Here is a 57671-nt window from a genome sequence, read left to right on the forward strand (position 1 = left end):
GGCGCGCCGGGCCGCCGGCGCCGTCGCGCGCACCGGGGCCCGGCCCGTCATCCGGCTGCTCCCGCCGGTGTCGGCGCGCCGAGCACCGAGCCGTCGGACAGCTGGAGCCACGCCGGGCTCGTCGCCCGCACCATGCCGAGCGCACGCGCCGCCGCGGCGAGCTCGCTCGGCGAGCTGCGCCGGTCGAGCTCCGCCGCGAGGTCCTGCTCCTGCACCGACAGGCGCGCGAGCTCGCGGTCGAGGTCGTGCTTCTCGTACGCCCCGCTCGCCATGGTCGTGTTCAGCAGCAGAGCGGTCAGCAGCGCACCGCCGAGGATCGCCATGCAGACGAGCACGAACGGCACGCGGGTGCGGGTGTGCGCCGGCGCCCGGACGAGCAGCAGCCGCGGCGTCGTCTGCGGGGCCGCCTGCGGAGAGCTCGGGCGAGGTGCACGGGCAGGGGCGACGCGGACGGCGGACTGAGCACTCATGCGGATCTCCTCGGCGCGGTGGTGGCGCGCAGGTGGTGCGGGGTGGGGCGAAGTCGCTCGGCGGCGCGGAGGCGGACGGACTGCGAGCGCGGGTTGCGCTCGCGCTCGGTGTCGTCCGCCTCCTCGGCCCCTCGCGTGAGCAGCCGGAGGTACGGCTGGTGCGTCTCGGGCTCGACGGGAAGTCCGGGGGGCGCGCTCGACGTCGCGCCGACGGCGAGGGCCCGCTTGACCAGGCGGTCCTCGAGCGAGTGGTACGCCTCGACGACGATGCGCCCGCCGACCGACAGGCACTCGACCGCGGCGGGCAGCGCGCGCTCGAGCACCTCGAGCTCGCCGTTCACCTCGATGCGCAGGGCCTGGAACGTGCGCTTGGCGGGGTTGCCCCCCGTCTTGCGCCCCGCCGCAGGGATCGCCGCACGCAGGACGTCGACGAGCTCGCCGGTCCGGGTCAGCGGCGCCTCGGCGCGACGGCGCACGACCTCGCGTGCGATCCGCCCGGCGAAGCGCTCCTCGCCGTACACCCGCAGGACCCGCGCGATCGCCTTCTCGTCGTAGGTGTTCAGGACGTCGGCCGCGGTGATGCCCGTCGTGGCGTCCATGCGCATGTCGAGCGGCGCGTCCTGGGAGTAGGAGAAGCCGCGCGACGTCTCGTCGAGCTGCAGCGAGGAGACCCCGAGGTCCATGAGGACGCCCTGGACGGACGCCAGCCCGAGCCGGCGCAGCACGTCGGGCATCTCGTCGTACACCGCGTGCACCCCGGTGAACCGGTCGCCGAACGCCTTGAGGCGCCGTCCCGCGAGCGCGAGCGCCTGCGGGTCGCGGTCGAGCCCGACGACCCTCGCGTGCGGCAGCGCACGCAGGACTCCCTCGGTGTGGCCACCCATGCCGAGGGTCGCGTCGACGAGGACCGCGCCGGGGGCGTCGAGAGCGGGAGCGAGCAGCTCGACGCACCGCTCGAGGAGGACCGGGGTGTGCCGCGTCGCAGCGTCGCCCGCCCGCTGCTGGTCGTCCGCGGTCATCACCCCTCCTCTCGCGCTCGTGCCCGGGCTGCGCGGCTCCTCGTGACGCCGCGTCGTGTGTGGTCGAACGGCCCCTCCGCCGTCCGACCAGATCCCCCACCGGCCCTCTGACGCCGGGGAAGTGCGTCAGAACGGACGGGAGGAGATCTCACCGGGCGGCCTCGCGGCCTGGTCGTGCGGTCCTGCTGCTCGTGCGTTGCGCGTCAGTCGTGGGTCAGAAGGGACCGTGCGGGAACACCTCCTCCGCCGTCTCGGCGTAGCCCGCCTCCTGCTCGGCGAGGTACGTCTCCCAGGCCGCGAGGTCCCAGATCTCGACGCGGGTCCCCGCGCCGATCACCGCGACCTCCCGGTCCAGCCCCGCGTAGGTGCGGAGCATGGGCGGGATCGAGATGCGTCCCTGCTTGTCCGGCATCTCGTCGCTCGCACCGGACAGGAAGACGCGCAGGTAGTCCCGCGCCTGCTTGCTGGTCACGGGCGCCTGCCGGATCTGCTCGTGCATCCGACGGAACTCGTCCATCGGCAGCAGGAACAGGCAGCGCTCCTGACCGCGCGTCATGACCAGTCCGGGCGCGAGCTGCGACCGGAACTTCGCGGGCAGGATGAGCCGCCCCTTGTCGTCCAGACGGGGGGTGTACGTCCCGAGGAACGGCGCGTACGAGCCGAAGCCGCTGAGGCTCGACTCGCTGCTCACGGCGGCCCCCTCTGCTCGTCGTCATCACTCGCGTCCCGGGTCTCGTGAAGGCTTCTCATCCAGTGCTCACCAAGTGGCTCCACGCTACTCCACTTCCCTCCACACGCAACGGGAATGGTCGGTGTTTCACCCCGCCTTCACGATAGATCCGCAGGTCAGAGCGGGTGGAGGAGAGTGGAGGAGTTTTGCGCCGCCGTGTCGCGGGCGTTGCGGCCGACGTCGTCTTCGTCGCACCATTTGGTCCGGTTCGCCCCGTCGCAACCCTCCCGAAACGGACATCGCGCGCCCCCCGCCGGACGACGTCCGGCGGGGGGTGGAGGGATGTGGGGAGGCGTGCGCGCACCCCGCGCGGCCTCCGCGCGGGTTCACCCGTACGGAGCACGTGCGACCCGTCCGGCCCCGTACGCTCGTCCTAGCCCGCCGAAGGAGTCGACAATGCTGCAGGCCGTCCCCACGACAGCCGAGCTCCACACGCTCGTGCAGACCACCAACCGGATGCGCGCCGGGATCGAGCAGGTCGTCACCGGCCGCTCCGAGCTCGTGCGCACCACGGTCGCCGTGCTCCTCGCCGAGGGCCACCTCCTCCTCGAGGACGTCCCGGGCGTCGGCAAGACGACGCTCGCGAAGGCGCTCGCCCGGACCATCGACTGCTCTGTCGGCCGGATCCAGTTCACGCCCGACCTGCTGCCGAGCGACCTCACGGGCGTCAACATCTTCCGGAGCCAGACGCACGAGTTCGAGTTCCGCCCGGGCCCGCTCTTCGCGCACGTCGTCATCGGCGACGAGATCAACCGCGCCTCCCCCAAGACCCAGTCGGCGCTGCTCGAGTGCATGCAGGAGGCGCAGGCCACCGTCGACGGCCAGACGTACCCCCTGCCCCGCCCGTTCCTCGTCGTCGCGACGCAGAACCCCGTCGAGATGGAGGGCACCTACCCGCTGCCCGAGGCCCAGCGCGACCGGTTCATGGCGCGGCTCACCGTCGGGTACCCGAGCGTCGAGTCCGAGCTCGACATGCTCGACCTCCAGGAGACGTCCGACCCGCTCGACGGGATGCGGCCCGTGACGGACGCCGAGCAGGTCGCCCGGCTCATCGCGACCGCCCGCAGGCTCTACGCCGCCCCGTCGGTCAAGCGCTACATCGTCGAGCTCGTCACGGCGACCCGCGAGGACCACGCGCTCCGCCTGGGGGCCTCGCCGCGCGCCGCCATCCAGCTGCTGCGCGCCGCGAAGGCCCTCGCAGCGATGTCGGGCCGGGACCACGTGCTCCCCGACGACGTGCAGCAGCTCGCCGAGCCGGTACTGGCCCACCGCCTCCTGCCGAGCACCGAGTCCCGCCTCTCGGGCCGCACCACGAGCGACACCGTGCGGGAGATCGTCGACCGCATCCCGCTGCCCACGAGCGGCACGGGCATCCCGCGCGAGCGGCGGGCGACGGGCTGATGCGCCTCCGCCTGACCGCGCGCGGTGTCGGGCTCGCCGCGGCCGGACTGGTCGCGACGGTGGTCGGCGTCGTGATCGGCGCGGTGGACCTCGTGCGGATCGGCACCCTCGTGCTGCTCCTCGTCGTCGCGGCGCTCGTGGGCGTCGGCGTGCTCGACCCGGCGCGCGGTCGCCACCGCCTCCAGGTCCACCGCACCGTGAGCCCGAACCCCGTGCACGCGGGACAGCGGGCGGACGTCGAGGTCGCGGTGTTCGCCGCGGACACGGCCGGGCGCGCGCGCCTCGCGGGGCTGCGGCTCGGCGAGCAGGCGTCCGCGGAGCTCTCGGGCGGCCGGCCGCTGCGGGCGCACGTGAGCCGGGCACCCCACCGCGTCGCGCTCGCCTACCCGGTCGTCGCCGCACGGCGAGGCCGCTGGGCGCTCGGACCGCTCGTGGTCGCGCGCACCGACCCGTTCGGCGTGGCGCGCGCGACGACGTCCCTCGGGGAGCACGCCGACGTCGCCGTGTGGCCGGCGGTCACGGCGCTCCCGGTCCCGCGCGAGGTGCTCGCGGGCGAGCCGGACCGCGTCGCGCTCGGCGCCCGGTCGCCGTCGACCGACGACGCCGCGCTGCGCGACTACCGCCTCGGCGACGACCTGCGCCGCGTGCACTGGCGCAGCAGCGCGCGCCGCGGCGAGCTCATGGTCCGGTCGGACGAGCGCGCCGGGATGCGCCCCGTGAGCGTCCTGCTGGACCCGCCGACCCGGGCCGTCGCGCTCGAGTGGAGCATCTCGCTCGCAGCCTCGGTCGCGCTCGCGATGCTCGACGCCGGGCACCCGGTGCGGCTCGTCGGCGGCCCGCTCGGCCAGGACGGCCGGCGCACAGCCCGGCACGTCCAGGGACGCGCCTCCGGGAACGCCCGTGCCGAGCTGCTCGACCGCACGATCGACCTCGCCGTCGCCGAGTCGCCCGCCGCGGCCGACGCCGACCTCCTCGCGGCGGCGCGCCTGTTGCAGACGACGGACGCGGGCGGCGAGGTCGTCCTCGCCGTCCTCGGACCGCTGACCGCACGCTCCCGGGCGGCGCTCGCGAGCCTCACCGACACGGCACAGGGATGGGCGATGGTGCGCACCGCGGACGGGTCGGCGACGCAGGAGCGGGAGGTCGAGCAGACGGTGCGCGCCCTCCGGCGGGCCGGGTGGCGGGCGTGCCCCGTGACCCCGGGCGAGGACATCGGCGAGTGCTGGCTGCGGCTCCTCGGGTCGGCCCGATGACCGGCGTCGGGATGCTGCCGCGCGGGATCCGCTCCCTCCTGGGCTCGGCGCTCGTGGCCGTCGCGACGTGCGGCAGCCTGCTCGCGCTGTCCGGCCTCCTCGCACCCGGCCGCTGGTCGACGGCCGCGGTCGTCACCGTCCTGCTCCTCGCGGGCGTGACCGCCGGGGTGCGGCACGTGACCCGGTCGTGGTGGGCTCCCTCCCTCGCGGGCCTCGTGCTGCTCGCCCTCGGGGTGCTCGTCGTCTACGGCGGACCGCCCGGCCGCGTCCAGGTCGTCCCCGACACCGGCTCGCTCGAGCGCCTGCTCGCCGCGGTCCGTGAGGCGGTCGCGCTGATCAACGCCGCGCTGGTGCCGATGGTCGCGAGCCGCCCCGTCGAGCTGCTCGTCGTCGTCGGCGCCGCGTCGGCCTTCCTCGTCGCCGACGCGCTCGCGATCGGGCTCGGCGCCCCGGCGTGGTCGGGCCTCGTGCTCGGCTTCCTGTGGATCCCCACGATCGTGCTCGGGTTCCCCGCGTCCGGCTGGGCCCTGTTCTGGGCCGGGATGGCCTTCCTGCTGCTCCTCGCGCTCAGCGTCGCACCGCCCGCGTCCTCCGAGCAGGGGCCGCGTCGCACCGTCGAGGCCCTCGCCGGCGCGACCGCGATCGTCGTCCTCACCCTCGTCGCCGGCCCCCTCGTCGCGGCCGCTCCGGGGTGGGCGTCCCTCGACCTCCCCCAGCTGGGCTCGGGCCCCGTCGGGCCGCTGCGGCTGAGCGACGACCTCGACCTGCGCGAGAGCCTCGGGGCCCGCTCGGGCCAGGTCGTCCTGCGGTACACGGTCTCCTCCCCCGACGGGACCACGGAGGCCGACCCGCAACCGACCGCGAGCGACCTGACCCCGCCCACCGACGCCCGCCTGATCGGTCCGCTGCGAGCCTTCACCCTGCGCGACTTCGACGGGCGGAGCTGGCAGCGGACCGAGACGGGCGAGCTCGCGAGCTGGGAGCCCGACCGGCTGCTGACGTCCGATCCCGGGCTCGCCGGGACGGAGCCGGACCCGGCCGGCGGCACCCTCGCCCGCGTCGAGGTGCTCGTCGAGGGCCTGCGTGAGCAGCGCCTGCCGGTCAGCACCTTCCCCCGCACCGTCGCGATCGACGGCGCCTGGTCCTACGACCCCGAGCAGGACGAGGTCGTCGGCAGCCGCAGCACGCAGCAGGGCACGGGCTACACCATGACCGTGCAGGTCCCCGAGATCACCGCGGACTCCCTCCGCGAGCAGGGCGAGGGGACCCCGGCCGACACCGACGCGTACACCTCCGTCCCGGAGACCCAGCACACCGCCGACATCCGGGCGCTCGCCGCCGAGATCACCGCCGATGCCGACGGGACCTACGAGCAGGCCCTCGCGCTGCAGTCCTACTTCCGGGACACCCAGAACTTCACGTACGACACGCGCGTGCCGCCCGCCCGCACCGACGACGCCGTGTGGGACTTCCTCGAGAGCCGCCAGGGCTACTGCGTGCAGTTCGCCACGAGCATGACGATGATGGCGCGCCTGCTCGGCATCCCCGCACGCATCGGCGTCGGGTTCCTGCCCGGCGTGCCGAACCGCGACCGCGAGTACGTCGTGACGGGACGGCAGTCCCACGCCTGGCCCGAGCTGTACTTCGCCGGTGCCGGCTGGGTCCGCTTCGAACCGACGCCGGCCGTCCAGACCGGCCTCCCGCCCCGGTGGAGCGACCCGCTCGCGCTGCTCACCGGGACGGCCGAGGAGCGCGAGGTACCGGCCATCCCGACGGGCGCGGCAAGCCAGGCACCGCTGCCCGGTGCGACCACAGCGCCCGGCGCGACCCCGGAGGACGACGGCTTCCCGCTCGCCGTCGTCGCCGCGGGCCTCGTCCTGCTCCTCACCTCGGCCACCGCCGTCGCCGTCGTCCTGCGGCGCCGGCGAGCCGCCCGCGCAGCCGAGCTCGACCCCGAGCAGGCGTGGGAGCGGCTGCGCACACGCCTCGAGCCGGCCGGGGCCGCGTGGTCGTCGGCCACGACACCGCGCCAGGCCGTCGAGGTCGTGCGCACCCGCGTGGCGCAGGCGCACGGGGAGGCGCTCGACGCCGATGCGGAGGCTGCGCTGCGCTCCCTCGCCCGGGCCGTCGAGTCGGAGCGGTACGCCCCGACACCGGCGGAGGTCACGGCCGACGAGCTCGAGACCTGGGTCGCGCAGGTGCTCGCCGGGGTGCTGTCCCCGGGCGAGAAGCGCACGGAGGCGATGGCCACCACGGCGAACCGGGACTGAGGCCCCGCGGCGCCGGAACCCCTGTGTGCCGGGCAGGCCGCCCGTCGGACGGCGGCTGCATGCCGGGCGACGGGGCACGGCCTCCGTTGCCGCCACGCCTCAGCCCGGGCCGGCGCTCGAGAACGGCTGCGCACCGTCGCGGCGAGGTCAGGTGCGCGGGCGTGCCGCAGGTGCGACCACGCGCGGCCGGCTGCACGTCAGACGTCCTCGGCGTCGTGCGGTCAACGCGCGATGACCGCACGATCCGGCGAGCAGGGCCGCGTCGTGAAGCCGCACCTCCGCGCCGTGAAGCCGCAGGGTCGCACCGTGACGCTGCACCTCGGGCCGTCGGCGTCGACGGCGCCGGGCAGGTGCAAGACGGGTCAGCGACCGCCCTCGTCGCGACGGTGCTGCCACCGCTCGTCGAGACGTCGCATGAGGCCGCCCTGACGCTTCTTGCGTGGCGGAGTGACGCGCCCGTCAGGGCGGACGACACCGGCCGGCCCCGACTGACGCGGGCTCGCGAACGCGAACGCCACGGCGGCGAACATGACGACGAAGCCGATCACGCCGAGCCAAGCCAGCGACGCGGCTGCGCCGGCGACGAGCAGCAGCAGTCCGACGACCGCCCCGGCACCGGCGAGCACGTACCGACTCATGGGCTTTCGCCCACGCGCGGTCAACGTGTTCGCGAGCCTGGGGTCGTCAGACGTGAGCTGCCGCTCCATCTGCTCCAGTACGCGTTGCTCGTACTCGGACAGAGGCATTACTACCCCCGTACTTCCGTCGAGGTTCTCTTCACCTCAGGATAGGTCCCCGCGGCCGATCTCGGTAGTCGAACCGCGCCCCACTACCCGCGCGGAGGACGCCGGACGGATCGCCGCCGCGCCGAATCGCTCGCGCACGTGGTCCATCACGCGTTCTGCCTCCCGGCGACCCTGACTGATTTCACCCACGGCCTCCTCGAGCGTCGGCTGACGGACGGTCGACGCCGCGGGGCTGAGACCCTCGGCGCGCACGCCGACGAGCCGGACGGGCAGCCCGCCGAGATCCACCCCGGCGAGCAGCTCGCGCGCCACGAGGTACAGCTCGCGGCCCACGTCCGTCGGAGTCGGCAGCGTGCGGGACCGCGTCAGGGTCCGGAAGTCGGACGTGCGGATCTTCACCGTGACGGTGCGCGCGAGGAGGTTCTGGTGCCGCAGGCGCGCAGCGCACCGGTCGGCGAGGTCGAGCGCCTGCGTCTGGACGACCGCGAGGTCCGCGACGTCCGACGGGAACGTCACCTCGGCACCGATGCTCTTCTCGTCCCGCCCGGGCTGCACCGGCCGGGGGTCGCGGCCCCACGCGAGGTCGTGGAGATGGGCACCGGCGACGCGGCCGACCGCGCGCTGGATCGTGGCGACGTCGCTGTCGGCAAGCTCGGCGACGGTCCGGATGCCCCACCGGGCGAGCGCCGACTCCGTGCGCTCCCCCACGCCCCACAACGCGCCGACCGGCAGGGCGCGGAGGAACTCGACGGTCGCCGCCTTGGGGATCAGGAGGACGCCGTCCGGCTTCGCGTGGCCTGATGCGAGCTTCGCGACGAACTTGGTGCTCGCGATGCCGACCGAGCACGTGATGCCGTGACGGCGGTGGACCTGCTCGCGGATGAGCGCAGCGATCCGCGTGGGCGGCCCGAGCCGGCGACGTGCACCGGCGACGTCGAGGAACGCCTCGTCGACGCTGACCTGCTCCACGAGAGTCGTGACGTCCCGCAGGACCTGCATGACCGAGGTCGAGACGGCGCGGTACGCCTCCTGGTCCGGTGCCACGACCACGGCCTGCGGGCACATCCGGCGGGCGACCGCCATGGGCATCGCCGAGTGCACGCCGAACGCGCGCGCCTCGTACGTCGCCGCGAGCACGACCGAGCGCTCAGCGCCGCCCACGATGACGGGTAGTCCCCGCAGCTGCGGCCGCCGTGCGAGCTCGACCGACGCGAAGAACGCGTCCATGTCGACGTGGAGGATCGAGCAGCCGTCCTCCTCCGAACCCCAGTCGCGTCGCAGCGACGGTGAGCGCGGCGCGCGGCTCACGACGCCCGCGCGGCGACGAGCCGCGGGCGCTCGGGCACGGGAGCGAGGTGGTCCGCGCTCTCCTCGAGCATCGAGCGGACCTCGTCGAGGAAGTCCTCCGCAGCGCAGAGCACCTGCTCCGCGCGCTCCGCCGACACCGTCTCGAAGCGGCCGGCCTCGATCGCGGCGCGGAGGCCGGCGCCGCCGGCGAAGTACCCGCTCCAGCGGCCCAGCTCGGGTGCGACCGCGTCGAGCATCTCCCACACCGTGCGAGGGGCTCGCCGACCTCCCGGCTTGCCCCGCTCCGCGACCACGGCCGCGCCCGCTCGCAGGGCGGCCAGGTGCGCATGCGAGAACCGCTCCCAGGGCTCCGGCGAGAACTGCGCCGCGACCAGCTCGGCCTCCGCCCGCTGGACGAGGCTCGCGGCGCGCGGCGGAAGGCCCGCGCTCACCACCCGGTGCTCGTGTGCCACTCCCGCCACCTCCTCCGACTCCTGAGATCTCATTATCGAACACGTGTTCGAACGGGTCAACCCTTACGGTGGACGCGTGGCCGCACGTGACCGATCGGGACGACGATCCTCAGCCTCTCACCGACCACCCACATCGCCCCGGTGGCCGCAGGGCCCGGTGCGGGTCCCCACGGGCACCGTCGAGGTGGTGCGCAGCCCGGACGACCCCGACGGGGTGACGCTCCTCGTCAACGGTGTGCCCAGCAGCCACCTCGACCTCGCGGACCCCACCCGGCTCGACTTCGAGTACATGCAGCAGATGGCTGCGCTCGTCGACCGTCTCGATGCCCCGCGGGACCCGCTCACGGTCGTGCACCTCGGTGCGGGCGGGTGCGCGCTCGCGCGGTACGTGCACGCCACCCGGCCCGGCTCGCGGCAGGTCGCGGTCGAGCTCGACGCCGCGCTGCCGGAGCTCGTGCGCGAGTGGTTCGACCTGCCGCGCGCCCCGGCGCTGCGGATCCGGGCGGGCGACGCACGCGCCGAGCTCGCCACGCTCGCCTCGTCGAGCGTCGACGTGGTGGTCCGTGACGTGTTCGCGGGTGACCGCACGCCCGAGCACGTGACGACGCGCGAGTTCACCGCCGACGTCGACCGCGTGCTGCGCGAGGGCGGGCTGTACCTCGCGAACTGCGCCGACCGCCCGCCGCTCGCTCTCGTGCGCGCCGAGGCGGCGACGCTCGCGGCCGTGCTGCCGTACGTCGCGGTGGTCGCCGAGCCCGGTCAGCTCCGGGGGCGCCGCTACGGCAACCTCGTCCTCGCGGGGACGCGCGACCCGGACCTGCTCGACTCCGCCGCGCTCGAGCGGACGCTCCGCTCCCTCCCGACGCCGTCGCGGCTGCTGCGCGGCGCCGAGCTCGCGGCGTTCGTCGGCCCGGCCCGCCCGCTGCTCGACGCCGCGCCGCTGCTCGCCGACGAGGACGGCTGAGCCGTCGGCACGCAGCACGCCCGGCACCGCCGCGCAGCCCGATCGGCGCGTGGCCGCGCCACCGGACGGGCGCACCCACCGGACGACGACGAGGCCGCCTCCCCGGAGGGAGACGGCCTCGTCGACGAGCAGCGGGTCGTCAGCGACGGCGCCGCACGTCGGTGATCAGAGCGGGCGGACCTGCTCGGCCTGCGGACCCTTCGGACCCTGCGTGATCTCGAACTCCACGCGCTGCCCCTCCTCGAGGGAGCGGTAGCCCTGCGAGTCGATGGCCGAGTAGTGGACGAAGACGTCGGCGCCGCCGCCGTCCTGGGCGATGAACCCGTAGCCCTTCTCAGCGTTGAACCACTTGACAGCACCCTGTGCCATGTTCTCGTCCTTCTGTTCCAACCGGTGACGACCCTGAGCCGTGCGCTCAGGCCGTGCCGCAATGCCTTGTCCCACGTCCTGCACCGGGTGGACCAGCCGCTCGGGCTGGCGGTGCCTCCACATCCCTGCGGGGGCGCCGGTCAAGCGTCAGTACGTCACTGCAACGCCCCCGATACTCTCACGCACCCTCTTTCGAGCGCCATCGTTCTCTGCCGCGAAAAGGGACGCGTCGCGCAACGATCAGGTCACGGTCCGATGATGGCCGTGCCATGCATCGCGCGAGCCGCCGACGGCCCGTCACGAGGCGTCAGAGCGAGATCCCGGGGTGCGCGGCGCGGGTCCGCCGGCGGCTCACGAGGACTCCGGCGACGCCGAGCAGCCAGGGCACCGACATCAGCGCGAAGGCCGCGCGGTACGCGTCGAGCCCCCGGTCCCCGCCGGGGGCGAGCACGTCGAGCGCCACACCGATCGCGAGCATCGACGTGAGCGCTGCGACGAAGCCGCCGGTGTTGACCAGGCCCGTCGCCGTGCCGAGGCGCGCCGGGGTGACACAGCTGCGCGCGAGGTCGAACCCGATGAGGGAGGCGGGGCCGCCGACGGCGACGACCGCGGAGAACACGACGAGCACGCCCAGACCCCGGGGGCCCGGCGGCGCGAGGACCACGACCCACGCGACCGCGACGGCGACCGCGATGACGAGGACGGCGCGCGTGCGGCGACCCGGCCGGCGCGCGGCGAGCTCCCCCAGCAGCGGACCCGCGACGATCGCGGCGACGACGTTGACGCTCAGCAGCACGCTCGCCTCTCCGGTCGTGCGGCCCTGCCCCTCGACGAAGAACGAGAACCCCCACAGCAGCACGACGACCTGCGAGCTGAAGGGGGTCAGGAAGTGCGCCCAGAACCCCAGCCACACGCCGGGCTCCCGCACGACGACGCGCAGGGCACCGCCGTCCGCGGGCCGGGCCGCGCGTGGCCGCAGCACCTCGTCGGCGGTGCGCTCGCCCGGACCGACGGACCGACGCCGCCACGTCCGCCCGCCGCGCGCCTCGTCCGGGGAGTCACGCACGAACGACGCCACGAGCAGCGCCGTCGCGAGGCTCAGCACAGCGAGGCTGCCGAACGCCGCGCCCCAGCCGCGCCCGTGCAGCACGAGCACGAGCGGCACGGCGGACAGGATCTGCCCGAGCTGGCCGACGGCGCCCGTCACCTGCGTGAGCAGCGGGACGCGCCGGACGGGGAACCACGCGGGGATCAGCCGGATCACCGAGACGAACGTCATGGCGTCGCCCGCGCCGACGAGGACGCGGCCGAGCAGCGCGCCGGGCACCTCGGTCGCGACCGCGAGCACGAGCTGCCCGACGCCCATGAGCACCGCGCCCCCGGCGATGAGCAGGCGCGGACCGAGGCGGTCGAGCAGGACGCCGACCGGGATCTGCAGGCCCGCGTACACGACGAGCTGCGCGACGGCGAACGTCGCGAGCAGCGACGCTCCCACGTCGAAGCGCTCGGCGGTCTCGAGCCCCGCGACGCCGAGCGACGAGCGGTTGAGCACCGCGACCACGTAGGCCACGACCGCGACGCCCCACACGAGCAGGGCGCGGGACGAGGACGGGACGGGGGTGCTCACGGGAGCCCATCCTCCACCGCCGCGGGCCGGCACCCGGCACCGACCGGGCAGCGCCGGGTCCCGCGCCGGCGACGGCGGGGCGCCCTCGGGGTCAGTCCCCCGGGCCGTCCTCGCTGTTCTCCGCCAGGAAGCGCTCGAACTCGGCGCCGAGCTCGTCGGCCGTGGGCAGCTGGGTCGTCTCCGCGAGCAGGCCCGTGCGACCGAGGTTGCGGGCGAACGCGTCGTACTGCTCCTCGAGCGCGTGCACGACGGCCGCGACCTCCTCGGACCCGCTGACCTGGCGGTCGATCTCCTCGCTCGTCTCCTCGGCGGTCGCCGTGAGCGCGCCGACCTTGAGCCCGAGCCCGGTCGCGCGCTCGACGTTCTGCAGCGCCGCGATGCTGGCCTGCGGGAACGCCGACTGCGCGAGGTAGTGGGGCACGTGCACGGCGAAGCCCATCGCGTCGTGGCCCGACTCCCCGAGACGCATCTCGAGGAGTGCGCTCGCGCTCGCCGGGACCTGCACGGTCCCGAACCACGACGGGTGGTCGGCCACGAGCTCGGGGCGCGTGCCGTGCGCGGTCACCGACAGCGGACGGGTGTGCGGGATCCCCATCGGGATGCCGTGCACCCCGACGGTGAGCGGCACGTCGAAGCGCTCGACGATCTGGCGCACTGCGGCGGCGAACCGCTCCCACTGCACGTCCGGCTCGACACCGTGCATGAGCAGGAACGGGACACCCGCGCTGTCGCGCACGAGGTCGACCACGAGCTCCGGCTCCGCGTAGTGGCTCCACGTCGTGGAGTCGAACGTCATCGTGGGCCGCCGCGACCGGTAGTCGAGCAGCTGGTCGACGTCGAACGTCGCCAGTCGGGCGGTCGGGAGCTCGTCGGTCAGGTGGCCGGCGGCGAGCTGGCCCGCGTTGCCGGCGTCGACGAACCCGCGCAGGGCGTGCACCAGGACGGGGCCGGTCCCACCTGCGGACCGGGCCTCGACCTCGGCCGCGACCGCGGGGTCGACACCGTAGATCTCGCTCGGGTCGAGCATGGGGTCCTCACTCTCGTCGGTGCTTCGTGCATGCGTGCTGGGGGGTGCGGGTCGTCGTGTGCCGCCCGACCCGTCGTCCCCTCACAACGCGCGCGGGCGCCGCCCTCTTCCCGACGCCGCTCAGCGCGTCGGGAGGCGGACCACCGAGACGAAGAACTCGTCGATCTGGCGCACGACGTCGATGAACCGCTCGAAGTCGACGGGCTTCGTGACGTACGCGTTGGCGTGCAGCGAGTAGCTGCGCAGCACGTCCTCCTCGGCCTCCGAGGTGGTCAGCACGACGACCGGGATCGAGCGGAGGTCGTCGTCCTGCTTGAGCGCCTGCAGCACCTCGCGGCCGTCCATGCGGGGCAGGTTGAGGTCGAGCAGGATGAGATCGGGCGTCGGCGCGTCGGCGTGCTCGCCCTCCTTGCGCAGGTACGCGAGCGCGCTGACGCCGTCCGAGACGACCGCCAGCCGGTTCGCGACCTTGTTGTCCTCGAACGCCTCGCGCGTCATCAGCACGTCGCCCGGGTCGTCCTCGACCAGCAGCACGTCGATGATCTTGGTGGGGGACATCGCCACTCCGTTCCGTCCGGCCCGGCTCGGGCGCTCAGTCCTCGGCCCGGGCGAGGCGGGGCAGCGTCCAGCGCACGGACGTGCCGTCCCCGTCCCGGGGCTCGATCCAGATCCGACCGCCGTGGTGCTCGACGATCTTCTTGCACAGCGCGAGCCCGATCCCGGTGCCGTCGTAGACGTCCTTGGCGTGCAGCCGCTGGAAGATGACGAAGACCCGCTCCGCGTACTGCGCGTCGATGCCGATCCCGTTGTCCCGGCACTCGAGCTCCCAGGATTCTGCCACCTCGCGCGCTCCGACACGGATCACGGGCGGTTCGTCCGGGCGCCGGAACTTGATCGCGTTGCCGACGAGGTTCTGCAGGAGCTGCACGAGAAGTGCGCGCTCGCCCCGCACGACGGGGAGCCCGTCGCGCGTGACGACCGCGCCCGACTCCGCCACGGCCTCGCTGAGGTTGCTCAGCGCGTCGTCGAGCGCCTCGTCCAGGTCCACGTCGACGGGCTCGCCGACCATGCGCCCGACGCGCGAGAAGCCGAGCAGGTCCTGGATGAGCTGCTGCATGCGCTTCGCGCCGTCGACCGCGAACGCGATGTACTGGTCCGCGCGGTCGTCGAGCTGACCGCCGTAGCGCTTCTGCAGGAGCTGGGTGAAGCTCGCGATCTTGCGCAGCGGCTCCTGGAGGTCGTGCGACGCGACGTAGGCGAACTGCTCGAGGTCCCGGTTGGAGCGCCGCAGCTCCTCGGCCTGCTCCGTGAGCTGCTCGTGCGCCGCGGCGATCTCGGCGGACGAGGCCCGCAGCGCGCCGAGCTGCGCGACGAGCGCGACGCGCATGCTCTCCACGTCGGCGGCGAGGTCGGCGATCTCCCCCGGGCCCGTCGACAGCACCGGGTGGTCGAGGTCTCCTGAGCTCACCGCCCGGGCGTCGGCGGCGAGGTCCGCGAGCGGGGCGGCGATCCACCGGCGCAGCAGCACCGAGAGGGCGATCCCGACCGCGACCGCCGAGAGGGACAGGACGACGAGCGCGCCGGCCACCAGCCGGGTCCACAGCGCGAGCTCGTCGACCGCCTCCCGGCGCTCCGCCCGGAGCACGTCGAGGTAGCCCTCGACGGCGGTGCGCGTCTCGTCGAACAGGACGCGGCCGCGCTCGATGTCCTGCGTGCTCACCGCGGCCGCCCCCCGGAGGTCGACCGCCTCGATCGCCGGTGCCGCGAACTCGCGCTCCCACCGCTCCGCCGCCTGCGACGCGGCGCCCGCGGCCCGGGTGACCTCCGGGGTCACGATGTCGCGCTCGGTCTCCTCCGCCAGCTCGACGAACGTCGCCGAGCTGGTCGCCCGCTCGAACGGCTCGAGCGTCACGGCGTCACCGGTGAGCGCGTACCCGCGCACCGCGGTCTCCGCGTCGACGAGGCGCGTGTACGCGGCCTCGGCGCGGGTCACCGCGAGGAAGTAGGTCTCCGTCACGTCGTGCTGCCGGTCGACCATGCGCTCGACCGCGAGCCCCGACACGAGGACGACGACACCGAGCAGGACGCCCGCGAGCGCCAGGGTGCGCGACAGCCGCTGCCGCAGCGTCGTGCCGGCCATGCGCCCACGCCCGGTCGCGGCGCTCATGCGCCACGCCCCAGGACGACCACGGCGGTGTCGTCGACGAGCTCTCCCCCGTGGATGCGCCGGACCTGCTGCAGGACGTGGTCGACGAGGTCCTGCCGGCCGGTGCGGAGCCCGGCGTCGAGGACGGCGATGAGGCCGGCCTTGCCGACGCGCTCCCGTCCTCCGCCCACCGTCGCCTCGAGCACGCCGTCGGTGTAGAGCATCACCCGCCAGGCCTCGCCGAGCTCGAGGTGGCACGGGTCCCAGCCACCGCTCACCGGGATCCCGAGCGCACGTCCGCGCGCGTGGGTCGGCAGGGTCGTGGACGGCGGCCCGAGCAGGATCGGCACGGGGTGGCCGGCCAGGTACAGGTCCGCGGACGTCCCGTCGGGCGACACGGCGACCATCGAGACCGTCGTGAACACCTCGGGACGCGAGCGCTCCGCCACGAGGACCCGCTCGAGCAGGCCGAGGATGCGCTCCGTCGGGGTGTCGGCAAGCACGAGCGTCCGCCACGCCGTCCGGAGCGTCGCACCGAGCGCCGCCTCGTCGGGGCCGTGGCCGCACACGTCGCCGACGATCGCGAGCACACGCCCGTCGGTGCACTCGACGACGTCGTAGAAGTCACCGCCGAGCAGCCCGTCCCGACCCGCGCGGTACCCCACCTGGACCTCGATGCGGGCGTCGTGCACGAGCGGGTTCGGGAGCAGGGCGCGCTCGAGGCGGGTCATCTCGTTGGCGCGCACCAGGCTCCGGTACAGCGCCCGGTCGGTGTCCTCGAGCCGGCGGCGCTGCACGGCGTACCGCACGGACCGCCCGAGCAGCTCGCCGTCGACCTCGCCCTTGACGAGGTAGTCCTGCGCGCCGGCGGCGACGGCCCGCACGCCGACGTCGGTCCCCGACAGACCGGTGAGCACGACCACGGCGGGGGCACCGGCGGCGAGCAGCCGGTCCAGCGCCCCGAGACCCATCGCGTCCGGCAGGCCGAGGTCGAGCAGCACGCAGTCGACGTCGAGGCGCTCGACGGCCTCGTCGAGGGTCCGGACCCACGTGAGGTCGACGTCGAGCCCCGCGTCCTGGAAGTGCTCGTCGACGAGCAGCGCGTCGCCGTCGTCGTCCTCGACGAGCAGGACCCGGATCCGCGGGTTCCGCGCGTCGCCCTCGATCAGGTCGCCGGTCCCGGCACCGAGGTCGGGGAGCACGAGGGCACCGTCGGGCGCTCCTGTGCTGTGCGTCGTCACGCAGGGTCCTCTCGTCGGGCGGTGTGGCGGGGGCAGCCTAGAGCCGGACGAGCCCGGTCGCGCACCCGGGCGGGGTGAGAAGCGGCACGGGCGGGCCGGGGGGCGGTGCACGGCACCGGCGTCGTGGGCGGATAATGGACGGCCGCTCGCGCCGTCGCGCGGGCGACCCGGAACCGGCGAGACCGTGTCCGCACGCACGTGCGCGGACCCGGGGACCTCGTGGACAGGAGCGCACGTGGCGGGGATCGAGTCGGAGCTGCGCCGTGAGCAGGAGACGGTCGACGGCCTCTACGGACGCCTCGACGCGCTGCGCACCCAGACGCGGGAGCGACTCGCCGACGTCCGGCGCGGCGGCCCGTCGGGATCCCCCCAGAACCGCAGCGAGCGCGACGCGTTCGCGACGCTGTACGAGGACCGCCTGGCCCAGCTCGAGGCCGTCGAGGACCGGCTCGCGTTCGGCCGTCTCGACCTGGCCGACGGCGACGCCCGGTACATCGGCCGGATCGGCCTGACCGACGACCAGCACGCGTCGATGCTCACCGACTGGCGGGCCCCGGCAGCGCAGGCCTTCTACCGGGCGACGGCCGCCCAGCCCGACGGCGTCGTGCGGCGCCGGCACCTCGTGACGCGGGGCCGCGCGGTCACCGGTGTCGAGGACGAGGTGCTGGACCTCGACGTCCTGGCGTCCGCCGACGGGCTCGACGCGGACCAGCGCGAGCGGCTCATCGGGGGCCTGTCGGGCGAGGGCGCCCTGCTCGCCGCGCTCGCCGCGGGCCGCACGGGCCGGATGGGTGACATCGTCGCGACCATCCAGGCGGAGCAGGACACGATCATCCGCTCCGACCTGCAGGGCGCGCTCGTGGTCCAGGGCGGCCCGGGCACGGGCAAGACCGCCGTCGCTCTGCACCGCGCCGCGTACCTGCTGTACGCGCACCGGCGACTCCTCGAGCGCTCCGGGGTCCTGCTCATCGGCCCGAGCCGGACGTTCCTGCGCTACATCGACCAGGTGCTGCCCTCGCTCGGCGAGACGGGCGTGGTCACGACGACGATCTCCGAGCTGTTCCCCGGTGTCGTCGCCGGCGGCACCGAGGACGAGGCGGTCGCCGAGATCAAGGGCCGTGCGCTCATGGCTCGCGTCGTCGCGCGGGCGGTGCGTCAGCGCGAGCGGGTCCCGCGTGAGGCGACCGAGATCCGGGTCGACGGGCGGACCGTCGTGGTGACGCCGTCCGACGTGCAGTCGGCCATCGCCCGGGCGCGGCGCGGCCACCGCCCGCACAACCAGGCCCGGGTCGCGTTCGTGCGCGACATGCTCGGGCGGCTCGCCGCGCAGTACGTCGAGCAGCTCGGCTGGGAGGTGCCGCCCGACGAGCGCGGCGAGATCGTCGAGGAGCTCCGCACCACGCGCGAAGTCCGGATCGCGCTCAACCTCGCGTGGATGCCGCTCACGCCGCAGGGCCTCGTGACCGACCTGCTGACCAAGCCGGCGCGGCTCGCCGCCGCGGCGCCCGAGCTGTCCCGGCGCGAGCGCGACCTGCTGCTGCGCGACCGGGACGCGCCGTGGACCCCCGCGGACGTCCCGCTGCTCGACGAGGCCGCGGAGCTGCTCGGCGAGGACGACCAGGCCGCGCGGGCCCAGGAGCGCGCGGACGCCGCCCGCCGCTCCGCCGAGGTCGACTACGCGCGGCGGGTCCTCCAGTCGTCGGGGAACGACGGGCTCGTGTCGGCCGAGCTGCTCGCGGACCGGTTCGCGAGCAGCGGCCCGCGGCTCACCACCGCCGAGCGCGCGGCGGCGGACCGGACGTGGACGTACGGCCACGTGGTGGTCGACGAGGCGCAGGAGCTGTCCGCGATGGCGTGGCGCATGCTCGTGCGCCGCGTGCCCACCCGGTCGATGACCGTCGTCGGCGACGTCGCGCAGACCACCGCCCGCGCGGGCGCCCGGAGCTGGGCGGGCATGCTCGACCCGGTCCTGCGCACGTCGTGGCGCCTGTCCGAGCTCACGGTGAACTACCGGACGCCCGCGGCGGTCGCCGACGCCGCCCAGCGCATGGCGCGCGCGGCGCGGCTGCCGGTGAGCACGCTGACGTCCGCCCGCGAGGTCCCGGACGCCCTGCGTCTCGCCCGCGTCGCGCCGGACGACGTCGCGCGCACCGCCGTGGACGAGGTGCGTGCGGCGCTCGGCGTCGTCGGGGACGCGTCCGGCGGCGGGCGCGTCGCCGTGCTCGGTCCCCCGGAGCTGCTCGCGCGGGTGCACGACGCGCTCGGCGCGGCGGGGCTCGCACCGCAGGCGCCCGACGGCCGTGCCGCGGCGGACCTCGACTCGCCCCTGTCGTTGCTCACGCCGCGCGAGGCCAAGGGGCTCGAGTTCGACGCCGTCGTCCTGCTCGAGCCGGCCGACGTGCTCGCCGAGAGCGCCGGTGACCTCTACGTGGCGATGACCCGGCCGACCCGCGAGCTGCGCGTCGTGCACAGCGCTCCGCTCCCCCGCGGGCTGGAGGACGCGGAGGGCTGAGCCTCCGCACCGTGCGTCACCGTGCGGCACCGCCGGACGGTGGGGCCTCGACGGGCCCCGCGCCGGGGCGGTGCTCACGTCGGGGCGTCGCCGCGCGCGCGACCTCGGCGTCCGGCCGCGCTGCGCGACGGTCGCTGCGCGGGTCAGGTGCCGTCGCAGGCGACCTGTCCGACGCGGGCCAGGCCGGCGAGGTCACCCTGGCCGAGGTCCGTGCGCGCGCCGGTCACGGGCGCCATGAGCTCGTCCGGCGTGTCGACGTGGTCGAGCCCGACGACGTGCGCGAGCTCGTGCACGACCACGGCACGAGCCCGGGCGTACCCGTCGGGGCCGGCGAGGATCGCCGTGAGGTCCGGCGCGTCGAGCAGCACGCGCCCGCCGGCGAGGAACTGCGAGCGGCCGTCGGCGCCGGGCACGACGGACGCGCCGCCGAGACCCGCCGTGGGGCCGGCGAGCTCCGGGGACAGCGTCTCGTCGGACCACGCGAGCAGGACGGGCGCCCACCCGTCGCCGTACCGCGCCTGGACCAGGGGACGTTCGAGGTCCGGCTCCTCGGACGTCAGGCCGGCGTCGACGAACGTGAGGCCGGTCGCGGCGGCGACCAGGGCGACCGACTCGGTGACGAGCTGCCCGCCCACCGCGGGCGCGCCGTCGGGGCGGACGACGTAGCGGATCGGGCGGCACGGGTCGAAGCCGACGGGCTCCCCCGTCGGCCCGTCGTGCAGGAACGCGTACGCCCCCGAGGTCGTCACGGGCACCGGCGGTCGCGGGCGGACGGCACCCTCGACCGGCGCGGGGACGGACACCAGGCGCCCCTCGACCGACACCATCGCGCGCGGCGCCGCGAGCCCGATGACCGGCTCCAGCGCGCCCCGCTGCCACGCGAGGGCCGTGAGGACCACCGCGAGCACGGTCAGGAAGCCGGGGTGCAGCACCCGTCGGCGCGTCGCGACGGGCCGCGCGGACCGTGCGAGACGCGCTGCGCGGCGACGGTACCGCCACATCGACAGGCTCACGCCGCGAGTCTGTCAAGCGCTCCGCAGGGGCGCGTACCACGGCACGGGTGAAGCGGCTGCCCACAGGGGTGAAAGTGTCCGAGGGACGGGACCGGCTTGGACGCCCCCGGCCCGGGGAGCACCATGGGGGCGTGCTACGCGCCCTCCTCCTCGAGAACCTCCACCCCCAGGCCCGGACCATCCTCGAGTCCGCCGGCTTCGACGTGACCACGCGGACGGGGGCGCTCGACGAGTCCGAGCTCGTCGACGCGCTCCAGGGCGTCCACCTCCTCGGGATCCGTTCCAAGACCCACGTGACCGAGTCCGTGATCGCCCAGGCGCCGGACCTGCTCGCCGTCGGCGCGTACTGCATCGGCACGAACCAGATCGACCTGGCCGCTGCGGCGGACCGCGGGGTCGCGACGTTCAACGCCCCGTTCTCGAACACCCGCTCGGTCGTCGAGATCGCGATCGCCGACATCATCGCGCTGACCCGCCGGCTCACGGAGTTCAACTCCGCGATGCACGCGGGCGTCTGGAACAAGAGCGCCGAGGGTGCGCACGAGATCCGCGGCCGCACGCTCGGGATCATCGGCTACGGCAACATCGGTACGCAGCTGTCCGTCCTCGCCGAGAACCTGGGCATGTCGGTCGTGTTCTACGACACCGCGGAGAAGCTCGCGCTCGGCAACGCGCGCCGCGCGGAGTCGCTCGACGAGCTGCTCGACGTCGCGGACATCGTCACGCTGCACGTCGACGGCCGCAGCGGGAACGCCGGCCTGTTCGGCGAGAAGCAGATCGCCCGCATGCGTCCCGGCTCGATCTTCCTCAACCTCTCGCGCGGCTTCGTGGTCGACTACGCGGCGCTGCGCGACGCGATCGTGTCGGGGCACGTCGCCGGTGCGGCGGTCGATGTCTTCCCCACGGAGCCCAAGCGCAAGGGCGACCCGTTCTCCTCGGAGCTCCAGGGCCTGCCGAACGTGATCCTCACGCCCCACACGGGCGGGTCGACCGAGGAGGCGCAGGAGGCGATCGGCCATTTCGTCTCGAACAAGGTCCGCGACTACCTGGCGACCGGCTCGACGACGCTCAGCGTCAACCTGCCGAACGTCGCGCTCGACCAGCCGCCGGGCGCGCACCGCCTGGCCTACCTGCACCGCAACGTCCCGGGGGTGCTGGCGGCGGTGAACGCGACGCTCGCCGAGCACGGCGTCAACGTCGCCGGACAGCTCCTCGCGACGCGCGGCGAGATCGGCTACGTGGTCACGGACACCGACGCACCGGTCGAGGACGCCGTGCTCGACGCACTGCGCTCGCGCCCCGAGTCGGTCCGGCTGCGCCTCCTCTCCTGAGCACCGGTCCGGGCTCCCGACGCCCCGGCCCCTGAACGTCACGAGGTGCCCGGACGAGCGATCGTCCGGGCACCTCGTGGCGTGTTCTGCGGGTCCCCGTCGCCGGCTCCGCCCGTCCGTGCGGTCAGGCCGAGCCGGACTTGCGCCGGAACTGCCGCTGCACGGGCCCCGCGGTCTCCGAACCGTGCACGCTGCCCGTGTTGCGTGAGCCGTCCGCGGACCGGTGCTGGGCCGCCGCCTTCTTGCGGTCGAGCGCCTCGCGGAACTTCGCCTTGGCGTCCTGGGCGACCGGCTCGGTCGTCGTGCTCTCGTCGTGCTCCGCCATCGCGGAACCTCCTCGTCGTGGTGGGTCCGGGAAGCCCGGCCGGCGGAGCGGGTCGCTGCGCTGCAGGGTCAGCCTCCCCGAGTCGGACGCGCAAAGCCAACCGGATTCGGGCATCGACGGGCCGTGCGGCGTGGCCCGTTCGTGGTGCACATGGAACACCACCCGCCGTACCGCTCAGTAACCTACGGCTCCGTAAGTTACGCTCGCGTAGTGACCACGACGTCCGACCGGCCCTGGCTCGCCTCCTACGCACCCGGCACGCCCGCCGACATCGAGGTGCCCGACGAGCCGCTCGTCGCCAGCCTGGTCCGCGCTGCGCAGCTGCACCCCGACCGGGTCGCCGTCGACTTCCTCGGCCGCGAGACGACCTACTCCGAGCTCCTCACCGAGGTCGAGCGCGCCGCGGGGGCCCTGCACGGGCTCGGGGTCCGCGCCGGCGACCGCGTCGCGATCGCCCTGCCGAACGGCCGGGCGCACGTCGTCGCGTTCTGGGCCGTGCTGCGCCTCGGCGCCGTCGTCGTCGAGCACAATCCCACCTACTCCGCAGGCGAGCTCGAGCACCAGCTCCACGACTCCGGTGCCACGGTCGCGATCTGCTGGGAGCAGACCGCCGCGCGCGTGGCCGAGGTCCGCGCGCGCACCGCCGTCACGTCCGTCCTCGCGGTCGACATCTCGCGCGACCTGCCCTGGCGCTCGCGCCTCGCCCTCACCCTCCCGGTGCCCGCAGCACGACGCATGCGCGCGAAGCTGCGCGGACCCGTCCCCGCCGGCGCGCTCCGCTGGCACGACGCCCTCGCCCACGCCGAGCCGATCGCGGCGGACCACCCGTTCCCGACGGCCGGCGACGTCGCGCTCCTGCAGTACACGGGAGGCACCACCGGGACCCCCAAGGGCGCCGTCCTCACCCACCGCAACCTCGTGGCGAACGCCGTCCAGGGCGCCGTCTGGACCGGGCTCGGCAGCGGCTCCGAGACGATCTACGGCGCCCTGCCCTTCTTCCACGCGTTCGGACTGACGCTGTGCCTGGCGTTCGCCACGCGCGTCGGAGCCACGCTCGTCGCCTTCCCGACGTTCGACCCGGACGCCGTGCTCCGGGCGCAGGCCCGGCGGCCCGCGACCTTCATGCCGGGCGTCGCCCCGATGTTCGACCGCGTCGCCCGCGCCGCCGAGGAGCGCGGCACGGACCTCCGCTCGATCCGGGTCGCGATCGCCGGAGCCATGCCGATCCCCGCCGAGACGGCCGAGCGCTGGGAGCGGCTGACCGGCGGGCTCCTCATCGAGGGCTACGGCATGACCGAGACGTCCCCCGTCGCGCTCGGCAACCCGTGCACCCCGGCCCGCCGCCCCGGCGCCCTCGGGCTGCCGTTCCCCAGCACCGAGATCCGCATCGTCGACCCCGAGGACCCTGCGCGCGACGTCGCCGCCGGCGAGCGCGGCGAGCTGCTCGTGCGCGGGCCGCAGGTCTTCTCCGGCTACTGGCAGCGCCCGGACGAGACGGCGGAACAGCTCCTCGACGGCGGCTGGCTCCGAACCGGGGACGTCGTCACCATGGACGACGACGGCGTCGTCACTCTTGTGGACCGGATCAAGGAGATGATCAACGCCGGCGGGTTCAAGGTGTACCCGTCGCAGGTCGAGGACCTCCTCCGGACCATGCCGGGCGTCGCCGATGTCGCGGTGGTCGGGGTCCCCGGGGGCGACCTGGGTGAGAAGGTCGTCGCGGCCGTCGTGCTCGTCGACCCGACCCGGACTCTCGATGTGGCGGCCGTGCGCGCCTGGTGCGAGCAGCGCCTCGCGCGTTACGCCGTGCCGCGGGAGCTCGTCATCATGACCGAGCTGCCGCGCTCCCAGATCGGGAAGGTGCTGCGCCGGGTCGTGCGCGACCAGGTCCTCGCCGCCGGCACGTCCGCCTGACGCCGGGTCCGGCGGCGCACAGCGTCGGGTCCGGAGGCTCCGGCGGTCGGCCCAGAGGCTCAGAGGCTGTCGGTCCGGACGTCGGTCCGAAGGCTCTGGCCGCCGGTCCGGAGGCTCAGGCCGCCGGTCCCGAGGTCAGGCCGTTGGTCCCGAGGCTCACGCCGTCGGGTGCGGGCGCGCCGCTCCCGCCGGTGAGGCGTCGGGCTCCGTGCCCGGCTCACCCGCGCCGGGCCCTCCGTTCGAGGCCGCTGCGCGCGCTGCCTCGTGGTCGGCGCGGAGCACGGTGATCGCCGCCTCGAAGTCCTCGAGGGAGCTGAACGCCTGGTACACGCTCGCGAACCTCAGGTAGGCCACCTCGTCGAGCTCGCGCAGCGGGCCCAGGATCGTGAGCCCGATCTCGTAGGCGTCGAGCTCGGCGCTCCCGCTCGACCGGATGGTCTCCTCGACGCGCTGGGCGAGCAGCGCGAGGTCGTCCTCGCTCACCGGCCGGCCCTGGCAGGCCTTGCGGACGCCGTTGATGACCTTCTCGCGGCTGAACGGCTCGGTGGCACCGGAGCGCTTGACCACCGAGAGGCTCGCCGTCTCGACGGTCGTGAAGCGGCGGTTGCACTGAGGGCACTGGCGGCGACGACGGATCGAGGATCCGTCGTCGGAAGTCCGGGAGTCGACGACGCGGGAGTCCCCGTGTCGGCAGAAGGGGCAGTGCACGCCTGAGAACCTAAGCGCTCACGCTGGGACGACGCAACAGCGACGCCGGTCAGCGCTGGACCGGGAGGACGAGCTCCTGGCCCGCGTCCAGTCCTGCCGTCGCCAGCCCGTTGAGCGCCTGGAGCTCGAGGACGACGTCCCGGACGTCCTCACCGGGCCGGGCGCTCGCCGCGGCGATCTGCCACAGGGTCTCGCCGGCAGCGACGGTGTACGTCGTGACCTCGAGGGCGCGCGTCGGACCGTCGGCGAGGGCCTGGCCGCCCTGCACGCCCGCCGCGAGCACCAGGGCCGCGAGCAGCAGGACCACGAGCCGGCCACGGCGGGTCAGGCGCAGCGGTCGCTCCTCGGCGGGCACCACGGTCGAGCGGTGTGCCGCAGCGACCGGGCGCCGCAGCGACGCGGCCCCGGGACGAGCCGGAGCACCCGCCGCGCCGCTCACGGGCGCCGGGCGGGCCAAGCCGCCCGTGCGAGGCTCTCCTGCCTCCGACGAGCGGGCACCGGCGGCCCGCAGCGACGCAGCAGCACTGCGCGCCCGCTCGCCGCCCTGCATCGGTGCGGCCGGACGCGCACGACGCGGAGTCGGCACTGCCGCGACCTGCACATCCGGCGCGGCGAACCATGCCTCGCGAGCCCGTGCAGCTGCGCTCCCCCGGCGCACGTCCGAGCCGCGTGCTGCCGTGGAGATCACCATCGCACCCATGCCGCCACCCTCCCTCGTCGACCCCGCGCTCCCCGCGCGGGTTCGAACACGTGTTCGTCGAACGCTTGTACGGTTCTACCACCCCGCATCGCGAGATGTCGAGACACGCTCGAACAGATGTTTGATCCGTCACCCCTGCTCCCCTAGGCTGACGTCGCAGGAGACAGCGCACCACGAGGCACTGACACGGGCGCTGGCCAGCACCGATACATCTGGAGGCGACGGTGGCGAAGCAGCGCGGGACCGAGGAGAGGGTGGACGCCACGGGCGGCGCATCCCGTGGCGGCCTGGCGTCCGTGCACACGCTGCCCGACGCGGCCCCGGACGGCGACGGGCTCACGGCACGCCAGCGCCTCGTGCTCGAGACGATCCGCACGTCGGTCGAGTCGCGCGGCTACCCCCCGAGCATGCGCGAGATCGGCGACTCGGTCGGGCTGACGAGCCCCTCGAGCGTCAAGCACCAGCTCATGGCGCTCGAGCGCAAGGGCTACCTGCGCCGCGACCCGAACCGTCCGCGGGCGATCGAGGTCGTCCAGCCGGACGACTCGCGCGGCGTCGCCCCCTGGTCGGCGCCGAGCGTCACCGCGACGGCCTCGGCCCGCCTGGGTGACGAGGACAGCGCAGCACGGGACTCCGCGCCGGCGCCGTCGTACGTCCCCGTCGTCGGGCGGATCGCGGCCGGTGGGCCGATCCTCGCCGAGCAGGTCGTCGAGGACGTCTTCCCGCTGCCGCGCCAGCTCGTCGGCGACGGTGACCTCTTCCTGCTCAAGGTCCAGGGGGACTCGATGGTCGAGGCCGCCATCTGCGACGGCGACTGGGTCGTCGTGCGGCGCCAGCCCGTCGCCGAGAACGGCGAGATCGTCGCCGCGATGATCGACGGCGAGGCGACCGTCAAGACCTTCAAGCGCGCCGACGGGCACGTGTGGCTGCTCCCCCACAACCCGGCGTACGCCCCCATCCCGGGGGACGACGCCCAGGTGCTCGGTCGGGTCGTGAGCGTGCTCCGCAGCCTCTGAGGCGCCTGGCGCCGCGCCGCGGCGCGCTCGACCCGACGGCCGCCCCGGGCCCGCGATCAGCGGGCGGGGCGGCCGTCGTCCTCCGGAGAGGTGCGTTCCGGGGTCAGAACCCGAAGCGGCGGGCCACCGCGCGCAGCGTCTCGGCCGAGCGACGCAGCCCGGCGAGCTCGTCCGCCGACATCGGCACCTCGAGCCGCTCACCCACACCCTCGCGACCCACGAGGGCCGGGACCGAGAGGCACACGTCGCGGATGCCGTGGTAACCGTCGAGCAGCGAGGAGACCGGCAGGATGCGCTGCTCGTCCTTGATGACGGCCTCGATGATGCGCGACCCGGCGAGCGCGACCGCGTAGTTCGTCGCTCCCTTGCCCTCGATGATCCGGTACGCGGACTCGACGACCTCGCGCGCGATGCCGTCGCGCACCTCCGAGGTGAGCGGACCGCGGCCGTTGATGCCGTTCCACTCGAGCAGCGGCACGGCCCCGATCGTCGCGGAGCTCCACAGCGGGAGCTCGGTGTCGCCGTGCTCGCCGGCGACGTACGCGTGCACGTTCTGCACCGCGACACCGGTCTGCTGGGCGATGAGGTAGCGCAGGCGCGAGGAGTCGAGCACCGTGCCGGACCCGAACATCTGGGTCGGCGGGAGGCCCGACTGCTGGAGGGCGGCGTAGGTGACGATGTCGACCGGGTTGGTGACCATGATGTAGACCGCGTCGGGTGCGACCTCGACGAGCGGCGGGAGGATCTTTCCGACGAGCGAGATCGTCGCCTCCGCGAGGTCGAGGCGGCTCTGCCCGGGCTTCTGCTTGGCCCCGGCCGTGACCACGACGACGTCCGCGCCGGTGCACACCTCGATCTCGTCGGACCCGACCACCTCGGCCATCGGCATGAACTGGATGCCGTGCCCCAGGTCGAGCGCCTCGGCCTCGACCTTGGCCTTGTTGATGTCGTAGAGCGCGACGCTGCGAGCGGCGCCGCGCATGAGGGCCGCGTACGCCATCGTCGAGCCGACCGCCCCGGCTCCGACGATCGCGAGCTTGCTGGTCCGTCGCACCTGCCCCGCCGTCACGCCCGTCAGGCCCAGGTCGTCCCCGTCGTTCTCGCTCACGCGTCCTCCTCACCGGTGGGGCCCCCGCGGCCCCGACGCCCGCTGGCGCCGTGACCAGGCTAGTTGCTCGCCGTGGTGCCGACCCGCCCGTCGAGGCGGCGCAGGGCGGCCTCGACGACCCCGCGGTCCGTCGTCCGCCAGAACCCCGGGAGCGAGCGCGTGAGGAAGTCGCCGTAGCGGGCCGTCGCGAGCCTCGGGTCCAGCACCGCGACGACCCCGCGGTCGTCGACGCCCCGGATGAGCCGGCCCGCACCCTGGGCGAGCAGCAGGGCCGCGTGCGTCGCCGAGACCGCCATGAAGCCGTTCCCGCCGGACGCGGCGACGGCCTCCGAGCGGGCGGAGCGCACCGGGTCGTCCGGCCGCGGGAACGGGATCCGGTCGATCAGCACGAGCTGGCACGCCGGCCCGGGCACGTCGACACCCTGCCAGAGGGAGAGCGTCCCGAACAGGCACGTGCGCTCGTCCGCAGCGAAGTCCCGCACGAGCGTGGGCAGCTGGTCCTCGCCCTGCGCGAGCACGGGCACGTCGAGCCGCTCGCGCATCGCCGCGGCGACCGCGTCGGCGGCCCGCCGCGAGGAGAACAGGCCCAGCGTGCGGCCGCCGGCCGCCTCGATCAGCGCGGCGATCTCGTCGAGCTGGGCGTCGGTCGCGGGTTCTCGACCGGGCGGCGGGAGGTGGCGTGCGATGTAGAGGATCCCCTGGCGCGGGTAGTCGAAGGGGCTGCCCACGTCGAGCCCGCGCCACGGCAGCGGGTCGCCGGGGGGCGGCGTCCCGGGCGGTGCGGGCGCGCGGACGGCGAGGGTGTCGCCGGCGCCGGCCGCCGCCTCGGCGTCGACGCGCGCGGCGAGGTCCTCGGCGTCGGTCGACGCGAGGTGCTGCGGCCCCTGCGGCTCGGCGTCGGTGCGGCCCTCGAGGCCCAGCGAGCGCGCGATCGGCGCGAACGTCCCCCCGAGCGCGAGGGTCGCGGACGTCAGCACGCTCGACCGCCCCGCGAGCACGTGCGTGCGGATGAGCCCGTTGACCGACAGCGGGGCGGCGTACAGGCGCGTCATCGCCCCGCCGCGCCCCGTGTCCCCGCGCGCGCACCACAGCACGGTGTGCCGGTTCTGGTCCGGGTCCGCGGCCATGCGCTCGGCGACCTCGAACAGTGCGAGCATCGTCGACATCGCCATCTTGGAGCCGCCGTCCGCACCGGCACCGGCCTTGGCCGCCGCGGGCTCGGGCTTGAGGGCCGTGAGCAGGCCGCGCGCCGCGTCCCGGACGGCCGCGACGGCCTCGAGCGCACCGGGCGGCAGACCGTCGGGGAACCGGCCCTCGGGCAGCTGGACGAGGACCGAGCCGAGCGCCGCGCTCGCCGCGTCCAGGTCCGTCGTCAGGATGCCGCCGTGCCGGCGCGCGAGCCGGGCGGCGTGCTCGACGATCGCGACCGACAGCTCGGCCGTCGCCTGCGCGGTCACCCGGTCGGTCAGCTCGTGCGCCTCGTCGACGATCACGACCTCGTGCTCCGGGAGCACGTTCGGCGAGCCCGAGGCGGCGATGCCGAGCATCGCGTGGTTCGTCACGACGACGTCCGCCTCGCGCGAGAGCACCCGCGCCTTCTCCGGGAAGCAGTCGTCGATCAGCGGGCAGCGGGTGCCGAGGCACTCCATCTTCGTCACCGACACCTGTCGCCACGCGCGCTCGCTCACGCCGGGCACGAGGTCGTCGCGGTCGCCGGTCGCGGTCTGCTCGGCCCACTCCCGCAGCCGCACGACCTGCTCGCCGAGGCTCGCGGCCCCCCGCGGGCTCTCCGCGGCGCCCGGCTCGGGGGGCGGGTGGTCCGCCGCGCCCGCGTGGTCGCCGAGGTCGAACAGCGTGCCCGGCTCGTCCGCCGGGTAGCCGCCCGCGACCTTGTGCAGGCACACGTAGTTGTGCCAGCCCTTGAGCAGCGCGATGCGCGGGGGCCGCGGCAGGCGGGGCGCGAGCGCCTGCGCGACGAGCGGCAGGTCCCGGGTCATGACCTGGCGCTGCAGGGCGAGCGTCGCCGTCGAGACCACGACGTGCTCGTCCTCGAGCACCGCGTGGCGGACAGCGGGCACGAGGTATCCCAGCGACTTGCCCGTGCCGGTCCCGGCCTGCACCAGCAGGTGCTTGCCGGAGCCGATAGTGTCCGCGACCGCGTGAGCCATCTCGTGCTGACCGTCGCGCCGGCCGCCGCCCAGCACGCCGACCGCGAGGTCGAGCAGCTCGTCGACCGAGGCCGGCCCCGTCGCCGGGCGCACGGCGCCGGCTCGGGCACCACGTCCACCCGGGGACGTCGCCGCGGGCGCGGCGGTGGACGGGACGACGGGCTCAGGCACCGCGACAGCCTAGTGCGGGGCGCTGACAGGCCCGGCCGCCGGGCGGTGGACCCGCGCGGCGCCGGCCGCGTTGTGCCGAGCCGTCGTCACGCCCGTCCCGAGTCGCCGTCGCCCCGGCGGGCGACGGCGCCCCGGTCACGCCGAGCGGACCGCCGCCGCCGACAGCTCGGAGGCGAGCGTCTCGTCGACGCGGGCCCGCAGTGCGGTCCCGGCCTCGGTGTGCTCCTCCGAGTCGATCTCGCCGTGCAGGTGCACGCGGTGCACGAGGTCCCCGCGGTCGTACGGGATCACGACGTCGACGCTCACGCTCGGACGCGGGAGCTGGTCCGCGATGAGCGCCTGCAGCGCCTCGACCCCCTCGCCGGTGTGCGCCGAGACGACGATCGACCCCGGTTCGCGCGAGCGCAGGCGGGCCAGCGTCTCGGGCTCCGCCAGGTCGGCCTTGTTGAGCACGATCACCTCGGGCACGTCCATCGCGCCCGGGATGTCGGCGAACACGTGGCGCACCGCCGCGATCTGGCTCTCGGGATCCGCGTGCGACGCGTCGACGACGTGCAGCACGAGGTCCGCGTCCGCGACCTCCTCGAGCGTCGACCGGAACGCCTCGACGAGCTGGTGCGGCAGGTCGCGCACGAACCCGACCGTGTCCGTGAGCGTGTACACGCGGCCGTCGGCGGCCTCGGCACGCCGGACCGTCGGGTCGAGCGTCGCGAACAGCGCGTTCTCGACGAGCACGCCCGCCCCGGTGAGCCGGTTCAGCAGCGACGACTTGCCCGCGTTGGTGTACCCCGCGATGGCGACCGACGGGATGCCGTGCTTCTTGCGCGACGCACGCTTGGTCTGCCGAGCGGGCTCCATCGCGGCGATCTCCCGCCGCAGCTTCGCCATGCGGTCACGGATGCGCCGGCGGTCGAGCTCGATCTTCGTCTCACCGGGACCGCGCGAGCCCATGCCCGCCCCGGCGCCGCCGACCTGTCCACCGGCCTGCCGCGACATCGACTCGCCCCAGCCGCGCAGGCGCGGCAGCAGGTACTCGAGCTGCGCGAGCTCGACCTGCGCCTTGCCCTCACGGGACTTGGCGTGCTGGGCGAAGATGTCGAGGATCAGCGCGGTCCGGTCGACGACCTTGACCCGGACGACGTCCTCGAGCGCGCGCCGCTGCGAGGGCGCGAGGTCGGCGTCCACGATCACCGTGTCCGCACCGACCGCCGCCACGACCCCCGCGAGCTCGGCAGCCTTGCCCGAGCCGAGGAACGTGCTGGGGTCCGGGGTGCGGCGCCGCTGGAGCATGCCGTCGAGGACCTGCGAGCCCGCGGTCTCGGCGAGCGCGGCAAGCTCGCGCAGCGACAGCTCCGCCTGCTCGGCCGTGCCGGAGCCCCACAGGCCCACGAGCACGACGCGCTCGAGGCGCAGCTGGCGGTACTCGACCTCGGTGACGTCCTCGAGCTCGGTCGACAGGCCGGCCACGCGGCGCAGCGACGTGCGCTCCTCGAGGTCGAGCTGGTCGCCGTCGTAGGAGGAGTGGACCGTGCCGCCGTCGTGCAGGGCCGTGCCGGCGCGGGCGAGCACGCGTGCCACGACGTCGTCCGCGACCTCCTGTGCGCTGCGGCGGTCCACGGCGGCGTCGGCCGTCTCCTCACGCGTCTGGGGGTGCTGCGGGTCGCTCACGCGGTGCCTCTCGTCCGTCGTCTCGTCGGTCTCTCGTGCTCGTTCCAGGGTGTCACGCGGTTCCCCGACCCGCGACGGATATTCGCTGCAGGCGGATAGGGTCGCGCGGTGAGCGGGAACGACCACTACTTCACGGCCCGGCCCGCGTCGCCGGACGAGCGCCGCGTGCGCACCGTCACGCTCGGCGGTCAGGACGTCGACGTCGAGACCGCGGGCGGGGTGTTCTCGCCCGACCACGTGGACCTCGGCACCGAGGTGCTGCTGCGGTCGGTGCCCGCGCCGCCGCCCGGCGGCGACCTGCTCGACCTCGGCTGCGGGTGGGGGCCCGTCGCCCTGTCCCTCGCGCTGGCGTCGCCCGGGGCGCGGGTGTGGGCGGTCGACGTCAACGAGCGCGCGCTCGACCTCGTGCGGCGCAACGCCGAGCGGCTCGGCTGCCCGAACGTCGTCGCGGTGACGCCCGACGAGGTGCCCGACGACGTGAGGTTCGCGGCGCTCTGGTCGAACCCGCCGATCCGGGTGGGCAAGGCGGACCTGCACGCGCTGCTGCTGCGCTGGCTCCCCCGTCTCTCCCCCGGCGCCCAGGCGCACCTCGTGGTGTCGAAGAACCTCGGGGCGGACTCGCTGCAGCGCTGGGTCGCCGAGACCCTCGCCGGGGCGGCCGACGTCGAGCGCGTCGCGAGCGCGAAGGGCTTCCGCGTCCTGCGGGTCAGCGCCCGCTGAGTGCGGCGACCGCGGCGCGCGCCTGCGCGAGGGTCGGGGCGCCCACCACCCGGGCGCGCTCGGCACCGTCCCCGTCGAGCACCAGGACGGTGGGCGTCGACCGGACGTCGAGGCGCTCGCCGAGCGCCAGGTGATCGGTCACGTCGATGTCCACGTGCACGACCCCGGGTGTGGTCGCCGCGACGCGCTCCAGCACCTGGTGCGCCGCCCGGCACGGCCGGCAGAACCGGCTCGAGAGCTGCACGAACGTCGCCGTCGCGCCCGGCGTGATGCCGAGCTCGGCGACGAGGGGGTGCGCCCCGGCCGCGGGGGTCGTGAGGTCCACGACCGCCTCAACGGCACGGCGGAGGTCGGTGTTCCCCCGCGCGTCGGTGCCCGGGCCTGCGGCGGTCCCGGCGCCGGGCTCGGGGCGGTCGTCCGCGGACCCTCCGGCGGGGCACCGGCCCGGGGACGGGTCTCGGCGCCGCGCTCCCGTCAGGCGACGAGCGCGGCCAGGTCGACGTCGACCTCGGCGACGAGCACGGCCGGGCCGGCGAGCTCGACGTGCCCGTCGGGGAGGACGCGCACGCGCACGCTGCCGCCCGGGACGTCCACGACCCACACGTCGGGGGCCTGCGGGCCCGCCCACGCGCGCACCGCGAGCGCGGCGGCGCACGCCCCCGTCCCGCACGAGCGGGTCTCGCCGACCCCACGCTCGTGCACGCGCATCCGGACCCGCCCGACGAGGGTGCCGTCGGGCGCCGCGTCCTCCCCGAGCGGGACCACGAGCTCGACGTTGGTGCCGTGCGGCGGGACCGGCGTGACCGTGGGCGCGCGGGTGAGGTCGGCGCTCGCGAGCTCGGCGTCGTCCGCGAGCGCGAGGACGGTGTGCGGGTTGCCGACGTCCACGCTGAGCGCGGGACGGGCGACCTCCACCCCGGCGACGAGCACCTCGGCGTCGTGCCCGGCGGCGGCGGCCTCGGGCCCCCCGGGCAGCGCCCACGGCCCCATGTCGACCGCGTACCACGGGGCGCCGCCGTCGGGCGCGTCCTCACGCCGCACCCGCCGCACCCCGGCCCGGGTGCCGAGCGCCAGCTCCCCCGCTGCGGGGTCCCACGCGCCGAGCCGCTCGAGGTAGGCGGCGAACACGCGCACCCCGTTGCCGCACATCTCCGCGACCGAGCCGTCACCGTTGCGGTAGTCCATGAACCAGTGCGCGGCGGGCTCGTCCGCGAGCACGGCCACGCCCTCGGGGAGCGACGCGCTGGGCGCGACGCGGATGACGCCGTCGCCGCCCACACCCGCGCGCCGGTCGGCGAGCCCGCGCACGAGCGCCGGGGTCAGGTCCAGGGCACCGGCCCGGTCGTCCAGCAGGACGAAGTCGTTCTGCGTGCCGTGCCCCTTCGTGGCGGCGAGCCGGCGGGAGGCGGGCGCAGCGGTGCGCGCCGTGCCGGGGGCCGTCGTGGTCGCGCTTGAGGTCGCCGGGCTCGTCATGAGCCCAGACTACGGCGGGGCGCGGGGTCGTCCGTCGCGGGACCGAGCGTCCCGGCGTCGGCCCGCGCGACGAGGTCCAGCGCGCGCTCGACGAGGTCTGGGCTCTGCGCGTCGAGCCAGTGCACGCGCGGGTCGCGCCCGAACCAGCCCATCTGCTTGCGGGCGAGCCGGCGCGTCCCGGCGGCGACCGCGGCGCGCGCCTCGTCCTCCGTCAGCTCGCCCCGGAACGTCGCGAGCACCTCGGCGTACCCGACGGCGCGCGCCGCGGTGCGCCCGATCCCCCGGCCCGCGAGCGCCCGGACCTCCTCGACGAGCCCGTGGTCCCACATCCGCGTGACGCGCCGCTCGATCCGCTCGTCGAGCACGGCGCGGTCGCAGTCGAGGCCGAGCTGCACCGCCGGCACCTCGTACACGTGCTGCGGCAGGCTGGCCGAGTAGCGGCGGCCGGTGAGCTCGATGACCTCGAGCGCGCGCACTAGCCGGCGCGCGTTCCGCGGCCCGATACCGGCAGCAGCCACGGGGTCCCTGGCCTCGAGCTCGGCGTGCAGCGCACGCGAGCCCTCGGCCTCGACGCGGGCCTCGAGCCGTGCCCGGACCTCCGGGTCGGTCCCGGGGAACTCCATGTGGTCGAGCAGCGACCGCACGTAGAGCCCCGAGCCGCCGACCGCGATCGCGCGAGCCCCCCGCGCCTGGATCGCGGTGACGTCGGCGCGCGCACCCGCCTGGTAGTCGGCCACCGAGGCGTCCTGCGACGGCTCGAGCACGTCGAGCTGGTGGTGCGGGACGCCCTGGCGCTCGGGGGCGGTGAGCTTCGCGGTGCCGATGTCCATGCCGCGGTACAGCTGCATGGCGTCGGCGTTGACGACCTCGCCGCCGAGCTCGTGCGCGAGCGCGAGCGCGAGGTCCGACTTCCCGGTCGCGGTGGGGCCGACGACGGTCACGACGAGCGTCATGCGTACGGATCCTCCGCGACGGCCGGGCGAGTGACGCCCGTGGGCGGTCCGGCCGGGGCCACGCCGTCGTGCGCGACGAGCCAGGCGGCGACGACGTGCTGCGCCCCGAGCGGAGCCCCTGCCGCGTGCACGGTCGCGGTCACGCTGCGCTCGCGCGTGTCCGGGGTGCCGTCCGGGCACAGCGCCCCGAGAAGCACCTGCCAGGGGGCCCAGCCCGTCACGTCGAGCTCGCTCGCGAGAGCCGGGTCGAGCGCGGCCAGGCGGGCGAGCGCGGCGGGCCCGGCGTCGGCGAGGTCGGCGAGCACCGCGGCGTCGTAGGCGGGCGCGCGCTCGTCGTCCGCGCGGGGGGCGTCGGGCCCGTGCCGCGCGCTGAGGGAGCCGACGACGACGAGACCCGTCCGTGGCGCACCGCCCGGCACGAGGTGCCGCCCCGCCTCCGCGAGCCGGGCTGCGGCGGACGGGTCGGCGCCGGCGGGAGGCGCCGTCTCGACCACGTCCACCGCGCCCGTCCAGCCGGCCTCGCGGACCAGCAGGACGCCGACCGAGGCGGACACCCCCACGACGCGGGGCACAGCCGCCGCACGCTCCCCGGCGCCCGCTCCTGCGTGCGCCGCGTCGACCCACCGCAGCGCACCGTCCGGGATGCCTGCGGCGGCGAGCGACGCGCGCACGGGGCCGGGCGTCACGCCCACGGGATCGTCCGGGCCCAACCCGTGGCCCGGGGCCACGACGACGACGCGCCGAAGGTCGCGCTCGAGCACCGAGCGCACCGCCGCGATCGCGTGGGTGCGCAGGTCGGCGTGCACGTCCGTCCGCCCGGACGCCCCGGGGACGAGGAGCACGGTGTCCGGGACGAGCGCGGCGGCGACGAGCATGCCCCGACCGTAGCCGCTCAGTCGGTGAGCACCCGCGCGACGTCGTCGGCCTCACGGTCGCGACCGGCCCGGCGCAGGACGTCGATGAGCAGCGCCGCTGCCTGGGCGCGCAGGTCCCGGTCGCGCACGAGGCCGAACCCCTCGACGGCGGACTCGAGGTGCTCGACCGCCGCGTCCGTCACGCCGGCGTCGGCGTGCAGGCGGCCCGCGAGCCAGAACGCGTGCGACGCGTCCGCCACGTGCCCTGCCACGCCGAACGCCTCCCCGGCGGCGGCCGCGCGCGCCGCCGCCTCCCCGTCGCGGCCGAGCGTCGCGAGCAGGCGCGCTGCGCAGTCGTCGAGCTCCGCACGCTCGCGGTCGACCTCCGCCCGGCGTCGCTCGGCGAGCTCGGCGGCTCCCGGGACGTCGGCCGGGGCCTCCGCTCCTCCGGCGGTCCCCCCCGGTGCGGCGAGCTCGTCGAGGCACTGCTCGACCTCGGCCAGCGCGGCGTCCGCCCGCCCGAGGTCGGCGGCGGACCGCGCGTGCGTCCGCACGACCGCGGCCGTGAGCAGCGGGTCCGCGCCACCGGCGCGCAGCAGGGTCGTCGCGCGGGAGTACGCCCACGACGCACCCTCGTGGTCGTCGAGCACCTGGGCGCACCGCGCGGCCTCGGCGAGCGCGGCGCCGGCGTCGGCGAGCAGCCCGGCGTCCTCGGCGTGCTGCGCGGCCTCCAGGTAGAGCGGCGCTGCTGCGGCGGGGTCCCCGTCGTCGACGAGCTGCGACGCGCGCCGCAGGAGGTCGGCGACGTCCGGGCCGCCGACCGGCGGCGTCGAGGCCGCCGCGTCGGAGGCGCCGGCCGCACGCGCGAGGTCGGTCCCTGCCGTGTCCCGGTCGCGACGCCGTGCCTGCGCCGGGATCACCGCGAGCTCGAGCGGCTCCGGCGCGGCGGTCGTCCGCCACGCGCGGGCGACGAGCCGGGACACGTGGTCGGTCCCGTTGCGACGGTCGAACGCGGCGGCGAGCGCGTCGGCCTCCGCCCGCGCCCAGTCCGCGAGCTCGGCCACGGTCGTGGCGCGCACGCTCGTGAGCCGGACCGTGCGCCCGGGCTCCGAGGCCCGGAGCACCGCGAGCGCGGCGCCGACGTGCACGAGGTACGTGAGCCGGCTGTCGGGCGAGTCCCCGCCGGTGAGCAGCCGCTGGTCCGCCTAGATCATCCGCACCGCCCGGTCGCCGTGCCCGCCGCGCGCCAGGAGCTCGACGTGCCGGCCACGGGCACCCGCCATGTCGCCGTGGCTGTCCGCGAGGTGCGCGAGCCCGCGCCGGTGGGTCGCCGCCGCGTCCGCGAGCCGGCCCTGCTCGAGGTAGGCCAGCTGGAGGTGCGACAGCATGTCCGCGGGCTCCGTCGCGCAGGTCGGGTTCTCCGTGAGGGTGCGCTCGAGCAGCCGGACGCCCTCGTCGGTGCGCCCGACCTCGAACAGGTAGGACGCGCGGTCCCCCGGCTCGCACGCCTCGCACTGCGAGAAGTCGTCGCGCGGCGTCGCGACCCACGCCTCGTACGCCGCGGCAGTGTCCTCCGCCCCGCGCGCCCGGGACCACACGAACCTCTGGAGCGCGACGGCGTTCATGCCGTTGCCCGCGACCGCGAACCGGTGCTCCATGTCGGCGAGGGTGCGGTCGATCTGCGCGGCGGGCACGGTCGGGAACTCCGTGAGGTTCGCGACCATCCACTTGAACGACCAGAAGAGCGTGTGCCGGTCCTGCTCGTCGAACAGGTCGGGGCGCTGGTCCCACCACCGTACGAGCCGGGTGAACGGTACGTACGCCTTGTCGACCTCACCGCCCCAGACGTACGCCTCGACGAGCGTGGACAGCGCGTACGCACGCGCGTCTTCCGGCCCCTCGGAGTCCACGAGCCGGACCTGGCGCTCGGCCGCCTGGGTGCGGGCCAGGCCGTAGGGCAGGTCGCGGACGCGCGAGATCTCGCGGTTGGCGGAGTCGAGGGTGCGGCTCATGGGGTCTCCGGGGGTGACGGACGAGCGGCGCGGCGGGCGCGCTCACCGAGGAAGGGACGGGGTGCAGGGGCGAGGGGGTCAGTGCGTGGGGTCGGCCCCGCGGAGGCCGGCACGCAGCAGCACCGAGAGCGAGGCGTTCATGGTCGCGACCTCACGTGCGCGCAGCGGTTCGCCCGCCAGCAGGAGCGCCGAGACGTACAGCGACTCCAGCCCGGCGTCGCGCACCGCGCCGGACGGCGCAGCGAGCAGGTCCTCGACGAGCGGGTTCGCACAGTTGAGCACGAGCTGGCGCGAGCGTGCGGTCCCGCCGAACCCGGCGAGCACCTCGCCCCAGAGGTCGTCGGCCTCCCTGACGGTCCGCGAGAGCTCGCGCTCGTGGTCACCGGCGCGGTCGTGCAGCAGCATCGCGGGGAGCTCGACCGGCTCGAAGGTGCGCAGCGCGACCTCGCAGTCGTGCGGTGCGAGCACCGCGTCCGCCGCCTGGACCACCGGGAGCAGCTCGAGCTCGCGCACGGGCGGGAGCGGCGCGAGGACCTGGTCGACGTCCTGCGCCCCGAGCGGTCGCACGCCCCACGTCGGCCGCCGGTCGGCGAGCCGGGCGAGCAGGTCCGCGTCGTACACGTACCCCGCGTTGACGACCCCGAGGCCCTGCGCGCGGGCGACCGGGGCGATGCGCCGGAACTCCTCGACCGTCGGTGCGTAGAGCACGTCACCGTGCGCCTCGTGCACCTCCGCGAGCGTCAGCTGCCCGTCGGTCGTCTCGTACGGCAGCACGTCGGCGACGAGCTCGAGCATCGCGTCGTCGGTCGTCGCGAGCGCACGCACCGCGAGGTGGTGGGCCTCGACGAACGCGCGCGCGAGCGGCGAGCGCTCCCGCAGCGTCGCGAGGGTCCAGGTGCGCACCTGCTCACCGAGGGCGTCGCGCGCGGCGAGCAGCACCTCGTCGGAGTACAGCTGCTCGCGCGACGCCGTGGGGCGCAGGCCCGTCGCGTCGACGACGCACCGGACGAAGAACGCCCACTCCGGCAGCAGGCCCTCGACGCGCGGGCCGAGCAGCATGCGCTTGAGGTACGCGCGGTGGGTCCCCGAGCCCGTCGGCGGCACCGCGGCGGGCAGCACGAACGCGACACCGCTGACCCCGGCGAGGGGCACCTCGAGATCCACGTGCGCGAGCGGGGTGAACCCGAGCGTGCGCTCGCAGTACCGCGAGAGCGCCTCGGAACGCTCCTCGGGCGAGGCGTACCGGCGCCGCCACGGCAGGTCGGGCTCGGTGAGCCTCCGCCACGCGGTCGCCCCGTCGACGTCGACCTGGACCGCGACGTCGACCGGCAGGAGCGAGCCGAAGTCGCGTGCGAGGGCGACGACCGTGTCGTGCGCGAGCCAGTGCTCGAGGTCGCGCCGCGGCCGCAGGCGCACGGTGCTGCCGACCGGCACGTCGGCGTCGGCCGCGAGCTCGGCGAGCTCGTAGCTGCCGTCCGCGTGGCCACGCCAGCGCACCGGCGGCTCGCCCGTGCCGCGCGCCGTCCGGGACACGAGCTCGATCTCGTCGGCCACCATGAACGCCGAGAGCAGCCCGATGCCGAACTGCCCGAGGAACTCCTCGCGCCCGATCCCGACCTCGAGGTCGCGCTTCGAGCTCCGGCCGATCGTCGCGAGCAGCTCGCGCGCCTCCCCGAGGGTCAGCCCGATCCCGGAGTCGGTCACCTCGAGGGCCCCGTCCGGCGCGGTGCGCAGCCGAACCGTCGCGGGCGCCGACGGGTCGAGCGCGCGCCGCGCCGTGATCGCGTCGACGCCGTTCTGCAGCAGCTCGCGCAGGTACACGCGCGGGCCGGAGTACAGGTGCCGCGCGAGCAGGTCGACGACGCCGCGCAGGTCGACCTGGAAGGCCTGGCCGGTCGAGGGCTCCCCCACCTCAGTCGTCGTCGCTCGCGCGGTACGCCGCCAGCTGCGCCTTCGCCGTCTCCGCGGCCTGCGGGTAGAGGTCGTCGAGGTGCGCGAAGAGCTGCAGCGCGGTGCTGATGCCGCACGCCATGTGCAGGTCGAGCTGCTCGTCGGTCAGCCCGTGCTCGTAGCTCACGACGTGCTCGGCGTACACACCGACGTCGTCGCCCTCGACCCGGACGTACGCCTTGGGCCAGAGGGTGTCGAGGTTCCACTGGTTCGTCGCACGGGTCAGCGCGTCGGCCTCGCTCACGGGGACCTCGCGCGTCCACCGGCCACGGACCTGGAGGAACTCGCCGTCGGCACCCAGGCGGAAGAAGTAGAACAGGTGGTCGTCCCACCGTCCGCCGATGTCGCCGTCGTCGTCCACGCCGTACGTGAAGCCCTGCGCGTCGAGGCGGTCGATGATGCGCTGGTGGCTCAGCGGCGCGAGCACCGGCTGCGCTGCGGCGCCCGCTTCCGGCTTGGTGAAGAAACCCATGGGAACCTCGTCGTCTCGTGCGCGCCGTGGCCGGCGCGTCGTGCCCTTCCGGGGCCGCGCGGCGCACGAGCGCCACGGACCTGGACCGTGCCGCACGAGACTAGCCGCCCGCACCGACCCGGCGGCGCGAAGCCGGACGGACCGGGACGAACCACCCGTCCGGCCCAGCCCTGCGGTCACCTCCGGCCGCTCGCGGGCTCCGCGGGTAGGCTTCCGCGCATGGGTTTCTTCCGGGACCGACGCCTCCCCCGGTGGCTCGGGCTGCGGGGGCCGCACGACGCGCGCCGCGCCGGCGGCGCACCGGCGCTGGGTCCGGGCGTCCCGGACGACGAGCTGCACGAGCACGTGACGCAGCTGCTCGCCCGTGAGCTCGGCGCGGTCCAGCTGTCCGGCGACGTCCCGACCCCTGTGACCGCCGCCCGGGTCGCCGAGTGGTTCTCGCGCCACCAGTTCAGCTACTTCGTCGACAACGACGGCGACCTCGGCGGGCTGTGGCGCGGGCGGCTGTTCTACTTCTTCCTCTTCGGCGAGCACTCCGAGATCCTCCAGGTCCGCGGCCAGTGGCACCGCGAGGTCGCGATCGAGCGGCTCGAGGAGGTGCTCGACGTGTGCAACGAGTGGAACGCCGACAGGATCTGGCCGAAGGCGTACGCGCGCGTGCGCGACAACGGCATGGTGCACGTCGTCGCCGAGGTCGCGACCGACCTCGAGCACGGCGTGACCGACGACCAGCTCAACCAGCTGCTCTTCTGCGGCCTGAGCACCGGCAGCATGTTCTTCGACTCGCTCGACGAGCTGTACCCCGACCCTGCGGGGGTGGCACCGTGAGCGACGGAGCGCTCCCCCGCTGGGTCACGCGCGTGCTCGGCGGCTTCGCCAAGCCCGAGAAGCGCGCGCCCGTCCGCGACCAGGAGGTCCCGACCCCCCTGTCCCGCGACCGCATCGAGGGCTACCTGCGCTCGCGCGGCTACCGCTACCTGGTCGACGACGACGGTGACCTCACCGGCACCTGGGACGGCAGCCGGTTCTGGTTCCTGCTGCTGGGCGAGCACGACGAGATCCTCCAGGTGCGCGGGCGCTGGCACCGCTCGCTCGCCCTGGAGCAGCGCCGGTCGGTGGCCCTCGCGGTCAACGACTGGAACCGCGAGCGCATCTGGCCCAAGGTCTACGTCCGCGAGGAGGACGGCCTGCTCGCGCTCTACAGCGAGGTGTCCGCCGACCTCGAGCAGGGCGTGACCGACATCCAGCTCGCGCAGCTGCTCGCGTGCGGCCTCGGCACAGGGGTCCAGATGTTCACCGCGATCGAGGCGATCCTGCCGGGCGACGAGGCACCTCCGGGGATCCCCGACAACTGACGGCGACCCGCGGGAGGCGTCCCAGCGCGGCAGAGCAGCCGGACGTCGGCGCGGCGCGGCCTCACGGGCGCGGTGTCCCAACGCCGAGGCCCTCCGCGCCGCGGGACGTCAGCGCCCCCGGCGCCTCAGCGGCGGGGCGCCCCGAGCGTCGGCAGGCCGAGAACGACCGGCCCGGCGGGCGCCGGAGCGCCGGTACCGCACGCAGGCCCGTCGGTCGCGGTGCCGTGCGCGTGCTCCCCGCCCGCCTGCCGGGCCGCCCACGCGTCGCCCGCCCGCGTGCGCCGCACCGCGAACGACCCCGGGTCGGTGGCCCCCGAGTCGGCCACGAGGTGGTACGGCGCCGCGTGCGTGACCGTCACGGTCACGAGGTCCCCCGGACGCGGCTCGTCGTCGGCGGGCAGGTCCGGCGGCAGCGCGAGGTGCACGAGCCGGTTGTCGGCAGCGCGGCCCGTCACCCGGTGCGTCGCACCGTCCTTGCGGCCCTCGCCGTCCGCGACGAGCACCTCGACGCGCCGGCCGACCTGCGCCTGGTTCTCCTCGGCGGAGATCCGGTCCTGCAGGGCCGCGAGGCGCACGTAGCGCTCCTGGACCACCGCCTTGGGCAGCTGGTCGGGCAGGTCGGCCGCGGGCGTCCCCGGGCGCGGGGAGTACTGGAACGTGAACGCCGACGCGAACCGCGCCGCCCCCACGACGCGCAGAGTCTCGGCGAAGTCCTCCTCGGTCTCCCCCGGGAACCCGACGATGATGTCGGTCGTGATCGCGGCATCGGGCATCACGGCACGCACGCGGTCGAGGATCCCGAGGAACTTCTCGGAGCGGTACGACCGCCGCATCGCGCGCAGCACGCGGTCCGAGCCGGACTGCAGCGGCATGTGCAGCTGCGGCATGACCGTGGGCGTCTCCGCCATCGCCGCGATCACGTCGTCGGTGAACGCCGCCGGGTGCGGCGAGGTGAAGCGGACGCGCTCGAGCCCGTCGATCCGCCCGACGGCGCGCAGGAGCTTCGCGAACGCACCGCGGTCCCCGAACTCGACGCCGTAGGAGTTCACGTTCTGCCCGAGCAGCGTCACCTCGACCGCGCCCTGGTCGACGAGCGCCTGAACCTCCGCGAGGATCTCGCCCGGCCGGCGGTCGCGCTCCTTGCCGCGCAGGTGCGGGACGATGCAGAAGGTGCAGGTGTTGTTGCAGCCGACGCTGATCGACACCCAGCCCGCGTACACCGACTCGCGCCGCGTGGGCAGCGTCGAGGGGAACACCTGGAGCGACTCGGCGATCTCGACCTCGGCGCGCTCGTTGTGCCGCGCCCGCTCGAGCAGCACCGGGAGCGCGTCGAGGTTGTGCGTGCCGAACACCACGTCGACCCACGGAGCGCGCTCGACGATGCCCGCACGGTCCTTCTGCGCGAGGCAGCCACCGACCGCGATCTGCATGCCGGGACGCGCGCGCTTGGCTCCGGCCAGGCGGCCGAGGTTGCCGTACAGCTTGTCGGCGGCGTTCTCGCGGACCGCGCACGTGTTGATGACGATGACGTCGGCCGCCTCCGCGGCGGTGTCCGACGCGCTCGCCCGCACGTAGCCCGCCTGCTCGAGCATCCCGGCCATGTGCTCGGAGTCGTGCACGTTCATCTGGCAGCCCAGCGTCTTGACCAGGTAGGTGCGCGCGGGCACGCCGAGGTCGCGGGCATCATCGCCGTCGGCGTCGCGCAGGGCCCGCCCCGCGAGGAGGACGGCGGCGTCGGCCGGGACGTGGGGCAGGGTCGTGGACATCGCCGTCCAGGGTACGTCGCCACGTCACCGACCCCGCCCGTCGGGGAACCGCACATTTCCGGGACGTTGCCGGACCGTGACCTCAGTGGGTAGCGGGCGCAACACTTCACCCCTAGGTTCGTCGAATGGTCGACACCCCCGCCGCCCCTGCGACCGCAGGGCAGCCGCGCACCCTGGGCGCCCCGCTCGTCGTCCTCGACGGGGTCAACAAGCACTTCGGTCAGCTCCACGTCCTGCAGGACATCGACCTCACCGTCCACCGCGGTGAGGTCGTCGTCGTGATCGGGCCCTCGGGCAGCGGGAAGTCCACGCTGTGCCGCACGATCAACCGCCTCGAGACGATCGACTCGGGCACCATCGCGATCGACGGCGTGCCGCTGCCCGCCGAGGGCAAGCAGCTCGCGCGGCTGCGCGCCGACGTCGGCATGGTGTTCCAGTCGTTCAACCTGTTCGCCCACAAGACGGTCCTCGAGAACGTCACCCTCGGGCAGATCAAGGCCAAGGGCGTCCCCCGGGCGCAGGCGCGCGAGACGGCGATGTCGCTGCTCGAGCGCGTCGGCGTCGCCAACCAGGCCGACAAGCTGCCCGCGCAGCTCTCCGGCGGCCAGCAGCAGCGCGTCGCGATCGCCCGGGCGCTCGCGATGAAGCCCAAGGTCATGCTCTTCGACGAGCCGACGTCCGCGCTCGACCCCGAGATGATCAACGAGGTCCTCGACGTCATGGTGTCCCTCGCGAGCGAGGGCATGACCATGGTGGTCGTGACCCACGAGATGGGCTTCGCGCGCAAGGCGGCGCACCGGGTCGTGTTCATGGACGCCGGCCGCATCGTCGAGGAGGAGACGCCCGAGAGCTTCTTCACGGCGCCGAGGAGCGAGCGCGCGCGCGACTTCCTGTCGAAGATCCTGACCCACTGAACCCACCGAGAACCTCCGCCCGGCAGGGCCACCGCCCCGCCGGGCGCACCGAACGTCACCGACACCGTGGTGCACCGCAACGAGAGGAACTGACAATGCGCAGACGAACAGTGGGGACCGCCGCGGCGCTGGCCGCCCTGGCCCTGACCCTCACCGCGTGCGGGGGCTCCGACGAGCCCGCCGGCGACGCGACCGGCGAGGAGACCTCCTCCGGCGGCGGCGAGTCGATCCGGATCGGCATCAAGTTCGACCAGCCCGGCCTCGGCTTCAAGGACGGCGACGACTTCACCGGCTTCGACGTCGACATCGCGCGTGCCGTCGCGGAGAAGCTCGGGTACTCCGAGGACCAGATCGAGTTCGTCGAGTCGCCGTCCGCGCAGCGCGAGAGCCTGCTGCAGACCGGCCAGGTCGACATGATCTTCGCGACCTACTCGATCACCGACGCCCGCAAGGAGACCGTCGCGTTCGCCGGTCCCTACTTCGTCGCCGGGCAGGACCTGCTCGTCGCCGCGGACGACGACTCGATCAGCGGGCCCGAGGACCTCGAGGGCAAGAACCTCTGCTCGGTGACCGGCTCGACGTCGGCGCAGCGCATCAAGGACGAGTACGCCGCGGGCACCAACCTGCTCGAGCAGCCCAGCTACGCCGAGTGCGTCACGGCGCTCACGGCGGGCGCGGTCGACGCGGTCACGACCGACGACATCATCCTCGCCGGCCTCGCCGCCCAGCCCGCCAACGAGGGCAAGGTCAAGGTCGTCGGCAACCCGTTCTCCGAGGAGAACTACGGCGTCGGGCTGCCGCAGGACAACGAGACCTGCGAGGACATCAACACCGCCATCACCGAGCTCATCGAGGACGGCACCTGGCAGCAGATCCTCGACGACAACGTCGGGGCGTCGGGCTACCAGGCGAACGAGGAGCTCAACCCGCCCGAGGTCCAGGCCTGCGCCTGACCTGACCTGACCCGTACCTGACCGGGACGGGGCGACGGACCCGTTCGTCGCCCCGTCCCGGTCGACGCGAGCCACCACGCACCCGAGGAGGTGAGAGCGCTGGACGGCACCTACCTGGAGCAGTTCGCGACGCTGTTCGAGACCTACGACGTCCCCGCGGCGTTCTGGGTCAACATCAAGCTGACGTTCTTCGCCGCCGTGCTCTCGCTCGTGCTCGGCACGGTGCTCGCCGTCATGCGCATCTCGCCGCTGCCGAGCCTGCGCTGGGCCGGCACCGCCTACGTGAACGTGTTCCGCAACACCCCGCTCACGATCATCATCGTGTTCTGCGTGCTCGGGCTCTGGGGCCAGCTCGGCGTGACGCTCGCACAGGACTTCAACGAGAACTTCGTGCGGCTCGCGATCCTCGGGCTCTCCGTCTACCACGCGGCGTTCGTGTGCGAGGCTCTGCGGTCGGGCGTCAACACCGTGCCCGTCGGCCAGGCCGAGGCGGCACGCGCGATCGGCCTCGGGTTCCTCTCCACGGCGCGGCTGATCATCCTCCCGCAGGCCTTCCGCGGAGCCGTCGCCCCGTTGGGCAACACGCTCATCGCGCTGACGAAGAACTCGACCGTCGCCGCAGCCGGGTCGGTCGCCGAGGCGTCCGGCCTCATGCGCACGATGATCGAGTTCCGACCCGACGTGATCCTCGCCATCTTCTTCACCTTCGCCCTCGGCTTCGTGCTCCTCGTCATCCCCGTCGGTCTCCTGACGACGTCCCTCTCGCGACGACTGGCGGTGGCCCGGTGAGCAGCACTCAGAGCGTCCTGTTCGACGTCCCCGGGCCGCGCACGCGCCGCCGGATGATGTGGCTCAACGTGGTGTTCGCGTTCGTCGTCGCCGGGATCGGCGCGCTCCTGCTCGTGCAGCTCGGGCGCAAGGGTCAGCTCGAGCCCGCCCTTTGGACGCCGTTCCTCGAGTGGCGCACGTGGGAGAGCTTCCTGCTCCCCGGGCTGGCCAATACCCTCAAGGCCGCCGGGCTCGCGATCGTCGGGTCGTCGGTGTTCGGGCTCGTGTTCGGGCTCGGGCGGCTGTCCGAGGTGCGCCTCGTGCGGACGCTGAGCGGCACCGTCGTCGAGTTCTTCCGTGCCGTCCCCGTGCTGCTCATGATGATCTTCGTCTACCTCGGGCTCGGCTTCTCCGACGTCCGCGGGATCGATCCCGGGGACTACCCGCTCATCGCGGTCGTCACCGCGCTCGTGCTCTACAACGGCTCCGTCTTCGCCGAGCTCGTGCGGTCCGGTGTGCACGGGCTGCCGCGCGGTCAGCGCGAGGCCGCGCTCGCCACCGGGCTCACCGGCCCGCAGTCGCTGCGGTCGGTCGAGGTGCCCCAGGCCCTCATCGCGATGCTCCCGGCGCTGGTCAGCCAGCTCGTCGTCATCCTCAAGGACACCGCGCTCGGCTACATCATCACGTACCGCGAGCTGCTGCAGGAGGCCCGCCAGGTCGGCTCCGCGAACGGCAACATCCTCCAGGCCCTGGCCGTCGCCGCCGTGGTGTTCATCGTCATCAACTACGCCCTGACGAAGGCCGCGCCGTGGGTGGGGCAGCGGATGGGGCGGCGCACGAGCGGGCGCGCGAAGGCCGAGGCGCCGAGCCTCGTCGTGGCGACGCGCGACTGAGGAGTTCCGTCGCGGCGACCCGGGACCGAGCCGCCGCGTCTCGGTGACGCGCGACCGAGAGTCTCGCCGCGGCGACACGGGACCGGGCCGCCGCGTCCCGGCGAAGCGCCTCTGAATCGACCCGCCGGGGCGACTTAGGGCCGCGGCGTCTCGTCATGGCGGCGTGACGCCGCGGCCCGAGCAGCACGGGCACCGCAGCACATGGGTTCCGTCGCACGGCCGGGGCGACCGGAGGCGCGGCGGGCAAGCCCGGCGTGCGTCGTCCGAGCGTGGTCAGCCGGCGGTCGCGCTCGCGCGGATCTCGCGGACGACCGTCACCTTGATCTCGCCGGGGTACTGCAGGTCCGCCTCGATGTGCTTCGCGATCGCGACCGCGAGCTGCGGCAGCGCGTAGTCGTCGACCTCCGACGGCTCGACGACGACGCGGACCTCGCGCCCCGCGGACATCGCGAGCGCCCGCCGCACCCCGCTGTGGGCGGTCACGAGCTGCTCGAGCTTGTCCATCCGCTCGACGTACTGGTCGAGCTCCTCACGGCGTGCGCCGGGACGGGCGGCCGAGATCGCGTCGGACGCCTGCACGAGCACCGCCTCGACCGTCTCGGCCGGGACCTCCTCGTGGTGCGCTGCGATGGCGTTGACGACCGCGGGCGACTCCCCGCACCGCCGCGCCAGGTCGGCGCCGACCGTGGCGTGCGTGCCCTCGACCTCCGCGGTGAGCGCCTTGCCGACGTCGTGGAGGAAGGCGGCGCGGCGGGTCGTCGCGACGTCGGCCCCGACCTCGGCCGCGACGGCAGCGGCGACCAGCGCGGTCTCGACGAGGTGCTCGAGGACGTTCTGGCCGTACGACGTGCGCAGCCGCAGCCGGCCCATGGTCCGGACGAGGTCCGGGTGGAGCCCGGCGACGCCGGCACGCTCGGCGGCGTCGTGCCCCGCGGAGACGGTCCGGTCCTCCGCCCCCGCGAGCGCCTCCGCGTACGCCGCCTCGATCCGCTGGGGGTGGATCCGCCCGTCGGACATGAGCGCCTCGAGGGTGACCTGCGCGACCTCACGGCGGTCCGCGTCGAAGCACGAGAGGACGACCGAGTCCGGGGTGTCGTCGATGAGCACGTTGACGCCGGTGAGGGCCTCGAACGTGCGGATGTTGCGGCCCTCCTTGCCGATGATCCGCCCCTTCATCTCCTCGGACGGGAGAGGCAGGACCGTGATCACGGACTGCGAGCTGGTCGGCACCGCGGTGCGCTGGACCGCGGCCGCGACGATGCGCTTGGCCCGGGACTCGGCGGTCCGGCGCGCCTGGGCCTCGGCCCGACGGACGAGCGCCGCGGCGTCGTTGGTCGCTTCGTCGACCAGGCGGCGGACGAGCTCCGCGCGAGCCTCCTCGGCGGTCAGGCCGGCGACGGCCTCCAGGTGGGCGCGCGCGTCGCGCTCGGCCGACGAGCGGCGCTCGGCCACCTCACGCTCGGCGGCGGCGAGGCCGTCCTGCCGCTCTCGTGCCGTGCGCTCGGACTCGGCGACGGCCTTCTGGTCGGCTGCGACTGCGCGCTCCCGTTCCACGAGGCGCGCCTCTCTGCGCTCGGCGTCCGCCAGCAGTGCGCGGGCGTCGTCGCGGATCGACGCGACGTCCGCCTTCGCCTGCCGGCGCTGCTCGGCTGCCTCCCGGCGGGCGACGAGCACGAGGATGAGTGCGACCAGGCAGGCACCCAGGAGAGCCACGACGAGCCCGAGCTCACCCATCGACGTGTCCACCCTCCGGCGCTGCTGCGAGGTCCGCGACCCGGATGTCGCGTGGAGCCCTCCGGAGCATTCTCCCGCACGCGCTCCACGTCCGGCGCCGCGGCGCGCGGCGTCCTCCGGCACGCTCAGTGCCTACGGACCTCCGTCACTCCCCGCGGGCGATGTCCTCGGCGACGTCGCCGACCTCCGCGCCCTCCTCGGCGAGCGCCTCGCGCACGAGCCGGGAGACGAGGGCCGACGGGTACCCACGCCGGCCGAGCGCAGCGAACGTGCGCCGCGCGCGGACCTGCGGGTCGAGCCGGGCGGTCGAGGCCAGCTTGCGCCGGACCAGCGCGCGCGCTGCCTCCTCCTCGTCCTCGTCGTCCACCTCGCCGAGCGCGTCGGACGCGACCTCGTCGTCGATGCCGCGCCGGCGGAGCTCGACGCCGATCGCCCGGCGGGACAGCCCGCGCTCGGCGTGCCGCGTGCGCACGAGCATCCGCGCGTACTCCGCGTCGTCGATCAGCCCGACCTCGGTGAACCGGTCGAGCACGCGCGCCGCGACGTCGTCCGGGACGTCCTTGCGCTGCATCGCCTCCGCGAGCTGCGCCCGGCTACGAGCCGAGCTCGCGAGGAGGCGCAGGGCGACGGCCCGGGCGACCGACTCCGGGTCCGCCTCCTGACCGAGCCCGGACGCGCCGGAGGCGGGCGGCTCGTCGCCGCGCCGCCCGCCCCGGCCCCGCATCGGTCGCCCGGTCAGAAGCCGACCTTGGGGTCGGCGTCGGCGGGTGCGTCGAGCTTCGCACCGACGCCGAGCTTCTCCTTGATCTTCTTCTCGATCTCGTTCGCCAGGTCGGGGTTGTCGCGCAGGAAGCCTCGCGCGTTCTCCTTGCCCTGACCGAGCTGATCGCCCTCGTACGTGTACCAGGCACCGGACTTGCGGATGAACCCGTGCTCGACGCCCATGTCGATCAGGCCACCTTCGCGCGAGATGCCCACGCCGTAGAGGATGTCGAACTCGGCCTGCTTGAACGGCGGCGCCATCTTGTTCTTGACGACCTTGATGCGCGTGCGGTTGCCGACGGCCTCGGTCCCCTCCTTGAGGGTCTCGATGCGGCGGATGTCCATGCGGACGGACGCGTAGAACTTGAGCGCCTTGCCACCCGTCGTGGTCTCGGGCGAGCCGAAGAACACGCCGATCTTCTCGCGGAGCTGGTTGATGAAGATCGCCGTGGTGCCCGAGGAGTTCAGCGCACCGGTGATCTTGCGCAGCGCCTGCGACATGAGCCGGGCCTGGAGGCCGACGTGGCTGTCGCCCATCTCGCCCTCGATCTCGGCCTTGGGCACGAGCGCGGCGACCGAGTCGATGACGACGATGTCGATCGCGCCCGACCGGATCAGCATGTCCATGATCTCGAGCGCCTGCTCACCGGTGTCCGGCTGCGAGACGAGCAGCGCGTCGGTGTCGACGCCGAGCTTCTTCGCGTACTCGGGGTCGAGCGCGTGCTCGGCGTCGATGAAGGCCGCGATCCCGCCGGCCCGCTGCGCGTTGGCGACGGCGTGGAGCGCGACGGTCGTCTTGCCCGAGGACTCCGGGCCGTAGATCTCGACGACACGGCCGCGCGGCAGGCCGCCGATGCCGAGCGCGATGTCGAGCGCGATCGAGCCCGTCGGGATGACCTCGACGGGTGCGCGGCCCTCGTCGCCGAGGCGCATGATCGAGCCCTTGCCGAACTGCCGGTCGATCTGTCCGAGCGCGGCCTCGAGGGCCTTCGTCCGGTCCTGGGGAGCTGCCATGTCACACCTCGTGGTCTCGAGCAGCGCGGTCGCTGCACCTCGTCTGGGGCTGGTCTGTTGACTGCGGGTGACGCTATGCCCGACCACCGACATCCGTCCGCGCGCTGTCCACAGCCCGGGTCTCCCCGCGCTGGTGGACCGCCCTCCGCCCGGTCGACCCGGGTCGCAGGACCGCCGACGCCCTCACCGCGCACCACGTTACCCGAACAGGTGTTCGATGCGGTGCGACACGCGGGGCGTGGCGGGACGCGTGCTCCCCCGGACCCTGGTCGGCGATCCGCCCCGGAGCTCCGGGCCGCCCTCGACCCCGCCCCGGCTCACCCCGAGCCGGACCCGGCTCCGAACCCGGCTCACCGCCGGTCCGCCCCCGGCCCCGCACTCAGCTCAGGCCCGCCGCCGGCTCAGCGCCGGGGCGGTGCCTGCCGTGCCGCCGAGCCCCAGCGCCGCGCGTCAGGGATCTCCATCGCGTCGCACAGCGCGTGCCAGACGTCGCGCGGCTCCTCGCCGTCGTCGAGCGCCTGCACCGCCGTCCGGCCCTGCAGCTCGAACAGGACGAGGTCCCGCGCGAGCGCACGACCGTGCGCGCTGCCGAGCACCTCGTCGACCAGCTGCCAGAACTCGCGGTATCGCACGGGCCCAGCCTGCCACCCGGCGCGCAGCCCCGCGTCCACGGCGCACGCACGCCGGTGCGACGCGGGCCGCCTGCTCCGCCCGGCCACCGCGACCGGGGCGGCACGGCGCCGGGCACCCGACCCCGCCGCGCCGGCTCCGACGCGGCGCGCACGGGGCTGCCGCCACGTCGCAGGTGCGCTCGACCGGCCGGTGTGGGCGCGGCCAGCCACAATGGCCCGGTGGACGAGGCGACGCAGGCTGCGGAGGTGCTCGGGCGCTTCTCCGCGCCCACCCGGGACTGGTTCACGGACGCGTTCGCCGGTCCGACGACGGCGCAGGTCGGCGCGTGGGAGGCGGTCTCGTCGGGAGAGCACGCGCTGGTCGTCGCCCCGACGGGCTCCGGCAAGACCCTCGCGGCGTTCCTCTGGGCGCTCGACGGCCTCCTCGGCGGCCCCGCCCCGGGCACGCGGGCGACGTCCGGTGACGCGTCCGCCCCGCGCGCGGCGGCCGCCGAGCCCGAGGACCCGACGCAGCGGTGCCGCGTCCTGTACGTCTCCCCGCTCAAGGCGCTCGCGACCGACGTCGAGCGGAACCTGCGCTCCCCGCTCGTCGGCATCCGCCAGGCCGCCACCCGCGCGGGCCGACCGATCGCCGACGTGAGCGTCGGGGTCCGCACGGGCGACACGCCGCCCGCCGAGCGCCGCGCGTTCGCGACCAAGCCGCCCGACATCCTCATCACGACCCCCGAGTCGCTGTTCCTCGTCCTCACCTCCGCCGCGCGCGCCGGGCTGTCGGGCGTGCGCACCGTGATCCTCGACGAGATCCACGCCGTCGCCGGGACCAAGCGCGGCGCCCACCTCGCCGTCTCGCTCGAACGGCTCGACGCGCTCCTCGACCGGCCCGGCGGCCCGGGACCGGCACAGCGCATCGGCCTGTCCGCGACCGTCCGGCCGGTCGACGCGGTCGCCGCCTTCCTCGGCGGGGCGCGGGCGCACGCGGACGGCGGCAGGCGCGTCGTCGTCGTGCAGCCGCCCTCGACCAAGCGGATCGAGGTCGACGTCGTCGTGCCCGTGCCCGACCTCGCGGACCTGGCCTCGGCCCCGTCGGTGGGTACCCCGGGGCCCGACGCGCTCCCGCCCGGCGAGGTCGACCTGACCGGCCCCGCCGCGGGGGCCCCACCGCGCCCGTCGATCTGGCCCCACGTCGAGGAGCGCGTCGTCGACCTCGTGGCCGAGCACCGCTCGACCCTGGTGTTCACGAACTCCCGGCGCGGGGCCGAGCGGCTCACGGCCCGCATGAACGAGGTGTGGGCCGAGCGGCAGGGCGAGGACGTGCCCGACCCCGGGGAGCTCCAGCCCGCGGCCGCGCCCGCGCAGTCCGGCACCGCGGTGGGCGTGGACACCCGGGACGCCTCGACCATCCTGGCGCGGGCGCACCACGGCTCGATGAGCCGCGCGGAACGCACCCGGACGGAGACCGAGCTCAAGGCGGGGCGCCTCCCGGCGGTCGTCGCGACGAGCTCGCTCGAGCTCGGCATCGACATGGGCGCCGTCGACCTCGTCGTCCAGGTCGGCGCTCCCCCGTCGGTCGCGAGCGGGCTGCAGCGCGTGGGCCGTGCCGGCCACCAGGTCGGCGCGGTCTCGCACGGGATCATGTTCCCGACGTTCCGCGGCGAGCTCGTGCCCGCCGCTGTGACCGCCACGCGCATGCGGCGCGGCGAGCTCGAGGCGCTGCACGTCCCCGCGAACCCGCTCGACGTGCTCGCGCAGCAGGTCGTCGCGATGGTCGCGACCGAGGACTGGAGCGTCGCGGACCTCGCCGCCGTCGTCCGGCGGGCCGCGCCGTACAGCGGTCTCGGCGACGCGACGCTGCACGCGGTCCTCGACATGCTCGCGGGCCGCTACCCGAGCGAGGAGTTCGCCGAGCTGCGGCCGCGGATCGTGTGGGACCGCGCGCGCGACGTCCTGAGCGGGCGGCCGGGGGCGCTGCGGCTGGCGGTGACGAGCGGCGGCACGATCCCCGACCGCGGCCTGTACGGGGTGTTCCTGGCGAGCGGCGCGACGACGAGCGACGTCCCCGTCGACGCCGAGCGCACGGGTGGTCAGCTGCGCGGCGGCAAGCGCGTCGGCGAGCTCGACGAGGAGATGGTCTACGAGTCCCGCGTCGGCGACACGTTCACCCTCGGCTCGAGCACGTGGCGCATCGACGACATCACCCCGGACCGCGTGCTCGTGACGCCGGCTCCCGGCGTCCCCGGGCGCCTGCCGTTCTGGAAGGGCGATGCTCCCGGCCGGCCCGCCGAGCTCGGCCGGGCGATGGGCGCGTGGGTCCGTGAGGTCGCCGCGAAACCGGACGAGGAGGCGCGCACTCAGGTCGCCGCAGCGGGGCTCGACCCCTGGGCGACCGACAACCTGCTGTCGTACCTGCGCGAGCAGGAGGCCGCCGCCGGCCAGCTGCCGACCGACACGACGCTCGTCGTCGAGCGCTTCCGCGACGAGCTCGGGGACTGGCGCGTCGTCCTGCACTCGCCCTACGGCGCCCGTGTGCACGCGCCGTGGGCGCTGGTCATCGCCGCCCGGCTGCGCGAGCGCTTCGGGGTCGACGCAGCGGCGATGCACTCCGACGACGGGATCGTGCTGCGCCTGCCCGACATGCTGAGCTCGGACGCGGCGTTCCCGCTCGGGGACGGGCTCGGCGCACGCTGGGCCGACGACGCCGAGGCGCCGCCCGTGGGGATCGAGGACCTGCTCGTCGACGCCGACGAGGTCGCGGACGCCGTGCGCGGCGAGCTCGGTGGCTCGGCGATGTTCGGTGCACGCTTCCGCGAGGCCGCGGCACGCGCGCTCCTGCTCCCGCGGCGACGCCCCGACAAGCGCCAGCCGCTCTGGCAGCAGCGCCAGCGCTCGGCGCAGCTGCTCAGCGTCGCGGCCCAGTACCCGGAGTTCCCGATCCTGCTGGAGGCGGTCCGCGAGTGCCTCCAGGACGACTTCGACGTCGCGGCGCTCACCACGCTCATGCGCGACGTCACCGCCCGGAAGATCCGCGTCGTCGAGGTCACGACGACCACGCCGTCGCCGTTCGCGCAGTCGCTGCTCTTCGGGTACACCGCGCAGTTCCTGTACGACGGCGACGCGCCGCTCGCCGAGCGCCGGGCCGCCGCGCTCACGCTCGACCCCACGCTCCTCGCCGAGCTGCTCGGCGCCGGGCAGTCGCAGCTCGCCGACCTGCTCGACCCCGTCGCGGTCCAGCGCACCGAGGCCGAGCTGGCAGGGACGGCCCCCGATCGTCAGGCGCGCACGCTCGAGGCCCTCGCCGATGTGGTCCGCCGCCACGGCCCGCTGACGACCGCCGACGCGCAGGCACGGACCGTCGAGGCCGAGCGCGCGAACGTCCCGGAGTGGCTCGCCGAGCTCGAGACCGCGCGGCGTGTGCTCCGGGTCCGGCTCGGCGGGGTCGAGGCGGAGCGCGGCGAGCAGTGGGCCGCGATCGAGGACGCCGGGCGCCTGCGCGACGCCCTGGGGGTCGCCCTGCCGGTCGGCGTGCCCGAGGTGTTCACCGAGGTCCGTCCCGACCCGCTCGGCGACCTCGTGCGCCGTCACGCCCGCACGCACGGGCCGTTCCCGGCCGCCCAGGTCGCGGCGCGGTTCGGCCTCGGCGTCGCCGTCGTGACGGAGGTGCTGCGCCGCCTCGAGCAGACCGGGGTGCTGGTGCAGGGCCGGCTGCGGCCGGACGAGCTCGGCGGGACCGGCGACGAGTACTGCGACGCCGAGGTGCTGCGACAGCTGCGCCGGCGCTCGCTCGCGGCGCTGCGGGCCGAGGTCGAGCCGGTCGACCAGCAGGCGCTCGGGGTCTTCCTGCCCCGGTGGCAGGGCATCGACCCGAGCCCACGACGCACTGGGGGCCTGCGCGGCATCGACGGGCTCGCCCGCGCCGTCGAGCAGCTCGCGGGCGCGGCCGTCCCGGCGTCGGCTCTCGAGACGCACATCCTGCCGGTGCGCGTCGCGGACTACTCCCCCGCGATGCTCGACGAGCTCACCGCCGCGGGCGAGGTGCTGTGGGCGGGGCACGGTGCGCTCGCGGGGCACGACGGGCTCGTGAGCCTGCACCCCGCGGCCGTCGCCGACCTCACGCTGCCCCTCGCCGTGCCGGTCGACGCCGACGGGTTCCTCGACACCCCGTTGCACCGGGCGACCCTCGCCGCGCTCGCCGGCGGGGGCGCGTACTTCGTCGGAGGGCTGCTGGCGCGGGTGCGGGAGATCCTCGCGGCGGACGGCCCGCCGGATCCGGACGTCCCGGCGGACGGCCGGAGCGCGTCGACGGCGAACGGCGCGGGGACCTCGGGTCCTCCCGCGGACGTCGGGACCGGCGGCGCCCCGACCGCGTCGCAGAGCACGCTCACCGCGGCGCTCTGGGACCTCGTCTGGGCCGGGCACGTGACGAACGACGGCCTGGCCGTGCTCCGGGCGCGGCTCGGCACGGGTGCCACGGCACACCGCACCAAGGCACCGGCGGCCCGCAGCCGGAACCTCGGCGGCGCGGCACGCTTCGGCCTGCGCTCGGCCTCCCTCGCCCCGCGCGGGACCCCCCGGCCCGCCTCCGCGCTGCTCGCGGAGGCCGGCGGCCGGTGGTCGCTGCTGCCGGAGCGCGAGAGCGACCCGACGCTGCGGGCGCACGCCCTCGCAGCGCAGCTCCTCGACCGGCACGGCGTCCTGACCCGCGCCGTCGCACCGGCCGAGGGGGTCACGGCGCAGTTCGGTGCCGTGTACCGCGTGCTCGCGGCGCTCGAGCAGGCCGGCCAGGTCCGCCGCGGGTACTTCGTCGAGCACCTCGGCGGCTCCCAGTTCGCGCTGCCGGGCGCGGTGGACCGGCTCCGTGAGGACGCCCGGACGGTCGAGCGCGCGCGCGAGCAGGCGGCCGAGAGCGCCGACGACGCGACGGGCGCGCCGGGCCCGGGCGACCCGTGGTCGCCGGCCCCGAGCCAGCCCGAGCGGACCCGGTTCGTCGTGACGCTCGCGGCGACCGACCCCGCCAACCCGTACGGCGCGGCGCTCGCCTGGCCGCTGCCGTCCGCGGCGGACGGCCTGGCGCCCGGGGCGACGGGCCTGCACCGGCCGGGACGCAAGGCCGGCGCGGTCGTCGTGCTCGTCGACGGCGCGCTCGTGCTCTACGTCGAGCGGGGGGGCCGCACCGTGCTCACGTTCACGCAGGACCCCGCGGTGCTCGAGGTGGCGGCGGGCCGGCTCGCGGACGCGGTGCGCACCGGCAACCTCGGACGGATGACGCTGCACCGCGCCGACGGGGCAGCGCTGCTCGAGGCCGAGGCGCTGCGCAGCCCGCTCGGACGCGCGCTCGCCGCCGCCGGCTTCGCGCCGACGCCTCGCGGCCTGCGGCTGCGAGGCCAGGCATGAGCCGGCGCCCGGACGGGGTGGGACCCGGGGTGCGCCGTGCCCGAGGGTGACATCCTGCGGCGCACCGCGACGCGCATGGACCTCGCACTCGCGGGGCGCGTCCTCGTGCGGGCCGAGCTGCGCTGGCCGTCGGCCGCGACCGTCGACCTCGTCGGCCGCACCGTGCTCGAGAACGTGTCGTACGGCAAGCACCTGCTCACGCGCTTCGACGACGGGCGGACCCTGCACACGCACCTGCGCATGGAGGGGTCGTGGCGCATCGCGCGCACTGGCACCCCGGACGCCCGGGCGTCGGGCACGTGGGTCCGCGCGGTGCTCGGGAACGCGCTGTGGACGACCGTGGGTGAGCGCCTCGGGATGCTCGACGTGGTACCGACGAGCGAGGAGCACACGCTCGTCGGGCACCTGGGGCCGGACATCCTCGCGCCCGACTTCCCGACCGTCGGGCTCGTCGAGGGGCTGCGGCGCTGGGGCGAGCGCGGGTCGGAGCCCGTCTGCGACGTGATGCTCGACCAGCGGGTCGTCGCCGGGATGGGCACGATCTACATGGCCGAGCCGCTGTTCGCGGTCGGGCTCTGGCCGTGGACCCCGGCGGACGAGGTGCCGGATCCCGAGCGCCTGCTCGGGGTGGCCCGCGCGATGATGATGCGCTCGGTCGAGGCCCGGATCCCGACGGCGACCGGCGAGCAGGGCTTCCGGGCCACGAGCCGCGTCCACGGCCGCGCGGGGCAGCCGTGCCGGCGCTGCGGGACGCCGATCGAGAAGGGTCAGGCGCGCACGCCGCCGATGGAGCGCCCGGTGTTCTACTGCCCACGCTGCCAGCACGCCTGAGCGCGAGCACCGGGACGGACGGGGGCCGTGCGCCGCACGCACACCCGCCCTGCGCCGCACGCACACCCGTTCGTGCGCCGCACGCACGCCCGTCGTGCGCATCGGGTGTGCGTGCCGCGGCGCTCCCGCCCTGACGGGCGCCGCGCGCGTCCACGAGCGCGTCGAGCAGCCCCCGAACGCACGAAACCCGCGGTCGCGCAGCGGCACGCGACCACGGGTCCGTCGTCTCGGCCGACCTCGAGGGGCTCCCCGGGCCGGGCGTCAGCTCTCAGCCGATCGGAGCCAGCTCCGAACGGGATCGGGCCCAACCACCATCGGCGGGTCCGCCGAACGACGCAGTCAGGTCCGCAGGCACGGTGTCCGGGATCAGCAGACCCTCGGCCACGGCGACACGGTCGCTCACCTCACGGAGCACGAGCGACAGGGGGACGTCGAGCGCGTCGCAGATGCTGCCGAGCAGCTCCGACGACGCCTCCTTCTGACCCCGTTCCACCTCGCTCAGGTACCCGAGGGACACCCGAGCCGCGGAGGACACCTCACGCAGGGTGCGACCCTGCCGCTGCCGGGCAT

50 protein-coding genes (1 of these 50 running past the window's edge) are annotated in these 57671 nt (G+C 75.0%); 17 read left to right on the plus strand and 33 right to left on the minus strand.

Annotated elements, in window-relative coordinates:
* Positions 1-47: 47 nt before the first annotated feature.
* The 3 genes from ACWFNE_RS18615 to mraZ form a co-directional block, all read right to left on the minus strand.
* Positions 48-470, minus strand: a complete 423-nt coding sequence (locus tag ACWFNE_RS18615) for a hypothetical protein (protein ID WP_452123912.1) — start codon at positions 468-470, stop codon at positions 48-50.
* Complete coding sequence (gene rsmH, locus ACWFNE_RS18620) at positions 467-1489, minus strand: 16S rRNA (cytosine(1402)-N(4))-methyltransferase RsmH (RefSeq protein WP_452123913.1); 1023 nt, start codon at positions 1487-1489, stop codon at positions 467-469. The genes ACWFNE_RS18615 and rsmH overlap by 4 nt, the downstream gene beginning before the upstream one ends.
* Before the next feature lie 214 nt (positions 1490-1703).
* On the minus strand, positions 1704-2180 hold the full coding sequence (gene mraZ, locus ACWFNE_RS18625) for a division/cell wall cluster transcriptional repressor MraZ (RefSeq protein ID WP_258726762.1): 477 nt from the start codon (positions 2178-2180) through the stop codon (positions 1704-1706).
* Positions 2181-2615: 435 nt separating this feature from the next.
* Here mraZ and ACWFNE_RS18630 point away from each other — a divergent pair, with 435 nt between their 5' ends.
* The 3 genes from ACWFNE_RS18630 to ACWFNE_RS18640 are packed head-to-tail and all read left to right on the plus strand — an operon-like array spanning position 2616 to position 7143.
* On the plus strand, positions 2616-3620 hold the full coding sequence (locus ACWFNE_RS18630; protein ID WP_452123914.1) for an AAA family ATPase: 1005 nt from the start codon (positions 2616-2618) through the stop codon (positions 3618-3620).
* On the plus strand, positions 3620-4873 hold the full coding sequence (locus tag ACWFNE_RS18635) for a DUF58 domain-containing protein (protein WP_452123915.1): 1254 nt from the start codon (positions 3620-3622) through the stop codon (positions 4871-4873). The genes ACWFNE_RS18630 and ACWFNE_RS18635 overlap by 1 nt, the downstream gene beginning before the upstream one ends.
* On the plus strand, positions 4870-7143 hold the full coding sequence (locus tag ACWFNE_RS18640; RefSeq protein ID WP_452123916.1) for a transglutaminase family protein: 2274 nt from the start codon (positions 4870-4872) through the stop codon (positions 7141-7143). Before ACWFNE_RS18635 ends, ACWFNE_RS18640 begins: the two co-directional genes overlap by 4 nt.
* A 362-nt stretch (positions 7144-7505) precedes the next feature.
* On the opposite strand, the gene ACWFNE_RS18645 is transcribed toward ACWFNE_RS18640, so the two are convergent.
* From ACWFNE_RS18645 to ACWFNE_RS18655, 3 genes are read right to left on the minus strand one after another with little or no spacing between them, the layout of a single operon-like run.
* Positions 7506-7889, minus strand: coding sequence for a DUF3040 domain-containing protein (locus tag ACWFNE_RS18645; RefSeq protein ID WP_452123917.1), 384 nt, complete (start codon positions 7887-7889; stop codon positions 7506-7508).
* Positions 7890-7925: 36 nt separating this feature from the next.
* A complete protein-coding gene (gene dinB, locus ACWFNE_RS18650) occupies positions 7926-9197 on the minus strand; it encodes a DNA polymerase IV (protein ID WP_452123918.1) in 1272 nt (423 codons plus the stop codon).
* Positions 9194-9649, minus strand: coding sequence for an SAV_6107 family HEPN domain-containing protein (locus ACWFNE_RS18655; protein ID WP_452123919.1), 456 nt, complete (start codon positions 9647-9649; stop codon positions 9194-9196). The genes dinB and ACWFNE_RS18655 overlap by 4 nt, the downstream gene beginning before the upstream one ends.
* 187 nt (positions 9650-9836) lie before the next feature.
* On the opposite strand from ACWFNE_RS18655, the gene ACWFNE_RS18660 reads away from it, so the two are divergent.
* Positions 9837-10613: a spermidine synthase gene (locus ACWFNE_RS18660; RefSeq protein ID WP_452123920.1), complete on the plus strand. Its 777-nt coding sequence runs from the start codon at positions 9837-9839 to the stop codon at positions 10611-10613.
* 165 nt (positions 10614-10778) lie between these two features.
* Here the strand turns inward: ACWFNE_RS18660 and ACWFNE_RS18665 are convergent, their stop codons facing one another.
* The 6 genes from ACWFNE_RS18665 to ACWFNE_RS18690 form a co-directional block, all read right to left on the minus strand.
* The gene (locus ACWFNE_RS18665; protein ID WP_066582120.1) at positions 10779-10982 is read right to left on the minus strand and encodes a cold-shock protein; all 204 of its coding nucleotides are present in this window, start codon (positions 10980-10982) and stop codon (positions 10779-10781) included.
* A gap of 307 nt (positions 10983-11289) precedes the next feature.
* The gene (locus ACWFNE_RS18670) at positions 11290-12609 is read right to left on the minus strand and encodes an MFS transporter (RefSeq protein ID WP_452123921.1); all 1320 of its coding nucleotides are present in this window, start codon (positions 12607-12609) and stop codon (positions 11290-11292) included.
* A 91-nt stretch (positions 12610-12700) separates the two neighbouring features.
* A complete protein-coding gene (locus ACWFNE_RS18675; RefSeq protein ID WP_452123922.1) occupies positions 12701-13636 on the minus strand; it encodes a proteasome assembly chaperone family protein in 936 nt (311 codons plus the stop codon).
* A 120-nt stretch (positions 13637-13756) separates the two neighbouring features.
* Positions 13757-14194, minus strand: a complete 438-nt coding sequence (locus ACWFNE_RS18680) for a response regulator (protein WP_452123923.1) — start codon at positions 14192-14194, stop codon at positions 13757-13759.
* Positions 14195-14228: 34 nt separating this feature from the next.
* Complete coding sequence (locus tag ACWFNE_RS18685; RefSeq protein ID WP_452123924.1) at positions 14229-15803, minus strand: sensor histidine kinase; 1575 nt, start codon at positions 15801-15803, stop codon at positions 14229-14231.
* Positions 15800-16951: a PP2C family protein-serine/threonine phosphatase gene (locus ACWFNE_RS18690; RefSeq protein ID WP_452123986.1), complete on the minus strand. Its 1152-nt coding sequence runs from the start codon at positions 16949-16951 to the stop codon at positions 15800-15802. The genes ACWFNE_RS18685 and ACWFNE_RS18690 overlap by 4 nt, the downstream gene beginning before the upstream one ends.
* A 307-nt stretch (positions 16952-17258) precedes the next feature.
* Here ACWFNE_RS18690 and ACWFNE_RS18695 point away from each other — a divergent pair, with 307 nt between their 5' ends.
* Entirely contained in the window at positions 17259-19535 is a 2277-nt protein-coding gene (locus tag ACWFNE_RS18695) for a HelD family protein (RefSeq protein WP_452123925.1), read from the plus strand.
* Between the two features lie 143 nt (positions 19536-19678).
* Here ACWFNE_RS18695 and ACWFNE_RS18700 read toward each other — a convergent pair whose 3' ends face one another.
* A complete protein-coding gene (locus tag ACWFNE_RS18700; protein WP_452123926.1) occupies positions 19679-20548 on the minus strand; it encodes a matrixin family metalloprotease in 870 nt (289 codons plus the stop codon).
* A gap of 131 nt (positions 20549-20679) precedes the next feature.
* On the opposite strand from ACWFNE_RS18700, the gene serA reads away from it, so the two are divergent.
* Positions 20680-21879: a phosphoglycerate dehydrogenase gene (serA, locus tag ACWFNE_RS18705; RefSeq protein ID WP_452123927.1), complete on the plus strand. Its 1200-nt coding sequence runs from the start codon at positions 20680-20682 to the stop codon at positions 21877-21879.
* A gap of 124 nt (positions 21880-22003) precedes the next feature.
* Here the strand turns inward: serA and ACWFNE_RS18710 are convergent, their stop codons facing one another.
* A complete protein-coding gene (locus tag ACWFNE_RS18710; protein ID WP_034629814.1) occupies positions 22004-22204 on the minus strand; it encodes a DUF5302 domain-containing protein in 201 nt (66 codons plus the stop codon).
* A gap of 210 nt (positions 22205-22414) precedes the next feature.
* On the opposite strand from ACWFNE_RS18710, the gene ACWFNE_RS18715 reads away from it, so the two are divergent.
* Positions 22415-24118, plus strand: coding sequence for an AMP-binding protein (locus ACWFNE_RS18715; RefSeq protein WP_452123928.1), 1704 nt, complete (start codon positions 22415-22417; stop codon positions 24116-24118).
* A gap of 156 nt (positions 24119-24274) precedes the next feature.
* On the opposite strand, the gene nrdR is transcribed toward ACWFNE_RS18715, so the two are convergent.
* Together nrdR and ACWFNE_RS18725 are read right to left on the minus strand one after the other, a co-directional pair.
* Positions 24275-24826 (minus strand): transcriptional regulator NrdR, encoded by a 552-nt coding sequence (nrdR, locus tag ACWFNE_RS18720; RefSeq protein WP_452123929.1) that lies wholly within the window; start codon positions 24824-24826, stop codon positions 24275-24277.
* 49 nt (positions 24827-24875) lie between these two features.
* Positions 24876-25184 (minus strand): LysM peptidoglycan-binding domain-containing protein, encoded by a 309-nt coding sequence (locus tag ACWFNE_RS18725; RefSeq protein WP_452123930.1) that lies wholly within the window; start codon positions 25182-25184, stop codon positions 24876-24878.
* Between the two features lie 629 nt (positions 25185-25813).
* Here ACWFNE_RS18725 and lexA point away from each other — a divergent pair.
* Positions 25814-26542 carry a transcriptional repressor LexA gene (gene lexA, locus ACWFNE_RS18730; protein WP_452123987.1) on the plus strand — a complete coding sequence of 243 codons (729 nt, stop codon included), beginning with the start codon at positions 25814-25816 and terminating at the stop codon, positions 26540-26542.
* A gap of 103 nt (positions 26543-26645) precedes the next feature.
* Here the strand turns inward: lexA and ACWFNE_RS18735 are convergent, their stop codons facing one another.
* The 3 genes from ACWFNE_RS18735 to hflX form a co-directional block, all read right to left on the minus strand.
* Positions 26646-27650 carry an L-lactate dehydrogenase gene (locus tag ACWFNE_RS18735; RefSeq protein WP_452123931.1) on the minus strand — a complete coding sequence of 335 codons (1005 nt, stop codon included), beginning with the start codon at positions 27648-27650 and terminating at the stop codon, positions 26646-26648.
* 59 nt (positions 27651-27709) lie between these two features.
* Positions 27710-29989, minus strand: coding sequence for an ATP-dependent DNA helicase (locus ACWFNE_RS18740; protein ID WP_452123932.1), 2280 nt, complete (start codon positions 29987-29989; stop codon positions 27710-27712).
* Positions 29990-30124: 135 nt separating this feature from the next.
* Entirely contained in the window at positions 30125-31657 is a 1533-nt protein-coding gene (hflX, locus tag ACWFNE_RS18745; RefSeq protein WP_452123933.1) for a GTPase HflX, read from the minus strand.
* 108 nt (positions 31658-31765) lie between these two features.
* Between hflX and ACWFNE_RS18750 the strand changes: the two genes are divergently transcribed.
* Entirely contained in the window at positions 31766-32377 is a 612-nt protein-coding gene (locus ACWFNE_RS18750; RefSeq protein WP_452123934.1) for a class I SAM-dependent methyltransferase, read from the plus strand.
* Here ACWFNE_RS18750 and ACWFNE_RS18755 read toward each other — a convergent pair.
* From ACWFNE_RS18755 to ACWFNE_RS18790, 8 genes are all read right to left on the minus strand, one after another.
* Positions 32364-32702, minus strand: coding sequence for a thioredoxin family protein (locus tag ACWFNE_RS18755; RefSeq protein ID WP_452123935.1), 339 nt, complete (start codon positions 32700-32702; stop codon positions 32364-32366). The genes ACWFNE_RS18750 and ACWFNE_RS18755 overlap by 14 nt on opposite strands.
* A gap of 149 nt (positions 32703-32851) precedes the next feature.
* Positions 32852-33850, minus strand: coding sequence for a diaminopimelate epimerase (gene dapF / locus ACWFNE_RS18760; RefSeq protein WP_452123936.1), 999 nt, complete (start codon positions 33848-33850; stop codon positions 32852-32854).
* The gene (miaA, locus tag ACWFNE_RS18765) at positions 33847-34803 is read right to left on the minus strand and encodes a tRNA (adenosine(37)-N6)-dimethylallyltransferase MiaA (RefSeq protein ID WP_452123937.1); all 957 of its coding nucleotides are present in this window, start codon (positions 34801-34803) and stop codon (positions 33847-33849) included. The genes dapF and miaA overlap by 4 nt, the downstream gene beginning before the upstream one ends.
* A complete protein-coding gene (locus ACWFNE_RS18770) occupies positions 34800-35678 on the minus strand; it encodes a hypothetical protein (RefSeq protein ID WP_452123938.1) in 879 nt (292 codons plus the stop codon). The genes miaA and ACWFNE_RS18770 overlap by 4 nt, the downstream gene beginning before the upstream one ends.
* A gap of 17 nt (positions 35679-35695) precedes the next feature.
* A complete protein-coding gene (locus ACWFNE_RS18775) occupies positions 35696-36805 on the minus strand; it encodes a hypothetical protein (RefSeq protein WP_452123939.1) in 1110 nt (369 codons plus the stop codon).
* A 57-nt stretch (positions 36806-36862) separates the two neighbouring features.
* Positions 36863-37669 (minus strand): hypothetical protein, encoded by an 807-nt coding sequence (locus tag ACWFNE_RS18780; protein WP_452123940.1) that lies wholly within the window; start codon positions 37667-37669, stop codon positions 36863-36865.
* Positions 37670-37747: 78 nt separating this feature from the next.
* Complete coding sequence (locus tag ACWFNE_RS18785) at positions 37748-39580, minus strand: HSP90 family protein (RefSeq protein WP_452123941.1); 1833 nt, start codon at positions 39578-39580, stop codon at positions 37748-37750.
* 1 nt (position 39581) lies between these two features.
* A complete protein-coding gene (locus ACWFNE_RS18790) occupies positions 39582-40091 on the minus strand; it encodes a YbjN domain-containing protein (protein ID WP_452123942.1) in 510 nt (169 codons plus the stop codon).
* 219 nt (positions 40092-40310) lie between these two features.
* Between ACWFNE_RS18790 and ACWFNE_RS18795 the strand changes: the two genes are divergently transcribed.
* Complete coding sequence (locus ACWFNE_RS18795) at positions 40311-40919, plus strand: YbjN domain-containing protein (protein WP_452123943.1); 609 nt, start codon at positions 40311-40313, stop codon at positions 40917-40919.
* Positions 40916-41446 carry a YbjN domain-containing protein gene (locus tag ACWFNE_RS18800; RefSeq protein ID WP_452123944.1) on the plus strand — a complete coding sequence of 177 codons (531 nt, stop codon included), beginning with the start codon at positions 40916-40918 and terminating at the stop codon, positions 41444-41446. Before ACWFNE_RS18795 ends, ACWFNE_RS18800 begins: the two co-directional genes overlap by 4 nt.
* Positions 41447-41571: 125 nt before the next feature.
* Here ACWFNE_RS18800 and miaB read toward each other — a convergent pair whose 3' ends face one another.
* Complete coding sequence (gene miaB, locus ACWFNE_RS18805) at positions 41572-43212, minus strand: tRNA (N6-isopentenyl adenosine(37)-C2)-methylthiotransferase MiaB (RefSeq protein WP_452123945.1); 1641 nt, start codon at positions 43210-43212, stop codon at positions 41572-41574.
* Between the two features lie 125 nt (positions 43213-43337).
* Between miaB and ACWFNE_RS18810 the strand changes: the two genes are divergently transcribed.
* The 4 genes from ACWFNE_RS18810 (at position 43338) to ACWFNE_RS18825 (ending at position 46740) form a co-directional block, all read left to right on the plus strand.
* Positions 43338-44126, plus strand: a complete 789-nt coding sequence (locus tag ACWFNE_RS18810) for an amino acid ABC transporter ATP-binding protein (protein WP_452123946.1) — start codon at positions 43338-43340, stop codon at positions 44124-44126.
* Between the two features lie 95 nt (positions 44127-44221).
* Positions 44222-45079, plus strand: coding sequence for a glutamate ABC transporter substrate-binding protein (locus tag ACWFNE_RS18815; protein WP_452123947.1), 858 nt, complete (start codon positions 44222-44224; stop codon positions 45077-45079).
* Between the two features lie 99 nt (positions 45080-45178).
* A complete protein-coding gene (locus ACWFNE_RS18820) occupies positions 45179-45868 on the plus strand; it encodes an amino acid ABC transporter permease (protein ID WP_452123988.1) in 690 nt (229 codons plus the stop codon).
* Positions 45865-46740 carry an amino acid ABC transporter permease gene (locus ACWFNE_RS18825; RefSeq protein ID WP_452123948.1) on the plus strand — a complete coding sequence of 292 codons (876 nt, stop codon included), beginning with the start codon at positions 45865-45867 and terminating at the stop codon, positions 46738-46740. Before ACWFNE_RS18820 ends, ACWFNE_RS18825 begins: the two co-directional genes overlap by 4 nt.
* A gap of 273 nt (positions 46741-47013) precedes the next feature.
* Here the strand turns inward: ACWFNE_RS18825 and rny are convergent, their stop codons facing one another.
* The 4 genes from rny to ACWFNE_RS18845 form a co-directional block, all read right to left on the minus strand.
* Positions 47014-48474 (minus strand): ribonuclease Y, encoded by a 1461-nt coding sequence (gene rny, locus ACWFNE_RS18830; protein WP_452123949.1) that lies wholly within the window; start codon positions 48472-48474, stop codon positions 47014-47016.
* Between the two features lie 145 nt (positions 48475-48619).
* Positions 48620-49198 (minus strand): regulatory protein RecX, encoded by a 579-nt coding sequence (locus tag ACWFNE_RS18835; RefSeq protein ID WP_452123950.1) that lies wholly within the window; start codon positions 49196-49198, stop codon positions 48620-48622.
* Positions 49199-49209: 11 nt separating this feature from the next.
* Positions 49210-50250: a recombinase RecA gene (gene recA / locus ACWFNE_RS18840; RefSeq protein WP_452123951.1), complete on the minus strand. Its 1041-nt coding sequence runs from the start codon at positions 50248-50250 to the stop codon at positions 49210-49212.
* A gap of 401 nt (positions 50251-50651) precedes the next feature.
* Positions 50652-50882, minus strand: a complete 231-nt coding sequence (locus ACWFNE_RS18845; protein WP_452123952.1) for a DUF3046 domain-containing protein — start codon at positions 50880-50882, stop codon at positions 50652-50654.
* Between the two features lie 219 nt (positions 50883-51101).
* On the opposite strand from ACWFNE_RS18845, the gene ACWFNE_RS18850 reads away from it, so the two are divergent.
* The gene (locus ACWFNE_RS18850) at positions 51102-56270 is read left to right on the plus strand and encodes an Lhr family helicase (protein ID WP_452123953.1); all 5169 of its coding nucleotides are present in this window, start codon (positions 51102-51104) and stop codon (positions 56268-56270) included.
* A 36-nt stretch (positions 56271-56306) separates the two neighbouring features.
* Positions 56307-57101: an Fpg/Nei family DNA glycosylase gene (locus ACWFNE_RS18855; protein WP_452123954.1), complete on the plus strand. Its 795-nt coding sequence runs from the start codon at positions 56307-56309 to the stop codon at positions 57099-57101.
* Between the two features lie 268 nt (positions 57102-57369).
* Here the strand turns inward: ACWFNE_RS18855 and ACWFNE_RS18860 are convergent, their stop codons facing one another.
* Positions 57370-57671: the 3' portion of a helix-turn-helix domain-containing protein gene (locus tag ACWFNE_RS18860; RefSeq protein ID WP_412871613.1), read on the minus strand. 40 nt of this gene lie beyond the right edge of the window; only the last 302 of its 342 coding nucleotides appear in the window; its start codon lies beyond the right edge, outside the window; its stop codon occupies positions 57370-57372.

The sequence above is a fragment of the Cellulomonas sp. NPDC055163 genome (assembly GCF_053607065.1).

Excerpts from the sequence above, each read along its gene's own strand:
- ACWFNE_RS18615 (WP_452123912.1), bottom strand. The coding sequence starts at position 470 with ATGAGTGCTCAGTCCGCCGTCCGCGTCGCCCCTGCCCGTGCACCTCGC.
- rsmH (WP_452123913.1), bottom strand. The coding sequence starts at position 1,489 with ATGACCGCGGACGACCAGCAGCGGGCGGGCGACGCTGCGACGCGGCAC.
- ACWFNE_RS18630 (WP_452123914.1), top strand. The coding sequence starts at position 2,616 with ATGCTGCAGGCCGTCCCCACGACAGCCGAGCTCCACACGCTCGTGCAG.
- ACWFNE_RS18635 (WP_452123915.1), top strand. The coding sequence starts at position 3,620 with ATGCGCCTCCGCCTGACCGCGCGCGGTGTCGGGCTCGCCGCGGCCGGA.
- ACWFNE_RS18640 (WP_452123916.1), top strand. The coding sequence starts at position 4,870 with ATGACCGGCGTCGGGATGCTGCCGCGCGGGATCCGCTCCCTCCTGGGC.
- ACWFNE_RS18645 (WP_452123917.1), bottom strand. The coding sequence starts at position 7,889 with ATGCCTCTGTCCGAGTACGAGCAACGCGTACTGGAGCAGATGGAGCGG.
- ACWFNE_RS18665 (WP_066582120.1), bottom strand. The coding sequence starts at position 10,982 with ATGGCACAGGGTGCTGTCAAGTGGTTCAACGCTGAGAAGGGCTACGGG.
- ACWFNE_RS18675 (WP_452123922.1), bottom strand. The coding sequence starts at position 13,636 with ATGCTCGACCCGAGCGAGATCTACGGTGTCGACCCCGCGGTCGCGGCC.
- ACWFNE_RS18680 (WP_452123923.1), bottom strand. The coding sequence starts at position 14,194 with ATGTCCCCCACCAAGATCATCGACGTGCTGCTGGTCGAGGACGACCCG.
- ACWFNE_RS18685 (WP_452123924.1), bottom strand. The coding sequence starts at position 15,803 with ATGAGCGCCGCGACCGGGCGTGGGCGCATGGCCGGCACGACGCTGCGG.
- ACWFNE_RS18710 (WP_034629814.1), bottom strand. The coding sequence starts at position 22,204 with ATGGCGGAGCACGACGAGAGCACGACGACCGAGCCGGTCGCCCAGGAC.
- dapF (WP_452123936.1), bottom strand. The coding sequence starts at position 33,850 with ATGACGAGCCCGGCGACCTCAAGCGCGACCACGACGGCCCCCGGCACG.
- miaA (WP_452123937.1), bottom strand. The coding sequence starts at position 34,803 with ATGACGCTCGTCGTGACCGTCGTCGGCCCCACCGCGACCGGGAAGTCG.
- ACWFNE_RS18770 (WP_452123938.1), bottom strand. The coding sequence starts at position 35,678 with ATGCTCGTCGCCGCCGCGCTCGTCCCGGACACCGTGCTCCTCGTCCCC.
- ACWFNE_RS18780 (WP_452123940.1), bottom strand. The coding sequence starts at position 37,669 with ATGAGCCGCACCCTCGACTCCGCCAACCGCGAGATCTCGCGCGTCCGC.
- ACWFNE_RS18790 (WP_452123942.1), bottom strand. The coding sequence starts at position 40,091 with ATGGGTTTCTTCACCAAGCCGGAAGCGGGCGCCGCAGCGCAGCCGGTG.
- ACWFNE_RS18795 (WP_452123943.1), top strand. The coding sequence starts at position 40,311 with ATGGGTTTCTTCCGGGACCGACGCCTCCCCCGGTGGCTCGGGCTGCGG.
- miaB (WP_452123945.1), bottom strand. The coding sequence starts at position 43,212 with ATGTCCACGACCCTGCCCCACGTCCCGGCCGACGCCGCCGTCCTCCTC.
- ACWFNE_RS18810 (WP_452123946.1), top strand. The coding sequence starts at position 43,338 with ATGGTCGACACCCCCGCCGCCCCTGCGACCGCAGGGCAGCCGCGCACC.
- ACWFNE_RS18815 (WP_452123947.1), top strand. The coding sequence starts at position 44,222 with ATGCGCAGACGAACAGTGGGGACCGCCGCGGCGCTGGCCGCCCTGGCC.
- rny (WP_452123949.1), bottom strand. The coding sequence starts at position 48,474 with ATGGGTGAGCTCGGGCTCGTCGTGGCTCTCCTGGGTGCCTGCCTGGTC.
- ACWFNE_RS18835 (WP_452123950.1), bottom strand. The coding sequence starts at position 49,198 with ATGCGGGGCCGGGGCGGGCGGCGCGGCGACGAGCCGCCCGCCTCCGGC.
- recA (WP_452123951.1), bottom strand. The coding sequence starts at position 50,250 with ATGGCAGCTCCCCAGGACCGGACGAAGGCCCTCGAGGCCGCGCTCGGA.